The sequence below is a fragment of the Rhodococcus shunpengi genome, from assembly GCF_048381395.1.
Lineage (GTDB): Bacteria > Actinomycetota > Actinomycetes > Mycobacteriales > Mycobacteriaceae > Rhodococcus.
Genome location: NZ_JBLWIU010000008.1, coordinates 626931 through 679973, shown reverse-complemented (window position 1 = coordinate 679973; position 53043 = coordinate 626931). Strand labels below are relative to the sequence as shown.

Genomic DNA, 53043 nt, shown 5'->3' with positions numbered 1-53043 from the left:
ATGCCCTGGACGAAGGTCTGGTGCTCGTAGAACGCGATGATCTGCCCGACCACCGACGGGGTCAGTTCCGGGGCGAGGATCGTCGTCGACGGCCGATCGCCGGGCATCACCTTGTGCGCCACCACCGCCTCGTCGACGCCTTCGGCACGCACCTCGTCGGCATCACGGCCGAAGGCCAATACTTTGGCCTGGGCGAACATGTTCGCCAGCACCAGCACCTGCATGCTGGTCTGCCCATCGCGGGCCGGCAGATCGTCGCCGGAACGGGCCAGGCCGAGGAAGTCGACGGGGACGATCTCGGTGCCCTGGTGCAGCAACTGGAAGAAGGCATGCTGACCGTTGGTACCGGGCTCACCCCAGAACACCTCCCCGGTCGGACACGAGACCGCGGTGCCGTCGGCGCGCACGGACTTGCCGTTCGATTCCATGGTCAGCTGCTGCAGATAGGCCGGCAACCGCGCCAGATCCTGCGCATAGGGCACCACCGCGCGCGAGCGATAACCGAGGACGCTCGCATTCCACACCCCGATCAACCCCGCCAACAGCGGTGCGTTCTGTGCCGGGTCGGCGGTGGCGAAGTGTTCGTCGAGGGCGTGCATGCCGGCGAGGAACTCGCCGAACCGCTGCCGGCCGATGGCGCACATGACCGCCAGCCCGATCGCCGAACCCACCGAATACCGCCCACCGACCCAGTCCCAGAACTCGAACATGTTCGCCGGATCGATGCCGAACTCGACCACCCGCTCCGTGTGCGTCGACACCGCCACGAAATGCTGGGCCACCGCATCCTCGCCGAGAGCGTCGACGAGCCAGCGGCGCGCGGCGGTGGCGTTCGACAGGGTTTCGAGGGTGGAGAAGGTTTTCGACGCGACGATGAACACGGTGGTGGCCGGGTCCAGATCGGCCAGCGCCGCGGTCAGATCCGCCGGGTCGACGTTGGAGACGAACCGCGCCGCCGGCCCGTCGTGAAAACGCCGCAGCGCGCGGGTGACCATCGCCGGGCCGAGATCGGAGCCACCGATGCCGATGTTGACCACCGTGGCGATCTTCTCGCCGGTGGCGCCGCGCCAGTCGCCGCTGCGGAGGCGGTCGGTGAACTGGCCCATCCGGTCGAGCACGGCGTGAACGTCGGCGACGACATCGACCCCGTCCACGATCAGTTCCGCATCGCGGGGCAGGCGCAGGGCGGTGTGCAGCACCGCGCGGTCCTCGGTGACGTTGATGTGCGCACCCGAGAACATCGCCTCCCGAGCCGCGGCGATCCCCGCGGTGTCGGCGAGCTCGAGCAGAGCCTGCAGGACGGGGGTGTCGACACGCTGCTTACTGAAATCGATCACCAGATCCCCGGCAGGGACCGTCAACACCGAGACCCTGTCGGGTTCGGAGGTGAACAACTGCCGCAGCGACACCGATTCGAGCCGGTCGCGATGGTCTTCCAGAGCTTTCCACGGTGCCGTTGCGGTTACGTCGCTCATGTCGTCGACAGTAGTGCGCCCCGACACGGTGCGCCCGGTGTGCGACTGTGTCCCCCGGTGTGACGAAGGGATCCTTCGGTTTCCCACAGCGAGCGACCGCGGCGCGCATGATGGGGCATATGGATGCTGCAGAACTGATTCGGTCCGTCCCCACCGACCTGTTCCTCGGCGGTGAATGGGTGGCGGCCGAGAACGGAGCCACCTTCGGAGTCCACGATCCTGCGACCGGCGACGAACTCACCCGTGTCGCCGATGCCGCGCCCGGTGATGCCCTACGGGCCCTCGACGCGGCCGTCGCGGCCGGTCCGGAATGGGCCGCGACCCCGCCGCGTGAACGCGCGGAACTGCTACGGGCCGTGTGGCAGAAGATCACCGAACGCGCCGACGACTTCGCGCTGCTCATGACACTCGAGATGGGCAAGGCACTACCGGAGAGCCGATCGGAGGTGACCTACGGCGCCGAATTCCTGCGATGGTTCTCCGAGGAGGCGGTCCGCATCGCCGGTCGCTACACGCCCGCCCCGGCCGGCACCGGGCGCGTTCTCGTGACGAAACAACCCGTCGGTCCCTGCCTGGCCATCACACCGTGGAACTTCCCGCTCGCGATGGGAACCCGCAAGATCGGTCCCGCCCTCGCCGCGGGATGCACGATCATCGTCAAGCCCGCGTCGGAGACGCCCCTCACGATCCAGCTGCTCGCGCAGCTCTTCGACGAGGCAGGACTGCCCAAGGGTGTCCTGTCGGTGCTGCCGTCCTCGCATGCCGGAGAGGTCACCGGCCCGCTCCTCGAGGATCCCCGGCTGCGCAAGCTCACCTTCACCGGCTCCACCGAGGTCGGGCGCATGCTCGCCGAGAAGGCCGGTCGTTCGCTGCTGCGCACCTCACTCGAACTCGGCGGCAACGCGCCGTTCGTCGTCTTCGAGGACGCCGATCTCGACGCCGCGGTCGAGGGCGCGGTGGCAGCCAAGCTGCGCAACGGGGGAGAGGCCTGCACGGCCGCGAACCGCTTCCACGTCCACAATTCGGTGCGCGACGCCTTCGTCGCCAAGCTCACCGAACGCATGGCGTCGTACAAGCTCGGGCCGGGAACGGACCCCGACGCGACGCTGGGCCCCCTGGTCAACGAGAACCAGAAGAAGACCGTGATCGAACTCGTGCAGGACGCGGTGTCGGCGGGTGCCTCGGTGCGCCTGGGCGGTGAACCCGCGGACGGACCGGGATGGTTCTACCCGGCCACCGTCCTCGACGACGTGCCGAAGCAGGCCCGCATCCTGCAGGAAGAGGTGTTCGGGCCGGTCGCGGCCGTCACCGGCTTCGACACCGAGGAGGAAGCGCTCGCGGCGGCGAACGACACCCGCTACGGGCTCGCCGCCTACATCTTCACGCGCGACCTCGACCGGGCCCTGCGCGTGTCGCATGCGCTCGAAACGGGCATCGTCGGCGTGAACCGCGGTGTCGTCTCGGATGTCGCGGCCCCGTTCGGCGGAATCAAGGATTCCGGGCTGGGACGCGAGGGCGGTACCGAGGGCATCGAGGAATTCCTCGAGACCAAGTACATCGCCCTGCAGTAGAGGAACTCAGCGATGGCCGGGACGGCCCGCCGTCGGTGACTCGGACGGCCCCGCCGTCAGTGATTCGGACGGCCCGCCGTCAGTGACCCAGGCGGCCACGCCCGAGGCGGAGCAGCAGCATCGCCAGGGTGTGGCCTTCCTGGCCCAGCTCGCTGAACCGCTCGAGGACCTTCATCTCGCGGCTGTGCACGAGACGGGTACCGCCGGACGCCATGCGGGTACGCCCGATCATGCGGGAGACCTCGGTGCGGCGCTTGACCGCGGCCAGGATCTCGGCGTCGAGACGATCGATCTCCTTGCGGAGCTCCTCGATCTCGGCCTCGGTGGGCACTCCGGTGTCGTCGGCCGCGGCCGGTGTTCCGGCGTTCGCCTGGCCCGGCTCGCCGGAAAGGGAAGAATCGATGTGCGTGCTCATGTCGTCTCCTCGCATCTGCTCTGAAGGATCGCCCGTATGGGAGCGGCTGTTACCGGTATCGGGTCGGGCCGGCGGTCGGGAATCGACAGCGACAACCGGAACTCGATCCGAGCGTGCAAAGGACAGAAGACATGGACTCCAGTTTGCCACTCACCCTGCAGGCCCTGCCACTCGGCTTGATCGACTGTGTGGTCCGGATCCGTTGTCCGAACGGTCCGGTAGTTTGGTGAAACGATGAACACTCCCGTCGCGCTCGCAAACTCCCGCCCCGGATCCGATGCTCTTCTCGAAGGGCTCAATCCGCAGCAGCGGGAAGCGGTCACGCACGAAGGGGCCCCGCTGCTGATCGTCGCGGGCGCGGGCTCCGGCAAGACTGCGGTGCTCACGCGTCGCATCGCCTATCTGCTGGCCGAGCGCGGCGTCGTCCCTGGTCAGGTGCTCGCCATCACGTTCACCAACAAGGCCGCGGCCGAGATGCGCGAGCGGGTGGCGGCCCTGGTGGGGCCGCGCGCGAATGCGATGTGGGTCTCGACCTTCCACTCGAGCTGCGTCCGGATCCTGCGCGCGCAGGCGGGTCTGCTGCAGGGCATGAATTCGAATTTCACGATCTACGACGCCGACGATTCCCGTCGTCTGCTCACGATGATCGCGAAGGATCTCGAACTCGACAGCAAGAAGTACTCCGCCCGGTTGCTGTCCACGCAGATCTCGAACCTCAAGAACGAACTGATCGGGCCGGAAGAAGCCGCCCATGAGGCGGAGACCGATTCGGCGGCCACCGAACTCACCCGCGTCGTCGCCCGGGTCTACGCGCACTACCAGCAGCGCCTGCGCACGGCGAACGCCTTCGACTTCGACGATCTCATCGGCGAGACGGTGGCGTTGCTGCAGGCGCACCCGCAGGTCGCCGAGTACTACCGACGCCGGTTCCGTCACGTGCTGGTCGACGAGTACCAGGACACCAACCACGCGCAGTACGTGCTGGTGCGCACCCTCGTGGGCGATCCGGAGGAGGAATCCGCCGTTCCCCCGAGCGAACTGTGCGTGGTGGGCGACGCCGACCAGTCGATCTACGCCTTCCGCGGCGCCACGATCCGCAACATCGAGGAGTTCGAGCGCGACTATCCGCAGGCCCGCACGATCCTGCTCGAACAGAACTACCGCTCCACCCAGAACATCCTGTCGGCGGCCAATTCCGTCATCTCCAAGAACACGGGTCGCCGCGAGAAGCGGCTGTGGACGGATTCGGGCGAGGGCGAACTCATCACCGGCTATGTCGCCGACAACGAGCACGACGAGGCGCGCTTCGTCGCTGCCGAGATCGACCGGCTCGTCGACGGCGGCGACACCACCTACTCCGACATCGCGGTGTTCTACCGCACCAACAATGCCTCCCGCGCGTTCGAGGACGTCTTCATCCGGCACGGTGTGCCCTACAAGGTCGTCGGCGGTGTGCGGTTCTACGAGCGCAAGGAGGTGCGCGACATCGTCGCGTACCTGAAGGTGCTCGACAACCCCGACGACACGGTGAGTCTGCGCCGCATCCTCAACACCCCTCGTCGCGGTATCGGCGATCGCGCCGAGGCGTGTGTGGCGGTGCACGCCGAGCGGCTCGGCGTCAGCTTCGGGCAGGCCCTCGTCGACGCCGCAGCCGGCAAGGTCGCGCTGCTGAACACGCGGGCGCAGAAGGCGATCGCCGGTTTCGCCGAGATGATGGACGATCTGCGGGCGATGCTCGTCGCGAGCGACGCCGACGGCAACGACATGGTCGACATCGGAGACGTCGTCGAGGCGATCCTCGAACGTACCGGATACAGCGCCGAGTTGTCGGCGAGCGACGACCCGCAGGACGGCGCCCGTCTCGACAATCTCCACGAACTCGTCAGCGTGGCAAGGGAATTCAGCGCCGACGTCCGCAACGCTGCCGGGATCGTCGACGACGAACGCGAAGAGGGCGATCCCGAACCGGGATCGCTCGCGGCGTTCCTCGAGAAGGTCTCGCTCGTCGCCGACGCCGATCAGATCCCGGAGAACGAGGCCGGTGTGGTCACGCTGATGACGTTGCACACCGCGAAGGGCCTCGAGTTCCCGGTCGTCTTCGTCACCGGTTGGGAGGACGGTCAGTTCCCACACATGCGTGCCCTCGGTGATCCGGCCGAACTGTCCGAGGAGCGGCGACTCGCGTATGTCGGCATCACGCGCGCCCGGCGTCGTCTCTATCTCACGCGCGCCGTGCTGCGGTCGTCCTGGGGTCAGCCCCTCACCAACCCGGAATCCCGCTTCCTGCAAGAGATTCCGCAGCACCTCATCGACTGGCGGCGTCTCGAGCCCACACCCGCGCGCGGGCAGGCGATCGGCTCGGGCACCGGTTCGCGGTTCGGTGCGGGTGAGCGGCGCGGTTCGTCGGGCACACCGAGTTTCGGTGCGGCGCGCGGACGCAACAACCAGCTGGTGCTCGATGTCGGCGATCGCGTCAGCCACGACAAGTACGGTCTCGGAACGGTTCTCGAAACTCGGGGCTCGGGCCCCACGGCCACCGTCGTGATCGACTTCGGCAGTGCCGGCAAGGTGCGGCTGATGCTCGTCGGCGGTGTGCCGATGATCAAGCTGTGATGCTCTGAAAGCCTGTGGCAGGCGCGGATTCGCACGAAAGAGCGGGTCCGCGCCGAAACGGGGAAGAGGGTCGAACGGGACGCAGCGCCGAACGTACGGCGGCGAGGTCGGTCAGTCGCGCTGGATGCCGAGGGCGATACCGCGGGTGGCGAGCCACGGGACGGGGTCGATCTTGTCGACGCCGTTGAGGTGCACCTCGAAGTGCAGGTGCGGGCCCGTGGAGAAACCGCGGTTGCCCATGGTGGCGATCTGGTCGCCGGCCATGACGTGCTGACCCACGGTCACCAGCGACTGGTCGATGTGCCCGTACACGGTGACGGTGCCGTCGGCGTGGAGGAGCCGGACCCACATGCCGAAGCCGGAGGCCGGACCGGAATCGATGACCTCACCGTCGGCGACCGCGAGGATCGGGGTTCCGATGGGACCTGCGATGTCGACGCCGGCGTGGAGGGTGCCCCAGCGGGCGCCGAAGTTCGAGGTGAACGATCCCACGGCGGGGAGGACGAAGAGGGGGCGACGGGCCGCGGCCTCGCGCGCAGCGCGTTCCTCGCTGAACCGCTGGCCCTTGGCCAGGAGATTCGAGAACTGCGACAGGTCGTTCGGGTCGGCGATGTTGAGCACCTGCGGGGCCTGCGAGGGCTGGGCGTCGGCGCTCGGCGCGAACTGCGCTGCCTGGGGCACTGCGGTGGCCGTGATGATCGAGGAATCGGCTTCGCCGGCGGCGAGAGCGACCTCGGAGTGCTCGGTGTTCTGTCCCGGACCGCCGTTGGCTGCGGCCTGACCCGCGGCGACCACGGCGCCTGCGGCGACCGCGAAGACCGCGGCGCGACCCTTGAGGGCGGTGGGGGGAGTGGGAAGTCGATGGGCTCCACCGCGGGATGCGGGAGCGGTGACGTCGGTGCTCTCGTCGGGACGGTCCTGCGAGAAACGGTCGTCGCGGACGGCGTGGCCGAAGGAGTCGGAGTAGTAGGTGGGCTCGGGACCGGGGCCGGTGTTGCGGAAGTCCATCGTGGCGGCTTCCCAGGGGTTCCAGTCTTCGGGTGCCGATTCGGGACGGCGGATTCGGCTCTCGGCACTCGGGTTACCAGAGCGCATCGCCATCCTCCGTTCGTGACCTCATCGTTACTTCGACCAGGCGACGGTAACGAAGCGATCGCAGGGGTGGCAAGCCGTAGTTCGTCCGGCGGACGTTATGTGAGTGGCATCACAGTGCAAACCGGGGCAAATTGGGACATGCCCCAGCGGGCGGCGTCCCAAACACTGTTTTCCGACATGTCACGAGTCCGTTGCGCCGCGTTCGCGCGGGATCCGGTGTCGGCGGGCCAGGGGGTACCTGTCATCCTGAACCGAGTGCTCCGCTCGAACGTGGCGTCGGCCACGTCCCGGGAGGGGAACTGCGAAGTCGTTCCCGGACCTACGCGCGCGTGACCTGTGCCACATGGGACTGCCGCGCGTGATCCGCGGCCCGGCCGAGAAACTAGAGTCCGAAACGGCCCGCTCGATACCCCGGAGCGGGCGTGAACGCAGACGAGACGGTGAGCAGATGGATCTCTTCGAATATCAGGCGAAGGAACTCTTCGCCAAGCATGACGTGCCGACGTCGGCCGGCCGTGTTACCGACACTGTCGCCGGTGCCCGCGAGATCGCGGAAGAAATCGGCAAGCCGGTGATGGTCAAGGCCCAGGTCAAGGTCGGCGGCCGCGGCAAGGCCGGTGGCGTGAAGTACGCCGCCACCGCAGACGACGCGCAGACCCACGCCGAGAACATCCTCGGCCTCGACATCAAGGGTCACATCGTCAAGAAGCTCCTGGTCGCCGAGGCCAGCGACATCGCGGAGGAGTACTACATCTCCTTCCTGCTCGACCGCACCAACCGCACCTACCTGGCCATGTGCTCGGTCGAGGGCGGCATGGAGATCGAAGAGGTCGCCGCCACCAAGCCGGAGCGCCTCGCCAAGGTTGCCGTCGACGCCGTCAAGGGCGTCGACCTCGCGTTCGCGCGCGAGATCGCCGAGAAGGGTCACCTGCCCGCCGAGGTCCTCGACGCCGCGGCCGTGACCATTCAGAAGCTGTGGGAGGTCTTCGTCAAGGAAGACGCTCTCCTCGTGGAGGTCAATCCCCTCGTCCGCACCCCGGACGACCAGATCCTCGCCCTCGACGGCAAGGTCACCCTGGATGCCAACGCCGACTTCCGTCAGCCCGGCCACGCCGAGTTCGAGGACAAGGACGCCACGGATCCGCTCGAGCTCAAGGCCAAGGAGAACGACCTCAACTACGTCAAGCTCGACGGCGAGGTCGGCATCATCGGTAACGGCGCCGGCCTGGTCATGTCGACCCTCGACGTCGTCGCCTACGCAGGCGAGAAGCACGGCGGCGTCAAGCCCGCCAACTTCCTCGACATCGGTGGCGGCGCCTCCGCAGCCGTCATGGCCGCCGGTCTCGACGTCATCCTGAACGACGCCCAGGTCAAGAGCGTGTTCGTCAACGTCTTCGGTGGCATCACCGCGTGCGACGCGGTCGCGAACGGCATCGTCAAGGCCCTCGAGATCCTCGGCGACGAGGCCAACAAGCCGCTGGTCGTCCGCCTCGACGGCAACAACGTCGACGAGGGTCGCCGCATCCTCGCCGAGGCCAACCACCCGCTGGTCACGGTCGTCGCCACCATGGACGAGGCTGCCGACAAGGCGGCCGAACTCGCCTTCGCAGCGAAGTAAAGGGACACACAGAACAATGGCAATCTTCCTTACCAAGGATTCCAAGGTCATCGTCCAGGGCATCACCGGCGGCGAGGGCACCAAGCACACCGCTCTCATGCTCAAGGCCGGCACCCAGGTCGTCGGCGGCGTGAACGCCCGCAAGGCCGGCACGACGGTCTCGCACACCGACAAGGACGGCAACCCGGTCGAGCTCCCCGTCTTCGGCTCCGTCGCCGAGGCCATCAAGGAGACCGGCGCCGACGTCTCGATCGCGTTCGTTCCCCCGGCCTTCTCGAAGGACGCCATCGTCGAGGCCATCGACGCGGAGATCCCGCTGCTCGTGGTCATCACCGAGGGCATCCCCGTGCAGGACTCCGCCTACGCCTGGGCCTACAACGTCCAGAAGGGCAACAAGACCCGCATCATCGGCCCCAACTGCCCCGGCATCATCACCCCGGGTGAGGCGCTCGTCGGCATCACCCCGGCGAACATCGCCGGCAAGGGCCCGGTCGGCCTCGTCTCCAAGTCGGGCACCCTGACCTACCAGATGATGTTCGAGCTGCGCGAGTACGGCTTCTCGACCGCCATCGGCATCGGCGGCGACCCGGTCATCGGCACCACCCACATCGACGCCATCGAGGCGTTCGAGAAGGACCCGGAGACCAAGGTCATCGTCATGATCGGCGAGATCGGCGGCGACGCCGAGGAGCGCGCGGCCGATTACATCAAGGCCAACGTGACCAAGCCGGTCGTCGGCTACGTCGCGGGCTTCACCGCTCCCGAGGGCAAGACCATGGGCCACGCCGGCGCCATCGTCTCGGGCTCCTCGGGCACCGCTCAGGCCAAGAAGGACGCTCTCGAGGCGGCCGGCGTGAAGGTCGGCAAGACGCCGTCCGAGACCGCTGCGCTCGCTCGCGAGATCCTGCAGTCGCTCTGACAGCAGCGTCACCTTCCGTGCGCGCCTTCCGGTGGCTCCGGCCATCGGGAGGCGCGCACGCGCTTTTCCGGTGTGGATCCGGTCAGATGTCGATCCAGTCGACTCCCGCGGGTTCGAGTTCGCCCGCCCCGGACGTCAGCGACGCCACCCACCCCTCCAGTTCGCTCCGCTCGCGCCCGGCGACGGTGAGGACGACCCGGTCCGCATAAGCGACGTCGAGCACCGCGACCCCGCGCCCGCGCAGTTCCGCCTCCACGCGACCCGCCTCGCCGTGATCGATCGCGAGGGTGAACTTCTCCTGCTGCCTGCGCTCGACGAGGGGCGCCTCGTCCAGTGCCGTCGCGACCGCACCCGAGTACGCGCGCACCAGCCCGCCCGCGCCGAGCTTGATCCCCCCGAACCACCGGGTCACCACCACCGCGACGTTCACGAGATCCCGGTGGTGCAGGACCTGCAGCATCGGGATGCCGGCCGTGCCGCCCGGCTCCCCGTCGTCGCTCGACCGCTCGGCACGCGCCGCCGGGGCGTCACCCACCACGAACGCCCAGCAATGGTGTCGGGCATCGGGATACAGTCGGCGTTGTTCGTCGACGAAGGCGAGCGCGGCGTCGGCCGTGTCGACACGACGAACCGCCGCGAGGAAACGCGAGTGCTTCACCTCCGTCTCGACCACGACGTCGGGGCCCGGGGCGAGAGTGTGCGGCATGGACCCCATTCTCTCGGGTAGTCCCTAGGCTGTTGACTGCAGGACGAGTGACCGACACACACCGATCGACGGCAGGAGAATCGATGACATTCCCCGCAGGCGCATCCGCCCAGAGCAAGGTGGTGCCGTTGCTGCTGCCACTCGCGGTGGCCGTGCTCGGTGCCGTGAACTTCCTGCTCGGCCTCACACCCTTCGTGAACATCACCTTCGGCTCGCAGGTGGCGCTCACGTCCTTCGATTTCGGCTTCGCCGTCGTGCCGCTGGCCTTCCTGCTCTTCGGCGGTGTGAGCGCGGCACTGTCGCTGCTCCCCGGCCAGGACCTGCGTGCCGTGGCCGTCGCGGCGTCGGGCGTCGGTTTCGTGACATCCCTGTTCCAGCTGTTCCATCTGCCCGAGGACACCGGGATCGCGTGGGGCGGCGTGACGATCCTCGTCCTCGGTTTCCTGCAGTTCGCGCTGGCGCTCGTCGCGCTGCTGTTCGGCCTCGGCATCCTCGTGTCCGGCCGGTCGGGTGAGCAGAGTTCCTTCGGGTCGCAGCAGGGCGCCGGGCAGTACCAGGGAGTCGGGTCCGGTGCGGGAACCGGTCAGCCGCAGGGCTCCGGTTCGCCGCAGGGTTACGGTTCGCCGCAGGGTTACGGCCCGCAGGGATACGGCCAGCCCTACGGCTCGCAGCAGGGAGTCACCGGCGGACAGTCCCAGTTCGGTGCGCCGCATCCCGGCCATCAGGCGTATCCCGGACAGCAGACGCCGGGGGAGTACTCCGGCGCGCAGCAGTATTCGGGGTCGCAGCAGTACGGCGGGTCCCAGCAGTATCCGGGCGCTCAGCAGTACGGCGGGCAGCAGTACAGCGGGTCCCAGCAGTTCCCCGGTTCCCAGCAGTTCCCGGGTGCTCAGCAGTACGGCGGAGGAGCGCAGTATCCCGGTGCCCAGCAGTACGGCGGACAGCAGTACCCCGGTGCGCAGCCGACCCAGCAGTACCCGATCCAGGAACCGCACGGCGCTCAGGACTCGACGGACCACACCGACACGCGGGCGGACGGCACAGCCACGCGGGCGGACGGCACAGCCACGCGGGCGGACGGCACAGTCACACGGGCGGACGGCACAGTGTCCGATGACGACACGACGGGCACGGAACGTCGCGAGGAGACCGGGACCACTGCGACCGGCGACCAGGACGCCACGCAGGCGTTCCGCGCACCGGACGACCAGCGGTGATCGGCGCGCCTGACACCACGATCGCCGTGTCGGTGACACTCTCGAACCGATGACTTCGACGCTCGGCCGGTCCACCCGGCACGTTCCCACCGACGACGACAGCCTGGACCCGGAGCGGTTCCGCATCCTGCTCGGTACTGCGGCCCGCGTTCCGGCGGTGACGCTCGCCGTCGTGGCCACCATCGTGGTGACGACGATGGTCGTCGCCAACAGCGATCTCACCGGCATCTACGCCGCGATCGCCGGCACGTGGCTCGCACTGCACCAGGTGACGCTCACGATCGACGGCACGTCGCTCGGCGTGCTGCCGCTGCTGCCCACCGCGGTTCTGGTGTGGCAGGCGGCGCGGGGATGCGCGTCCGCGGCCGACGCGCTCGTCGAGAACAGTGGGTACGCCCTCGATCGTCAGGACGTCTCGCGCATCACCGTCGCCGTCCTCGCCGGCCCGCTGCTCGTGACCGCGGCGTCGCTGATCGTGCTGCAGGATGCGGCGAGCGTGCTGCCGGTGACGCCTCCGAATGCAGCTGCCGCGCTCACGTGGGTTACCGGCATCTACCTCGTCGCGGCCCTCATCGGCATCGGCTCCCGTGTGTGGAAGCCGCTGGTGCGCTACTACTCGGCGCCCGATTGGCTCGTGCTCGCCTTCCGTCCGGCACTGCGGGTGCTGCTGGGGATGTTCGCCCTCGGCGGGGTGGTGGTCGTCGCCGGACTGCTGTGGTCGTGGAACGTCGTCGGTGAACTGCTCGCGCGCGGGGACCACTGGACCGGTGTGCTGGGTCTGACGGTGATGTCGATCCTGTACCTGCCCAACGTCATCATCGGTGCCGCGGCCGTCCTGGCGGGCAGCACCGTGCACTTCGGCGACATCCACCTGAGCCTGTTCGAGGCGACGGGCGGTGACCTCCCGGCGCTGCCGGTGCTCGCGGCGGTCCCCTCGGGCCCGGCCGCAGCGTTCTGGCCGGTGCTGCTGGCCGTTCCGGCGACGATCGGTGCGCTGCTCGGACGTTTCGCCGCGCAGCGAACCCTGCAGGCGAAGGCCGACGGTGCCCCGGTGGGCAGCGCCGACGCTTCATGGACGGTGCTCGCTGCCGCAGCGGGCGCCGGACTCGTCACGGCGCTGGCGACCTGGGTCGCGGGCGGCCCGCTCGGCGTCTTCGGCACGGTCGGCGCCAACTGGTGGCTTGCCGGAATCCTCGTCTTCGCCTGGTGTGGCCTGCTCGGCATCATCACGGCCCAGCTGCTCGTATGGCGCGAAGGTCGACTGGCCGCGGCGGCATTGCGCGCCGACACCGAGGTGGCCGAGGAGACCCCGGAGGACGCGGCGGACGCGGCCGACGCGACCGAGGCCGACGACACCGCTGATGCAGGAGCCGACACAGAACTCGAGGCGCCCGAGGGCGAGACCCCGGCACTCGAGGCCCCTGCGGCAGAGGACGCCGATGACGCGGATGCCACCGACGAGGAGGAATCCTCGGTCGAGGACACCACCGCCGCCGAGCGCGAGGTCGCAGAAGTCGACGGGGACGAAGCCGCCGCAGTCGAGGAGGACGAGGCTGCCGAGGACGACGCGGAGAGCCTCGAGGACGATGCGGACGCCGACGACGTCATCGACGCCGAGGTGGTCGAGGTGGTCGACGAGGATGACGCCGAGGACGAGGGCGAGCCCGACGAGGAGGTCGCGAACAAGGCCGAAAAGGGCGCCGACTAGGCTCTCCTACGGCCGGTCGATCGGCCGACCCACCTCGACTTCACAGGAGTGGACCCTGACTGCCTCGCGTGACCAGCTGCCGCCCACCGCGCCGGCGCGGCTCGTCGTCCTCGCCTCGGGCACGGGCAGCCTCTTGCGTTCGCTGCTCGACGCCACCCGGACCGACGGATATCCCGCGACGGTCGTCGCTGTCGGTGTCGATCGCCAATGTCCCGCCGAAGGGCACGCCGCCGACGAAGGCATCCCGTCGTTCCGCGTCGCATTGCGCGACTTCGAGGACCGCACTTCGTGGGACCGCGCGCTGACCGACGCGGTCGCCGCCCACGAACCCGACCTCGTGGTGTCCGCGGGCTTCATGAAGATCCTGGGTTCGGCCTTCCTCGAGCGGTTCGCCGGCCGCATCATCAACACTCATCCCGCGCTACTGCCGTCGTTCCCCGGCGCGCACGCCGTTGCCGACGCCCTTGCCTACGGCGTCAAGATCACCGGTTCGACGGTGCATCTCGTCGACGGGGGCGTCGACACAGGCCCGATCCTCGCGCAGGAAGCCGTGCAGGTGCTCGACGACGACGACGAGGACACCCTGCACGAGCGCATCAAGGTTGTGGAGCGACGGCTGCTGGCCGAGATGGTCGCCGCCGTCGCCACCCGTGGAGTTGTTTCCGATGGACGAAAGGCCGTGATCCCCGGTGACCGAACGTAAGACTGTGCGCCGCGCGCTGGTCAGCGTGTACGACAAGAGCGGGCTGGTGGAGCTGGCGACAGGGCTCCACGCGGCAGGTGTCGAGCTGGTCTCGACCGGCTCCACGGCCAAGACCATCGCCGACGCAGGCGTGCCGGTGACGAAGGTCGAGGAACTGACCGGCTTCCCCGAGTGCCTCGAGGGCCGGGTGAAGACCCTGCACCCGCGCGTGCACGCCGGCATCCTCGCCGACACCCGCAAGCAGGACCACCTCGACCAGATCGCCGATCTGGGCATCGAGACGTTCGAGCTCGTCGTCGTGAACCTCTACCCGTTCACGCAGACGGTCGCCTCGGGTGCGAGCCCCGACGAGTGCGTCGAGCAGATCGACATCGGTGGCCCGTCGATGGTGCGTGCCGCGGCGAAGAACCACCCGTCCGTCGCGGTCGTCGTCGACCCGGCCGCCTACGGTGACGTGCTCGCCGCCGTCGAGGGTGGCGGTTTCACCCTCGAGCAGCGCAAGCGTCTTGCCGCGCAGGCGTTCCAGCACACCGCCGCCTACGACGTCGCCGTCGCGAGCTGGATGAACAGCGGCTATGCGGCGCCCGAGGGCGACGAGTCGCAGTTCCCGGCGTGGACCGGCGCGACCTGGACCCGCGCGAACGTCCTTCGCTACGGCGAGAACCCGCACCAGGCCGCGGCCCTGTACGTGAACGAGGCGGGCGAGCCGGGGCTCGCGCAGGCCGAGCAGTTCCACGGCAAGGAGATGTCCTACAACAACTACCAGGACGCCGACGCCGCTTGGCGCGCCGCGCACGACCACAGCGAGCCGTGTGTCGCGATCATCAAGCACGCCAATCCGTGCGGCATCGCGATCGCCGACGACATCGCCACCGCGCACCGCAACGCGCACGAGTGCGACCCGGTCTCGGCCTTCGGTGGCGTCATCGCCGCGAACCGTGAGGTGAGCGTCGAGATGGCCGAGCAGGTCGCCGAGATCTTCACCGAGGTGATCATCGCCCCGTCGTACGCCGACGGCGCCGTCGACGTGCTCTCCCGCAAGAAGAACATCCGCATCCTGCGCGCCGATTCGCCGAAGTCGGCTCCGGTCGAGATCCGTCAGATCTCCGGCGGACTGCTCCTGCAGGAGCGCGACGTGCTCACCGCGGACGGCGACTCCACCGCCAACTGGCAGCTCGCGTGCGGCGAGGCCGCCGACGAGGCCACGCTGCGCGATCTCGAATTCGCCTGGCGCGCATGCCGTGCCGTGAAGTCCAACGCGATCCTGCTGGCCTCGGGCGGCGCGACCGTCGGTGTGGGCATGGGTCAGGTCAACCGCGTCGACTCGGCGCGACTCGCCGTGACCCGTGCGGGCGATCGTGTCGCCGGGTCGGTGGCCGCGTCGGATGCCTTCTTCCCGTTCGCCGACGGTCTGCAGGTGCTGACCGAGGCCGGCGTGAAGGCGATCGTGCAGCCGGGTGGCTCCGTGCGCGACAACGAGGTCATCGAGGCCGCTCGCGAGGCCGGCGTGACGCTGTACCTCACCGGCGCACGGCACTTCGCGCACTAGTCACGAACACCACGCGCGGCACCCGCGCGCACCGTCGCTCAGGCGGCGTGCGCGTGGGTGCCGTTGTCGTGTGCGGTGGGTTCGACGGTGCGCTTGCCGCGGCCCTCGGAGATGACCAGCTTGGCGGCGCCACGGTCGAGCAGTTCGCGGATGAGATCCGCGGAGGCGGCGCCGCTCTCGGTACCGCCGACCCGGCTCAGGTCGATGGTGATGGCGTGACCGGTGAGGTCGTCGGGCAGTTCGGTCGACACGGTGCCGCCGGATTCGATTCGCAGTTTCATGGTGTTTCTCCTGTCGAGGTGATCTTGTACGGGTCGCGGTCGGGGATAGAGAAAGGGCACCCGGGGCGTATGTGCCCCGAGTGCCCGAGAACGAGTCGTCGTGTGACTTCTATTCTCGGGATCGCTCCGCCGCGAAGTGGAAGAAGAAGTGAGAAAACGGTACGGAACAATCGGCTACGTACATGTGCTTGTATCGCATCGGACCGTACCTTTCTCATGTGAACCAGTTGGTTAACGGATGACCATACACGAACAACGCGGAATGGACATTTGTTATTTCCGCGTCGTCCGTGCGTAGGGGCGGGTGCTCAGCCCCTCAGCTTGTCGATCCAGGCCTCGAAACCGGACGTGAACTCGTCGGAGAAGGGCAGGTCGGCGACGTAATCGGCGCCTGTCGACTGCTGGTCGCCGATGTCCTTGAGGACGTGGTTGGTGCGTGTCATGCGCAGCGACGTCAGGCGGGTGTGGACGAGTGCCGCGTCGAGCGCGTCGACGTCCTCGACCCGCACTTGGATGTCCTTCGACGAGACCGCGGTGAGCACCGGCAGGTCGCCGGCGACCTGTGCGGCGAGCATCCGCGGATCGAGCGCGTCCTCCTCGGCGAGTGCTTTCGCGTTGGCGGGGACGAGCCCGGCGTTGCGCAGCGGCTCGGGGAGAGTGTCGCTGAGGGTGCCGTCGGCGCGGAGCGACTCGACCGCGCCGGTGAGCGCGACACGCAGTTCGTCGGCGATCTGGACGGGAAGTTGTCCCGCGGCGACGACGGCGTCGAGCTGTGCGTCGATCTGGGCGGTCAGCAGGTCGAGCAGGCGCACGGCGAGCGGTTCGAGCAGGCCGAGTCCGGCGATCGAGTCGTTGTCCTGGGCGAGCGACAGCGCGATCAGCGCGCCTTCGCTGTGCCCGACGACGTAGAGCCGCTCCGGGTCGACCCCGCGCTGCGAACCGAGGAAGGCGAGCGCGTCGGCGGCACCGTCGATGAACGTCGAGAAGCCGAGATCGGCGACGTCGTCGACGCTGTACGGGCCGAGCCCGGTCACGCCGCTGCCGAACTTGTCGTACCGCAGGCTCGCGAAGCCCTTGCGTTCGAGCACGTCGGCGAGGTGCCGCAGGGTGCCGATCGATCCGGGGAGCAGTGCGCTGTCGCCGTTGCGGTCGGTGGGACCGCTGCCGGCGAGCAGCAGCACGGCGGGCACCGGACCCCTCATGGAGACGGGGACCCGCAGGCTGCCGTGCAGGGTCACGTCGCCGCTGGAAAAGGTGATCTCGGTGTCCGACATGTCATGTGTCTATCAGAAGTCGCCGGACCGACCCGTATCGAGGGCGCCGCGGTGTGGCGTCGGTTTCGTGCGCGACGAACGGGCCCGGCGCACCCGGCGGTAGCCCCGTACGCCGAGCCATCCGAACAGCGCCAGCAGCGGGACGACGAGCAGGGGAGCGAGCAACGCGATCAGCGACGTGACGAACGAGGTGACGCTCTCGACGATCGACAGCACCGGGTTGCCGAAACCGGCGGTGGTCGCCGTGCTCGCGACCCGCGTGCCCGTCTGCGCCGTGCTCACCGCCAGGGCGGTCGGGGCGCCGATGACGATGCCCGCGAGTGCCGCCATCGCGGGATCGAGGCTCGCGAAGGCCGCCCACGCAGCGAGCGCACCCGCGACCGGCCGGGTCACCGTGCCGAGGGCGGACAGTGCGTTGTCCACGATCGGCACGAGGTCGGCGACGACCTCCACGGCGGTGGCGATCGTCAGGGCGACGAGCGCCGAGGTGGACCCGAGCCACTGCATCGATTCGTTGAGGACGACCCCGAAGAGTTCGAAGTGGACCGCGGCCGACAGGAGCAGCAGCGGCAGGAAGGTGCGCAGCCCGGTGGCGGCCGCGAGCCCCAGCCCGAGCAGGGCCGCCAGGATCCAGGTGTCCATGCGGCGAGTGTAGGCGGACCGTCGCGGGATCGCGGATGCCGAAACGGCGGTTCGGTCGTACCTTGGGTGAGGTGACGTCACCCACACCGCGCCCCTCCACGGTCGGCGAGCTCCGCGCCTCCGGCCACGTGCAACGGTCCGTCAAGGACGAGATCCGGCACAACCTGCTCGCTGCGCTGCGCGACGGTACCGATCCGTGGCCCGGCATCCTCGGTTTCGAGGACACCGTCGTCCCGCAACTCGAACGCGCCCTCATCGCCGGCCATGACGTGGTCCTGCTCGGCGAACGCGGCCAGGGCAAGACGCGCCTGCTGCGTACCCTGCCGCTGCTGCTCGACGAGTGGACCCCGGTCATCGCCGGCTCCGAACTCGGCGAGCACCCCTACGAGCCCATCACCCCGGCGTCGATCCGTCGTGCCGCCGAACTCGGCGACGACCTGCCCGTCGCGTGGCGGCACCGCAGCGAGCGGTACGCCGAGAAGCTCGCGACGCCCGACACCTCGGTCGCCGACCTCGTCGGCGACGTCGATCCCGTGAAGGTCGCGGAGGGTCGCAGCCTCGGCGACCCGGAGACGATCCACTTCGGTCTCGTGCCCCGCGCGCATCGCGGCATCGTCGCCGTCAACGAACTGCCCGATCTCGCCGAACGCATCCAGGTGTCGCTGCTCAACGTCATGGAGGAGCGCGACATCCAGGTCCGCGGCTACACGCTGCGTCTGCCTCTCGACGTGTTGCTCGTCGCGAGCGCGAACCCCGAGGACTACACGAACCGCGGTCGCATCATCACCCCGCTCAAGGACCGTTTCGGCGCGGAGATCCGCACGCACTATCCGACGCGGCTCGAGGACGAAATCGCCGTCATCGAGCAGGAAGCGCACCTGCAGTCCCGCGTGCCCGACTATCTCTTCGAGATCCTCGCCCGGTTCACGCGGTTGCTGCGCGAATCGACCTCCGTCGACCAACGTTCCGGTGTCTCGGCACGGTTCGCCGTCGCCGGTGCCGAGACCGTCTCGGCTGCGGCCCTGCACCGCGGTGCGGTCCTCGGTGAGGACGATCCGGTCGCGCGTCCCGTCGACCTCGGCACGGTCGTCGAGGTGCTCCGCGGCAAGGTCGAGTTCGAATCCGGGGAGGAGGGAAGGGAATTCGAGATCCTCGACCACCTCCTCCGGCGTGCCACGGCCGAGACCGCCCGCTCGCGGCTCGCGGGCGTCGACCTCGGGCCGCTGGTCGCCGCCGTCGAACAGGGCGATCCGGTGGTCACCGGTGAGCGGATCACCGCGAAGGTGCTGCTCGACGAACTACCCGAACTGCCCGTCCTCGACGCCGTTGCCGAACGGCTCGGTGCCACCGACACCGGAACCCGCGCCGCGGCAGTGGAACTCGCCCTCGAAGGTCTGTATCTGGCACGGCGCATCGCCAAGGACACCGGCGACGACGGCTCGGCGGTGTACTCCCGATGAGCAGGTCGGCCCGCTACGGTCCGTATACCGGGGGCGATCCGCTCGCCCCACCGGTGGACCTGCGCGACGCGCTCGCCGCGATCGGCGACGACGTCATGGCCGGCGCGTCACCCAAACGCGCCCTGCGGGAGTTGCTGCGTCGCGGGCAGGACGGCATGCGTGGCCTCGACAAGCTTGCCGCGCAGGCGAACCGGCGTCGGCGTCAGCTGCTCGATCGCACCAACCTCGACGGCACCCTGCGCGAGGTGCGCGAACTCCTCGACCGCGCCGTGCTCGAGGAACGCAAGGAACTGGCCCGCGCCCTCGACGACGACGCGCGGTTCGCCGAGATGCGGATCGAGGAACTGCCGCCGTCGACGGCGCAGGCCGTGCAGGAACTCGCCGACTACGACTGGCGCAGTGCGCAGGCCCGGCAGGACTACGAGAAGATCCGCGACCTGCTCGGCCGAGAGATGCTCGACCAGCGCTTCGCCGGGATGAAGCAGGCGCTCGAGCGGGCCACCGACGAGGACCGGCAACGCATCTCGGAGATGCTCGACGACCTCAACGAGCTGCTCGACAAGCACTCCCGCGGTGAGGACACCGAGGAGGACTTCGAGCAGTTCATGTCCGAGCACGGTGAGTTCTTCCCGGAGAACCCACAGAACGTGGAGGAACTGCTCGACTCCCTCGCACAGCGGGCAGCGGCGGCGCAGCGGCTGCGCAACTCGCTCACCCCCGAGCAGCGCGACGAACTCGATGCGCTCGCGCAGCAGGCGTTCGGATCCTCGGATCTGATGAGCCGGCTCGACCGTCTCGACGGTCACCTGCGTGCCGCGCGTCCCGGCGAGGACTGGACCGGCTCCGAGCAGGTGCGCGGCGAACAGGGCATGGGTCTCGGTGAGGCCACCTCGGCGCTGCAGGAGCTGTCCGAACTCGACCAGCTCGCCGAGCAGCTGTCGCAGCAGTACGCCGGGGCGTCCCTCGACGACATCGACCTCGACGCGCTCGCCCGGCATCTCGGGCCCGAGGCCGCGGCCGATGCCCGTACTCTCGCCGAACTCGAGAAGGAACTGCAGCGGCAGGGCTTCTTCGACCGGGGTGCCGACGGGCAGTGGCGACTGTCGCCCAAGGCCATGCGCCGGCTCGGCGAAGCGGCCCTGCGCGACGTCGTCAATCGCATCTCGTCGCGCACCGGGCAACGCGAGTCGCGGCGGGCGGGTGTGCTCGGCGAACCCACCGGCGCCTCGAAGACGTGGGAGTTCGGCGACACCGAACCGTGGGACGTCGTGCGGACCCTCACCAATGCGACCCTGCGCAGTCCCGGCCTGCCGGTGCGGATGTCGGTGCAGGACGTCGAGGTGATCGAGACCGAACAGCGGACGCAGGCGGCGGTCGCGCTGCTCGTCGACACGTCGTTCTCGATGGTCATGGACGGTCGCTGGGTGCCGATGAAACGCACGGCCCTCGCGCTGAACCACCTCGTGTCCACGCGCTTCCGCGGGGATGCACTGCAGCTCATCGCGTTCGGCCGGCATGCCCGTGTGGTGTCGGCGCCCGAACTCGCCGGGCTCGACGGCGTCTACGAGCAGGGCACCAATCTGCACCACGCCCTGATGCTCGCGGGTCGTCATCTGCGTCGTCATCCCAACGCGCAGCCGGTGGTCTTCGTCGTCACCGACGGTGAACCCACCGCGCATCTCGAACCGGACGGCTTCGCGGCCTTCGACTACCCGCCGAGCGCACGCACTCTGGGGCTGACGGTGCGCGAACTCGACCACATTGCGCGGCTCGGCGCCCAGGTCACGATCTTCCGGCTCGGCAGCGATCCGGGGCTCGCGCGGGTCGTCGACGTGCTGGCGCGTCGCGTCGGGGGGCGGGTGGTCGCGCCCGACGTCGACGGTCTCGGGGCAGCGGTCGTCGCCGACTACGTGCGGGCCCGTCGGCGGTCGTAAGCACTCAGCGGCGCACCGATCGCCACGTGGTCGTCGCGGCGGCGGACAGCAGGGCAGCGGTCACCCAGAAGATCGACGCGACACCGGCGACCCCGGCGATCGCGCCGGCCACCATGGGCACCGCGACCTGCCCGAGACGGTTGCCGGTCAACCGCACGGCCAGCGCCGACGCGCGGTCGGAGGGTGCGACGAGTTCGACCACCCACGTCATGGTCAGGGGTTGGCCGACGCCCCAGAACATTCCGCACACGGCGAGCAACGCACCGATGACCCAGGGATTCGGCACGAGCGGCAGCAGCGCGACCGGCACGATGGTCCCGGCGGTCGCGGAGACGAGCAGCCACCTGCGCGGAATCCGGCGCAGCGCCCACGGCAGCAAGGCACGCGAGACGATCGACGCCACGGTGCGGGCGGTGAGCAGGATCGACACCAGCAGCACACCGAACCCGAACTGCTCACCGAGCAACGGCAGGTAGGCCACGACGAGGTCGACCGAGGCGAGGACCACGAGGCTCGACAACATCGCGGGCTTCATGCCCTTCGTCGCGAGCATCGACAGGATCGACTGCGGCGCGCCGTCCTCCGCGGTGCGACCGGAGCCGGGCGGCTCGCGGAGCCCCAGCACCAGCGGCAGGGAGAGCAGCGAAACCACCGTCATGACCAGCAACGCGCCGGTGGTCTCGACGGATCCGTTGCCGTCGCCGGTGGTCGCGGCGATCACGCCGGAGACAGGCACACCGACGGCCTGCCCGACCGACACACCCAGCGTGAGGCCGGCGAACCCGCGATCCAGCCGGCCTGGCGGCGACAGGATCGACACGAACGCCTGCCCCGACACCGTGACGAGCAACTGCCCGAGACCGAGCACGACGTTGCCGGCGGCGAGCACCAGCAATCCCGAACTGAGAGCGATCAACCCGGCGCCGACCGTGGTGACGACGATGCCCGAACGGAGAATGGCGGTCGCGTGCCCGCGGTCCACGGCGCGTCCCATCCGCACCGCCGCGATCAGCGGGACGATGGCGTAGAGCGCCGTGACGGCACCGATGGTCGTCGCGTCACCGCCGAGCGCGAGGATCCGGTAGGAGACCAGGACGCGGATCGACTGGAATGCCGCGTGCAGCAGGGCCGTGGACAAGCACAGGTACAGCAGCCAGTGACGCGGAGGATGCGGCATATGTCAGGCGCCGGCCGTCACGACCCGGTCGCCGAGCGGCGACTGCAAGGAGACCTCGAGGGTGCCGACGACGGCGACCATGATGCACATGCGGTCCTGCATCTCCGGCAGCGTGCCGCCGAGGAGCGTCACCGTCACCGCGTCGTCCGTTTCGGTGACGGTCGCGTCGACGCCGAAGCACTCGGGGGTGCCCGTCTCGAAGTGCAGGGCGATCCGGTCGTCGCTCACCCGCGACCACGACAGGATCGTCAGCGGATGCGCGTCGACGATGTCGGGTCGCGGCGAGAACGCCGTCGCCCCTGCCGGAACCGGTTCCTCGGGCAGTGCCGGGACGTCCGGTGTACTCGATGTACTCGACCCGCAGGCCGCGATGAGCAGGCACATCGCGAGGACGGTGATTCCCCGGCAGGCACGGACGACGGAACGCATGGTTCTCACGGTATTCCCGTGTCGCGTGTTCATCACGCCAGCAGGGCGGCGGTCACGCCGATCGCAGGGATGGAGGCGAGGGTGGTGACGAGCGCGGCGTCGCGGGCGAGCACCGTGCCGCGCCCGTAGGCACTGGCGTAGACGAAGACGTTCTGCGCGGTCGGCAGCGCGGCGACCACCACGACGGCGAACAGCGCGTGGCCGTCGAGGCCGAACACGAACCGCCCCATCAGATACGCGAGCACGGGCTGGGCGAGGATCTTGAGCACCGAGGCGAGCGCGATGTCGCGGCGCGGGCTCGTCCCCTTCTCGAGCACCCGGACGCCCTGCAGCGACAAGCCGAACGCGAGCAGCGCACCGGGAACCGACGCGCCGCCGAGCAGATGGAACGGCTGCAGCAACGCCTCGGGAGGCGTCCATCCGCTGATCGCGATGGCGAGTCCGGCCGCGGCGGCCAGGACGATGGGGTTCTTGAACGGCGCGAGCAGGGTGTCGAGGCGCGAGACCCCGGCGCGCATCGTCGACAGGTCGAGCATCGTCAGTGCGATGGGGGAGAGCACGACGATCTGGAACAACAGCAGGGGCGCGACGAACGACGCGTCGCCGAGCACGAACACGGCGATGGGGATGCCGAGGTTCGCGGAGTTGACGTAGCCGGCGCACAGCGCGCCGATGGTCGCCTCGGGAACTGCACGTCGCAGCCAGAGCTTGGCGACGACGAAGTGCACGATCGCGACGGCGAACGCCGTGGCCGCCGCGATGTAGAGGTTGGGCGAGAAGATCACCGACAGGTCGGACGTCGCGAGCACGTCGAACAGCAGCGCGGGGGTGGCGACGAAGAAGACGAGCCGGCTGAGCACCGTCTGCGCCTCGTGCCCGAGAGTGCCCAGGCGCCCCAGCGTGAAGCCGATGGCGATGATCACGAAGATGACACTGAACCCCGCGATCACACCCGACACGGTTGCCTAGTCTAAGGACTCTGGGACGTCTCCCCGTCATCGGACCGAAGCGAGGGTCGAGACCGATGTTGATTGCGGTTCTCGGCAGATTTTCGCGAACAACGTCGGTCTCGGGTGCACACATGACGACGCCGCCCCTCCCGATGGGGAGAGGCGGCGTCGGAAGCTACGACCTACTTGCTGCTGACGTAGGGGAGCAGAGCCATCTCGCGGGCGTTCTTCACCGCGACGGCGACCTGACGCTGCTGCTGCGGGGTCAGGCCCGTGACGCGACGGCTGCGGATCTTGCCGCGGTCGGAGATGAAGGTGCGGAGCAGGTTGACGTCCTTGTAGTCGACGTACTCGATCTTCGCCGCGAAGAGGGGGTTCTTCTTGGGCTTGCGTCCCTCTACGGCACGCGACTTCTTCGACGGTCCTCGCTTGACTGCCATATCTCGCTCCTCACCAGCTCGACTTGTGGACGCCGGGTAGTTCCCCGCGGTGGGCGAGTTCACGCACACGCACTCGTGAGAGCCCGAACTTTCGCAGGTGGCCGCGCGGGCGGCCGTCCGCAGCGTCTCGATTGCGCAATCGTACCGGACTGGCGTCGCGGGGTAGACGCTGCAGTGCCCGCTGGGCTTCGCTGCGCTCCTCGGGCGAGGACGACGGTCGGCGCACGACCTCCTTCAGTTCCGCGCGGCGCTCGGCGTACCGGGCCACGAGCGCCTTCCGTTGCTCGTTGCGTGCGATCTTCGATTTCTTCGCCATGACTACTTCTCCTCCCGGAAGTCGACGTGTCTGCGCAGCACGGGGTCGTACTTGCGCAGGACGAGACGGTCGGGATCGTTCCGGCGGTTCTTCCGGGTGACGTAGGTGTAGCCGGTTCCCGCGGTCGAGCGAAGCTTGACGACGGGCCGGATCTCGCTGCGTGCTGCCATCAGAACTTCTCTCCGCGGGCACGCAGACGCGCGACGACGCTCTCGATGCCGTCGCGGTCGACGATCTTGATGCCCTTGGTGGACAGGTTCAGCGTGACCCGGCGTCCGAGCGAGGGAACGAAATAGGTTCTGCGCTGGATGTTCGGGTTCCACCGCCGGCTGGTGCGGACATGGGAGTGCGATACGGATCTCCCGAAACCGGGTCGCCGTCCGGTGAGTTGGCACGTGGCCGACACGTCGGCTCCTTTCGTAGGTAACGACAATCATTTTCGACAAAGTGCTTCGCCGACTGTACGCTCAGATGTCGTTAATGACAATCGTTATCGAAAGGAGTCCTGTGGACACCAGGACGCCGCTCGTCATCGTCTGCGGATGGCGCGGACGGACTGCGCAGGTCGCGCGGTCGCTCCTGCGTCCGGGCACCGCGGTCGTCCACCACGACCTGTCCGGTCTCGACCAGGGCGTACTCCGCCGCTCCGTGCTCACCGTCGAGGGCGAGCGCAGCGAGATCCTCGAACTCGCGCACGGGTGCGTCTCCTGCACGCTGCGCGAGGATCTGCTGCCGCTTCTGCGCCGCATGCGCGACTACAGCAGCGTCGACCGGATCGTGCTGCACCTCGACCCGCAACTCGAACCCGAGGCACTGTGCTGGGCAGTCGAACATGTCGTGGTGAGCGGGATCGTCGGTCGTGTCGACGGACCCGCGTCCCTCGATGTCCGAGTGGACGGCGTCGTGACCTGCCTCGACGCCGCGACCTGGCTCGAGGACGCGACGGGCGACGACGAACTGAACGAGCGTGTCGACGACGACCGCACCCTGGCGCAGGTCGTCGTCGGCCAGGTCGAGTTCGCCGATGCGTTGGTGGTGCTTCCGGGAGCGGACGGCTGGCAGCAGGCACGCCTGCACGCGGTGCTCACCCGACTCGCCCCGGACGCGCCGATCGCGTGGGCGGGGGAACCGGACGTCGAGCGGCTCCTCCGCGAGATACCCGCCACCGCCCGTCGGGGGACGATCGACGGGGCGCACTCGCCTCTCCTACGAGGTCAACCGCCCCTCGACGACGACTGCGGAATCCGCCTCGTCGAGTTCTCCGCCGACCGGCCGTTCCATCCGGAACGTCTCCACCACGCGATCGACGTGCTGCTCGACGGCGTCGTGCGCGCCCGAGGGCGACTGTGGGTCGCCACCCAACCCGAGAATGCGCTGCTCGTCGAATCCGCCGGTGGAGGACTGCGGGTCGCTCATGCCGGGCCGTGGCTCGTGTCGATGACTCCCGAGCAACAGCGCGAGATCCCGGCGGAACGCCGCGCGATGGCGTCGCTGCGCTGGGACGAACGCTACGGCGACCGGGACACGAGCATCGTCGTCCTCGTCCACGACGCCGACCCGGATCTCATCGACCGCACCCTGCGTGCGGCAGTCGTGACCGACGACGAGTTCGACCGCCCCGACCTGTGGCCGACCTGGCACGACGCCTTCGGTCGATTCCACGAAGACCCATGTGACGACCTCCCGGCAGACCGCCGCGACAACGAGAGAGAGGAACACCGATGAAACCGGCCCTGCATCCCGACTACCACCCCGTGGTCTTCCGGGACGCCAACACCGGCGCCACCTTCCTGACCCGTTCCACCGCGACATCCGAACGCACGACCGTCTGGTCGGACGGCCGTACCTACCCGCTGATCGTCGTCGATGTCACGAGCGACTCGCACCCGTTCTGGACGGGCGCCGCCCGCCTGCTCGACACCGCCGGTCGCGTCGAGAAGTTCGAGCGCAAGTACGGCCGGCGCCGACCCTGATCCCCGAACCTCCCGACATCGAAGGAGAACGACATGGCAGTCCCCAAACGCAGGAAGTCCCGCTCGAACACCCGTCATCGCCGGTCGCAGTGGACGGCGAAGGTCCCCGATCTCGTGCCGGTCACGGTCGACGGAACGACAGTGAAGGTGCCCCGCAGGCTCGTCGAGGCCGTGCACAGGGGTGAGGTCGATCCCCGGACCGACTGAGTCGTAGAGCCCGCCCGCCACCGCGGGTTCTCAGCGCGCTCTCAGTAGGGGCAGGCCACAATGGTGATCATGCGCATTCTGGTGGTCGACGACGACCGTGCGGTGCGGGAGTCGCTGCGCCGGTCACTGAGTTTCAACGGATACACGGTCGACCTCGCGACGGATGGGCAGGACGCCCTCGAGCAGGTCGCGGCGTCGCGTCCGGATGCGATGGTGCTCGACGTGATGATGCCGCGCGTCGACGGTCTCGAGGTGTGCCGCCGACTGCGCAGCACCGGCGACGACCTGCCGATCCTCGTCCTCACCGCGCGCGACTCCGTCTCGGAGCGGGTTGCGGGTCTCGACGCGGGCGCCGACGACTACCTGCCGAAACCGTTCGCGCTCGAGGAACTGCTCGCGCGGCTGCGGGCGCTGCTGCGTCGTGCCGCGCCCGACCCGGATTCGTCCGCCGACGAGGTGCTGCGGTTCGCCGACCTCAGCCTTGACCCCGCGACCCGCGAGGTCACTCGCGGCGACCGGCAGATCAGCCTCACCCGCACCGAGTTCTCCTTGATGGAGATGCTCATGGCGAACCCGCGGAGGGTGCTCACGCGCAGCCGCATCCTCGAGGAGGTGTGGGGTTACGACTTCCCGACCTCCGGCAACGCCCTCGAGGTCTACGTGGGGTACCTGCGACGCAAGACCGAGGCCGGTGGAGAACCGCGCCTGATCCACACGGTGCGCGGCGTCGGGTACGTGCTGCGCGAAACCCCGCCGTGAGCGACCCGATGCGACCACCTCTTCTTCTGACCCGTTCGGTGCCGCTGCGCACCCGCGTCACGCTCCTCGCGGCCGGCGCGGTGGCGCTCGCCGTCGCCGTCACCTCCATCGCGGCCTACGCCGTCGTCTCGCGGGCGTTGTACTCGGAGGTCGACACCCAGTTGCGGGCGCGGGCCGCCGCGCTCGTCGAGTCGAGCACCCTCATCACCTACGACCCGCGCTATATCGGCGGGGCCCAGCTCTACAGCTCCGACATCAGCGTCGCCCTGATCTACCCGGATCTCGGCAGGTACGTGCCGCCGGGCTCGTCGGTCCCCATCGGCGAATCCGAACTGGCGGTGGCCGAGGGCGACCGTGAGTCGTCGCTTCGCACCGTCGCCCAGCAGCGCGTACTGGCCCAGCGCATGCCCGACGGCAGCACGGTCGTGATCGCGCAGCGACTGCGTCCCACCGTCGAGATCCTCAACCGCCTGGCGAGTGTGCTGTTCATCGTCGGCGGGTGCGGGGTGGTGCTCGCCGCCGCCGTGGGTGCGACGGTCGGCCGCACCGGTCTGCGTCCCGTCGCCCGGCTCACCGCCGCCGCCGAGCGGGTCGCCCGCACCGACGACCTGCGGCCCATCCGGGTGACCGGCCACGACGAGCTCGCCCGTCTCACCGAGAGCTTCAACATGATGCTGCGCGCGCTCGCCGAGTCGCGGGAACGGCAGAGCCGGCTGGTCGCCGACGCCGGTCACGAACTGAAGACACCGCTGACCTCACTGCGGACCAACATGGAACTGCTCATCGCGGCGAGCCGTCCCGGTGCACCGAGCCTGCCCGACGAGGACATGGCCGAGTTGCGGGCCGACGTCATCGGCCAGATCGAGGAATTGTCGACGCTCGTCGGTGATCTCGTCGACCTCGCCCGTGAGGAGGCGCCGGAGACGGTCTTCGAGGTCGTCGACGTCGCCGAGGTGGTGGACCGCAGTCTCGAACGCGCGCGTCGACGGCGTACCGACATCGAGTTCCGGGCGACCACCGAGCAGTGGTTCGTCTTCGGCGACCAGGCCGGACTCACCCGCGCGGTGGTCAACGTCCTCGACAACGCGGCCAAGTGGAGCCCGGCCGGGGAGGACGTCGTCGTGAACATGCGGCAGATCGCCAGTGGCCTGATGGAACTGACCGTCGACGACGCCGGCCCGGGGATCCCGGAGGAGGAACGCGAACTGGTGTTCGAGCGGTTCTACCGGGCGACGACCGCGCGGTCGATGCCGGGATCCGGGCTGGGACTGGCCATCGTGCGACAGATGGTCACGAAGCACGGCGGGACGATCGCCGTCGAACGGTCGGATCGTGGTGGCGCGCTGATCCGCATCGTGTTGCCCGGCACCCCGACCCTCGACGGAGAGACGCACCCCACCGAGATCGGATGAATTCGACAGCAAAATCGCGGGTACTTCTGAGGCGACTCTCAGCTGCCCGGTCCATGCTGGACGAAGAAGCGCGGAGGTGCTCGACGCACCCCCGCATGATCGGCCACCGCACGCCGACGTCGACCCGTATGCGTCCGGTGGCCCCGGCGGACGAAGGCGAAGTGACGAATGAGTGAGGACCCCACCCGCGGCGCGGGAGCACCGCAACCGCAACCCCATCCGTACGGCCCCGGTGGATACACCGACCCTTACGCGCAGGCCGCCCAGCAGCCGGCACCTCCGCCGCCGGCGCCGGGATCGAATCACCCAGCACCGAATCACCCAGCACCGAATCACACGGCATCGAATCGCATGCCCGGCCGTTCCGCCCTCGTCGTCGGTGCCATCGCACTGGCGCTGGTGAGCGGCGGCATCGGTGGCGCGGTCGGCGCGTGGTCGATGCGCGACTCGTCCGGACCGGTCGTCAACTCCCTCGACGCCCCGCGGCCCGAGACACAGACGATCGCCGCCGCTCCCGAGGGCAGTGTGCAGGCCGTCGCCGACAGGGTCGTGCCGAGCGTCGTGCGGATCGAGGTCCTCGGTCGCACGGGTGCCGGTGAGGGTTCGGGTGTGGTCCTGTCCTCGGACGGATTGATCCTCACCAACAACCACGTCGTGGCGGGCGGCGGGCAGGGCGCGCGCCTGACGGTCTACTTCTCGGACGGTTCCACCGCACCGGCGACGGTCGTCGGCGCGGACGCGGTCTCGGACATCGCCGTCATCCGGACGGAAGGTCGCACCGACCTCACACCTATCGAACTCGGCAGCGCCGAGAACCTGGCGGTCGGCCAGGAGGTCGTGGCCGTCGGTTCGCCACTCGGACTCCAGAGCACCGTGACGGCGGGCATCGTCTCGGCCCTCAACCGTCCCGTCTCCACGAGCGGGGACACCGCCAACCAGGCGTCGGTCATCGACGCGATCCAGACCGACGCGGCGATCAACCCGGGCAATTCCGGTGGCGCGCTCGTCGACATGGAAGGTCGCCTCGTCGGCATCAACACCGCGATCGCCACGGCCGGCGGACAGTCGGGCTCGATCGGCCTCGGCTTCGCGATCCCCGTCGAGCAGGCCCGGCGCATCGCGCAGGAACTCGTCGACACCGGGCAGGCGACGCACTCGATCATCGGTGTCCAGGTCCCGTCCCGGGACAACGCCTACGGCGCGCGCGTCGTGGAAGTCGTACCCGACGGGCCGGCCGATCGTGCGGGCATCCCGAACAACGCGCTCATCGTCCGCGTCGACGAGCGGGTCATCACCGACGGCGACTCGCTCATCGCCGCGATCCGCTCCCGCGCTCCCGGCGAGACCGTGAAGATCACCTACCGCACGGCCGACGGTGAGGAGAACACCGTCGACGTCGTGACCACCGCAGATTCCGCCGGACGATGAGGGACGACATGGACATAGCTCACATTTCGGTACAAGAGCCGCATGCTCTCGACCCGCAAACTACCGTGGACCTCATGGAACTCGAAGCTCCCAGAAAAGGCCGCGCGCTCGTCGTCGTCGTCGACGACCGCGTCTCCCACGGCGACAGTCCGGACTCCGCGGGCCCGCTGGTCACGGAGCTTCTCGTCGAAGGTGGCTTCGCGGTCGACGGTGTCGTGACGGTCGCGGCCGACGAGGTCGAGATCCGAAATGCACTCAACACCGCGGTGATCGGCGGTGTCGACCTGGTGATCTCCGTCGGTGGCACCGGTGTCACCCCGCGCGACGTGACTCCCGACGCGACCGAGGACGTGCTCGATCACGAGATCCGCGGCATCGCCGAGGCGCTGCGCTCGTCGGGTCTGGCGTCGGGTGCCGTCGACGCCGGCCTCTCCCGCGGTCTCGTGGGAGTCTCCGGATCGACGCTGGTGGTGAACCTCGCGTCGTCGCGTCCCGCCATCCGCGACGGGATGGCGACCCTGCTGCCTCTCGCGGCTCACGTCATCGAAGAGCTGTCCTGGATGGAGGAGTGACGCCATGGCCGGCGACCCTGCGGACCCGCAGGAGCCCGACGAGGTGACCGAAGCAAAGCGTGAAAGCCGTGCCCGGATCGACCGGGCGCGGCTGGCGCGCATCTTCGGTGATGTTCTTCCCGAGACGACACGCGACGAACGGGGCGAGAGTGACGCCGGGGGCGGCGACTCGGACGAGTGGCTGCGTCGGCAGGTCCCTCCACACCACTCTGGTTAGTGATCTGTATCACTTCAGTGAGGTTGTCCTCACCTGAGTTCGAACCTGTTGTCGACCGCAACGAAATGTCGCCGCAATGATCCGTTCACCTCTGTGTGGTCGTTCGCGATGGTTCGAATCTGTGTGTCCGGTCACATGAGGCATTCGACCATGCACTACGAGTGCAACAAGGATGCGCTCTTCACCTGCGGATACGCCGTGTGGCGCACCCTTTTCGTGTGAATCGAAGTTACGGCTTCGGGGCGAGCGGGCGCCCGATTTGCGAGTCCCTGAAAGGCGATCGGCGCCTGATCAGCCGGCCTTCTATACCGGAGCGTTACGAAAGCTAGCCGTTGCTCTAGGAATGGTCACGGTCTAATCTCCCTCTCAGGTTCAAACCGGTCGAGCCCAGGCTTCACAGCCTGGGCTCGGTCACGAATCGGTAAAGCAAAACCGTGCGGACGATGGACGTACCGACACACCGGCGGCTGATCCGCCGGTGTGTTCGCTGTGGACAGCGGCCCGCGGGCGACAGGGCGACCACTTGTTGTCGGACGCGGTGCGCAACCCGGCACGCAGAGAACGGATGAGGCATTCATGAAGATTCAGACGCGACGTGGCTTTAGGGCCGCCCGCAACGCCACGGTGGCGGCAGCTGCTGTGGCCGGTCTGGTTCTCGGATCGGCCGGCGCCGCAGGTGCCGAGGTCAACGACCAGAACCGGATCGTCTCCAACGGCCACGAGGTCATCGTTACGCAGGAGGACACCTTCATCAACGGTGTGCCCCCGATCGGCGGCAGTCCGCTGAGCCGTGAGTGGTTCCACAACGGCCGCGGCATCGCCAACATCGTCGGCCCCGAGGCGGCGGACTTCGAAGGCTCGACCTTCCAGTTCGGCTACCAGGTCGCGTGGACCGCATCCGTCGACGGTGCGATCGGCTTCAACTGGACCTCCCCGGATCTCGGTACGGATGTGGGCTTCGGGTACTCGGACCGGGTTGAACCGGTTATGATCCCGAATCCTCAGTACACCGAGGGTTCTGACCTCCCTAAGGAGATTCAGGCCACTGTTGACGGCACCCCGGACGGCGACAAGCTGTACACAGTGATTGAAGGTGGCGGGGAGTACGAGCACCAGACAACCGATACCTACGTCGGAAGCATCCTCCCCCAGGTCACGGCTGGCATTGAATTGAGTCAGGCGCCGGGCATCGAAGAGATCATCGTCGCCGAGGGCGAATTCAATGGCGATTTCAAGGAAGTCCAGATCGCCAACGTCCACGGTGCTGCAACCGGTGTCATCGGCCCGGTCTCCCTCCGCCCGTTCGTCCGCGTGATCACCGACAACGGCGACAACGTCACCACCTACGGCCAGGTCTGGACCCTCTAGTCCTGCTCCGCGCCATCCCGCAAGAAGTCCCCACCACCACCAACGGAGTAATCATGGGAATCAAGTCGCGTGGCTTCAAGGCCGCTCGTAACGCCGCCGTCGCCGGTGCCGCCGTCTTCGGCCTGGTCCTCGGTGCCTCGGGTGCCGCTTCGGCCGAGGTCAACGACCAGAACCGCATCGTTTCCGACGGCCTCGAGGTCGTCGTGACCCAGGAGGACACCTTCATCCAGGGTGTTCCGGCTCTCGGTGGCAGCCCGTTCAACCGCGAGTTCTTCCACAACGGCCGTGGCACGGCCAACCTGATCGGTGAGGGCGCTGCCGACGCCGAGGGCACGACCTTCCAGTTCGGTTACCAGTTCGCATGGGCCGGCAGCATCGACGGTGCCATCGGCGTCACCTACTCAACCCCCGGTCTCGGTGTGGACGCCAAGCTCAGCGGCGATGTCACGGCCAAGGTCACCGACATCCTCCCGCAGGCCTACGCCGAGCTCGAGCTGACCCCGGCTCCGGGTATCGAGGAGCTCGTCGTCGCTGAGGGCGAGTTCGACGGTGATTTCAAGACCGTTCAGTTCTCGAACGTCCACGGCACCGCCTCCGGCGTCCTCGGCGCTGTCCAGGTCCGTCCGTTCGTCCGCGCCATCACGGCCAACGGCGACAACGTCACCACCTACGGCGCTCCCTGGACCGTCTAAGTAGACGTCCGGCTCACGCCGAACACAGCACTACAAGACCGGGCTCGCTCGAATCTCGAGCGGGCCCGGTCTTTTTCGTCGTCGTGCACCTACTCGATGCCCGGGGTGGGCTTGGCGTGAGCGCCCTGAGTTGCCTGACCGGCCTGTGCCTCGAGGATGTCGCGGATCTGGATGAGCAGGTCCTCGGCACTGGCCTGCTTGTCCTCCGGCTCGGTGACGAACTTCTTCTTCGCCGTGTTGGCCGGGACGATGAGCACGAAGTACACGACCGCGGCGATGATGATGAAGTTGATGATCGCGGAGATCACCGCGCCGATGTCGACGAAGGTTTCCGGGTTGCCGCTCACGATCTCGAAGCCCCAGCCCATCTCGTTGTCGCCGCCGATCGCGCTGACGAGCGGCTCGATGATGTACTGGGTGAAGGCCGTGACGATGGCGGTGAACGCGGCACCGACCACGACCGCGACGGCGAGATCGAGGACGTTGCCCCTCAATATGAAGTCCTTGAAGCCCTTCAGCATGGTGTGCTCCTTCTCGCGGCCTGTCCGCCGGAGCCGCGCACATGAGGTGGGTCACACGGACGTCCACACGATAAACCGCCAGGTCGGTTCCCCGAGGGGATTGCGCTGGGAAAACGAACGAGATGCTCAGTGGAGCGTCACGGTCAGGGCACTGACGAGCGACGCCGCCGCGACCGTCGTGGCGGGTTCGGGTTCCAGCGCGACCAGCACGACCCGCTCGTTCCGATCCCGCGCCGAACCGCCGGATTCGGCCAGTACCACCACCGCACCCCGGGCGAGGACGTGCGCGCCGGGTAAGGGGCCGTCGGCGCTGTCCGTGACGGTGAGGACGTCGACGCGGTCGCCCTCACGGAGCAGTTCGCTCACGCCGGCATCGGCGAGCCGGATGGGCACCACGCGTGCGTCGGCGAATCCGGTGGCCACTGCGGCGAGGCGCGGGCCGAGGAGGCGGGTGTCGACGAGCGGTTCACCGGCCGGCACAGGACCGGCGAGGATGTGGCCCACGGCGTCGTCGACCTCGCGTAGCGTCCCGGCGACGAGAGCGGATCGATCGCGATCCACGTGAGCGACGTCGTCTGCGGTGAGGGTGTGCCCGGGCGCGAGATCTCTCGCCGCGACGACGACTCCCACGCGATCGCTGTCGGGGTCGCCGCGCACCGCGAGGATCACTGCCAGCGCGGCGAGCAGTCCGGCCGCGATCCGCCGGGCCCGGACGATGCGCGACCAGCCGGGGCGGAGGAGTTCGACGAATCGGTCGGGGAGCGTGGGCTGCAGCGAGGCACCCGCAGAGGAGCGCGAGCGGTGCGGACGCGCGCGCTCACGCTGGAGGAACGAGAAAAGGCCGACGGGCATGCCCCGAACCTAGAAGGTGGGGATGCCCTGTCGGCCCCGATGAGCTCTCGGAATCGGCGGTCTGTGGATGACTCGACCGCCTGTGGACAAAGGAGTCCGGAAGGTCAGCTCGCGGCGGCCGCCGGAGCCGAGGACGTGCTGCTCGACGACGACGAGCTGCTGTCGCTCGACGAGGAGCTGCTCGAGCTCGTCGACGCGGATTCGCTCGCGGTGCTGCCGCTGCGGGAGTCGGTGCGGTAGAAGCCGCTGCCCTTGAACACGATGCCGACCGAGTTGAAGAGCTTGCGCAGCTTGCCTTCGCACTGCGGGCATTCGGTCAGGGAGTCGTCGCTGAAGGACTGCACGATGTCGAACTTGTTGTCGCAGGCCGTGCAGGCATATGAGTAGGTGGGCACCGGTTGATCCTCCGCCAGTTCGTCGAACCGCAGTATTCGTCGTACTGCAGTTTTGGCACTCTACCGCCGACAGTGCCAACAGCGCTAGGGAGTGTGTTGTTCCGCACGGTCGTCGCTACCGAGCCGGACCAGCCCTTTCCCGGGTGTCAGCGCCCATCCCATGCGGATGTCGTGGGGGTCCTCGGGGAGTTCGTCGACGAGTTCTTCATCGCGGACCACCGCGATGATCACGGCGTCGGGCGAGGCGAGGTGCAAGGTGCGGTCGTAGAAGCCGGCGCCGCGGCCGAGCCGCACGCCTCGCGCGTCCACCGCCAGGGCCGGGACGAGCACCGTGTGGGCCTTCGCCACCGCCTCGGGCGGGAGGATCTCACCACCCGGCTCGCGCAGCCCGAAATCCGCCGCCATCAGCGTCTTCTCGCCCATGTAGCGGGCCCACGACAACGGTTCGTCGGTGCGTGTCACCGGGACGAGCACCGTCGTTCCCGCCTCGGTCAGTGCATCGAGGAGCGCGATCGATCCGGGCTCCGAACCCACCGGCACATATGCGCACACCACCGACCCCTCCGGGGCGAGCGTCGAGGCCACCGTGGCGAGCGCGGTGTCCTCGATTCTGCGCCTCGCAGCACTCAGCTCGCGCCGAGCTGTAAGAATGCGGTCACGCCAGACCGCTTTCGGGGGTGGGGGCATGTCTGCGCCTTACGATCGCCGAACCACCGTCCTCGGTGGCCGAAGTTTAGGGTGGGAGTCTATGACGAACAGTACGACCGGAGGCACGCGGCATTTCAAGACCGCGGTTGTCCCCGCAGCAGGTATGGGGACGCGGTTCCTTCCCGCGACCAAGACGGTTCCGAAGGAACTCCTTCCGGTGGTCGACACGCCCGGCATCGAGCTCGTGGCGGGTGAAGCCGCGGAGTCGGGCGCCGAGCGCCTCCTCATCGTGACGGCGCCGGGCAAGGACGGCGTGGTCGCGCACTTCGTCGAGGACCTCGTCCTCGAGTCCAAGCTCGAGGAGAAGGGCAAGTACGAGCTCCTCGCCAAGGTCCGCAAGGCCCAGGGGCTGCTCGAAGTCGAGTCCGTGGTCCAGGAGAAGCCGCTCGGTCTCGGTCACGCCGTGGCGTGCGCCGAGGAGGCGCTCGATCCCGACGAGGACGCGATCGCCGTGCTGCTGCCCGACGACCTCGTGCTGCCGGTGGGCGTGCTCGAGACGATGCAGCGTGTCCGCGCCAAGCGTGGCGGTTCCGTGCTGTGCGCGATCGACGTGCCCAAGGATCAGGTCAGCGCGTACGGCGTCTTCGACGTCGAGGTCGTGCCGGATGCCGCCAACCCCGACGTGCTCAAGGTGCTCGGCATGGTCGAGAAGCCGGCCGTGGAGGACGCACCGTCGACTTTCGCCGCCGCCGGCCGCTACCTGCTCGACCGGGCGATCTTCGACGCACTGCGTCGCATCGAGCCCGGAGCCGGGGGAGAACTGCAGCTCACCGACGCGATCGCCCTGCTCATCTCCGAGGGTCATCCCGTCCACGTGGTGGTGCACCGCGGCACCCGACACGACCTCGGAAATCCCGGGGGCTATCTGCGCGCTGCGGTTGACTCGGCGTTGAACACGGAAGAGTACGGGCCCTCGCTGCGCGAGTGGCTCCTCGAGCGCCTGAAGCGCTGACTGCAGGACGGGCTGGAGGACGAGAAGCGGTATGCGGTCGGTTGAGGATCAGCAGGCCAGGGTCACGGCGGCGGCAGTCGCACCCCGGCCGGTCCGGGTGGCCATTTCCGAGGCGCAGGGTCTGCTGTGTGCGGAGGAAGTGGTCACCGAGCGACCCCTGCCCGGATTCGACCAGGCGGCGATCGACGGATACGCCGTGCGCAGCGTGGACGTCCAGGCCCCGGCCGAGACCGACGGTGGGTCCGCACCCGCCGAGGTGACGCTGCCGGTCGTGGGCGAGGTGCGTGCCGGTTCGCGTCAGCCGATCCGTCTCCAGCCCCGTCAGGCGGTGCGTGTCGACACCGGTGCGCCGTTGCCGACGCTCGCCGACGCGGTGCTGCCGCTCGACAACACCGACGGTGGTGCCGCACGCATCAAGGTGCTCGAGCCGGTGCGTTCGGGCGACTACGTGCGTCGCACCGGCGACGATGTCCAGCCGGGCGACATCGCGGTGCGCGCCGGGACGATCATCGGGGCCGCCCAGGTGGGTCTGCTCGCCGCGGTCGGCCGCGACAAGGTGCTCGTCCATCCGCGGCCGCGACTGTCGGTCATCTCCGTCGGCGGCGAACTCGTCGACGTCGACCGCACGCCCGGACCGGGGCAGGTCTACGACGTCAACTCCTACGCGCTGGCCGCGGCTGCGCGCGACGCCGGTGCCGACGTCAACCGGGTCGGGATCGCGAGTACCGATCCGAAGCGGCTGCGCGAGGTCGTCGAGGGCCAGCTGATCCGCGCCGAGATCGTCGTGATCGCCGGTGCCGTGGGCGGTGGTGCGCTCGAGGAGGTCCGCGAGGCACTGTCCGATCTCGGGGAGCTGGGCGTCGAGCGGATCGCGATGCATCCGGGCTCGGTTCAGGGCTTCGGGCGTCTCGGCCGTGACGAGGTGCCGACCTTCCTGCTGCCCGCCAACCCGGTGAGCGCGCTCGTCGTCTTCGAGGTGATGGTCCGGCCGTTGATCCGCATCGCGCTCGGCCGGCGCCAGCCGATGCGCCGTGTCGTCTCGGCACGCACGGTTGCCCCGATCACCTCGATCCCCGGTCGCAAGGGTTTCCTGCGCGGCCAGCTCATGCGCGACGAGACGACGGGCGACTATCTCGTGCAGGCGCTCGGCGGCGCCGCGGGCTCGTCGTCGCACCTGCTCGCGACCCTCGCCGAGGCGAACTGTCTCGTCATCGTCGACCCCGAGGTCTCCGAGATCCGCACGGGAGATCCGGTGGACGTGGCGTTCCTCGGGCAGCGTGGTTGATGTCCCGTCATCCCGGCTGGCCGGCCGAACTGGGGCCGCTGCGGGTGGCCGGGGGAGTGGTGACCGTCCGATCGATCCGACTGCGCGATGCCGCGGCATGGAGCCGCCTGCGTCTGCGTGATCGTGCGCATCTCGAGCCGTGGGAGCCGACCGGTGAGGCGCCATGGGACATGCGGCACCACATCTCGGTGTGGCCGGGGCTCTATCGGAGCCTGCGGTCGGAGGCTCACAAAGGCCTGATGCTGCCGATGGCCATCGAGCTGGACGGCAGGTTCTGCGGTCAGTTGACGGTGGGCAACATCGTGCGCGGAGCGCTGCGCTCGGCCTGGATCGGCTACTGGGTGGAGAAGGAGGTCAACGGCCTCGGTGTCGCGACCGCCGCCGTCGCCCTCGGGCTCGACCACTGCTTCGGCCCGGTCGGGCTGCACCGCGTCGAGGCCACCGTGCGGCCCGAGAACGAGCCCAGTCGCGCGGTGCTGCGCAACGTCGGCTTCCGCGAGGAAGGTCTGTTGAAGCGCTACCTCGACGTCCAGGGCCGATTCCGCGACCATCTGCTGGTCGCGATGACGGTCGAGGAGGTGCCGGGCTCGGTCTCGGACCGTCTCGTCCGTGCCGGTCGCGCGACCTGGTCCTGACCCCTTCCCGTCTCGAGTCGGGTTCGTCCGTTATGTAACGCAGGTTACTCGCAACTCGAGTAACAATCCCCAGCGCGTGTGGGATCTCTGTGATTAGAGTGAAGAAAGTGTCAGTTGGTTTCGCGTGACTCGAGTGACTTCTGTAGTCGATTGAGTCGGCGTTTCTGTACAGGTAAGCGCAGTGATGCCGTTAGCCTCATGTAGGTCGGTGGCGTCGACGGGCTGGTAGGGCGACGACTGGAGGGAGGACCACCGGATGCCGAACTCGCTTCTGTGGATCGGGCTCGTTGCCGTGTGGTTGTTCGTTCTGGTGCCCATGCTGGTCACGAAGCGTCCTCGAATCCGGCAGACGACCGACGCCGCTCTCGCAACTCGAGTTCTGCACCGCGGAGACGACGAGCCGATCACCCCTCGGGGACCGGCCGCCGGACACCGCAGCGATCCTCATTGGCGTCCGAGTCGTGACCGCACGCACCGCACCCCCGCGGAGGACCGCATGAACACTGAACTCGACGACAGGCCGGAGATCGATTCCGACGAGGCCGACGTCCACGACGAAGCAGCACCCGACCGTGAGCCCGTGCGCGCACACGCACCGCAGCGCCGAGGCCGCGGCGGATTCGACCCGCACGCCGATGCGGTCGCCAGTGCCGCACGATACGAATTCCGTCAGCGGGCCGTCCTCGGCCTGCTGATCGCCGCGATCATGACGTCGGCGCTCGCCCTGATCGTCTCGTCGGTCATGTGGTGGCTCGCCGGTCTCGCGGCCGTGGCTCTCGTCGCCTACCTGTTCTATTTGCGGCGCCAGGTGCGTCTCGAGCAGGAGATCCGGCGGCGTCGGCTCGCGCGACTGCAGCGGTCCCGCGCAGGGGGCCGCGGCGGACACGACGACGTTCCGCAGCGCCTGCGTCGCCCGGGGGCCGTGGTCCTCGAGGTCGACGACGAGGATCCGGAGTTCGAACATCTCGATCGCTACGAGGACGACTACGGCATCGACCACGGCTACGACGTCCGAGTGAGCGACGGCGGCGACGAGCCCGGCGACTACGTCGTTCCCCGCGCAGTGGGGGAATGAACGTCCGACGATGCTTCCGGCGGGGCTCGCACCGACTCGGTGCGGGCCCCGACCCGTCTTCGGAGCAGGCCACGAAATCGCCCGTCACCTGCGCCGACACTCCGATTTCGTGATGGACGGGGTGGTTTGCTAGAGTTTGCGAGTCGGTTCCCTCGGAACCTACGGGGCTGTGGCGCAGTTGGTAGCGCGCTTCGTTCGCATCGAAGAGGTCAGGGGTTCGATTCCCCTCAGCTCCACCCCCGAAAGCCCCGCCCTCGGCGGGGCTTTCGTCGTATGCGGGGCCATTCGCTGGCGGGTCCACGCCGAACCCGGCAGACTGTGTGGCATGGACCACAGGATGAGTGACGACGAGTTGCGTCGGGCGATCCGGGTACTGCGCGAGCGCGCCGACCTCGCGCGCAGCGAGAATCGCCACGACGATGTCGAGATGATCGAGCGCACGATTCGGGAATACCAGGAGGAGATGGCACAGCGGCTCTGAGTTCGATTCTGCGAGTTCCATCCGCCGGAGCCGCGCGCTCCGGCTCACAGGTCGTTTCGCTCGGCCACACGAATCGCTTCGCTCCGGCGCATCCGGTCTTATCCCGTGGCGCGCCGGAGCCTCGTGTCGTCACGGCGACGTTAGGGTGTCGCCATGGCGATCACCGACCTGCGCGGCACCAAGTTCCTTGTGACCGGCGCGGCCAGCGGAATCGGCCGCGCCCTGGCCTATGCGGCCTCCGATCGCGGGGCCCGGCTGGTGCTCACCGACCTGCAGGAGGAGGCCCTCGAGGAGGTCGTCCGCAGCGTTCGTGAACGCGGCGGCACCGTGCTGCACTCGGCCGCCTTCGACATCTCCGACTACGAGGCCGTCACCGCCTTCGCCCGCGACGTGCACGAGGCGTGCGGGTCGCTCGACATCGTCGCCAACGTCGCCGGAGTGTCGGTGTGGGGCACGGTCGACCGGCTGAAGCACGAGCACTGGAAGCTCATGGTGGACGTCAACCTCATGGGGCCCATCCACGTCATCGAGAACTTCGTGCCGGCCATGATCGAGGCCGGTCGCGGCGGGCACATCGTCAACGTCTCCTCTGCCGCCGGGCTGCTCGCTCTGCCGTGGCACGCCGCCTACAGTGCAAGCAAATTCGGTCTGCGCGGAGTGTCGGAGGTATTGCGGTTCGACCTCAGACGCGACGGCATCGGTGTCTCGCTCGTCGTCCCGGGGGCCGTGCGGACACCGCTGGTCGACACCGTGCAGATCGTCGGTGTCGACCGCGACCGCCCCGAGGTCCGCAAGCTCACCCAACGGTTCGTCCGGCATGCCGCGACCCCCGAGAAGGTGGCCGAACGCATCGTCGCCGGCATCCTGAAGAACCGATTCATGGTCTACACGTCGTTCGACACCCGGTTCGGTTACTGGTGGGCCCGCAAGTTCGCGCCGCCCTACAACCTCGTCATGCAGGCCGCCAACGACTACTTCCGTCGCGTCGTCGGCACCAAGTGACGATTCTTCCGAATCATTCCGACGCGCGGCGCAGTTCGGCGTGCAGGTGATGCGTCAGCGGGGTGTCGGCGTGGGCCATCCAGAAGTCGTAGACCAGCACGTCGCCGTCGACCTCGAACCGCCGCCGGACCTCGCGCACCGGTTTGGCGTCGGGTGAGCGCTCCAGGGTGAGGGTGGTGAAGTCCAGCACGCCGCCCTTCGGCCGGGCCCGCTGGATCTCGACGAACCCGGTGGGCTGCGAGACGAGCAGTTCGACATCGTCGCCGCTGCGGCGCAGGTAGCCGTTCTCCGTGTGCAGCGGGCGTCCCTCCGTCCGGTGCCGCGTACGGCTGACGTACATCAGGAAGGGCTTGCCGGGAATGGTGGCGAACTCGATCGTCTCGTCGTACGCGAAGTCGTCGATGGTGGGATAGTGGCCGTCGCCACCTCCGGTCCAGCGCCCGGCGAACGGTGCCAGGCACCCGAGCGGGTCGTCGGCCATGAAATCTCCCTCGTGTTCTCGGTGTGTTCTTCGCAATCGTTGTCGCCGTACTCGACGCGCCTGACCCGGTTGCCGCCGTCCTGCGCGATACCGTGAGCATATGAGTCATCGCTGGGGTGTCGAGTCCGAAGTCGGTGAACTCCGCGCCGTGATGCTGCACCGGCCCGGCGCCGAACTCGAACGCCTCACGCCCCGCAACAACGACCAGCTGCTCTTCGACGCCCTGCCGTGGGTGGCGCGCGCCCAGGAGGAACACGACGCCTTCGCCGAGTTGCTGCGCAGCCGCGGGGTCGAGGTGTTCCTGCTGGCCGACCTGCTCACCGAGACACTCGAGGCCAGTGGCGCCGCGCGGGTGCAGAGCGTGTCGTCGGCCGTCGACGCGCAGCGTCTCGGTTATGCGCTCGCGGAGGAACTGACGGGCCATCTGCGTGCCCTGCCCGCTGCCGAGCTCGCCCGGATCCTCATCGCGGGCATGACCTTCGACGAACTGCCCGCGGTGGGCAACGGCGCTGCCCCGTCCCTCGTGCGCCTGATGCACCACGGTTCCGATTTCGCGATCGCACCGCTGCCGAACCTGCTCTTCACGCGTGATTCGTCGTTCTGGCTCGGATCGCGCGTCGCGATCCCCAACCTGGCCCTGCCTGCGCGCCGGCGCGAGACCAGCCTCACCGACCTCATCTACGCCTTCCACCCGCAGTTCCTCCACGTGCGACGCGCGTACGAATCGCACACCGCGCCGGTCGAGGGCGGCGACGTGTTGCTGCTCGCGCCCGGCGTCGTCGCCGTCGGAGTGGGGGAGAGGACGAGTCCGGCCGGTGCGGAAGCGTTGGCGCGCAGCGTCTTCGACGACGGGCTCGCGCACACCGTGCTGGCGGTCCCGATCGAGCAGCGGCGGGCGTCGATGCACCTCGACACCGTGTGCACGATGGTCGACGTCGACGCGGTCGTGATGTATCCGGCGATCCGGGACAGCCTGCAGGCGTTCGCCATCCGCCGCGAGAACGGTGCGGTGCAGATATCGGGGCCGCGCCCCTTCCTCGAGGCCGCCGCCGACGCGATGGGGATCGAGAAACTGCGCGTCATCGACACCGGTCTGGATTCCGTTGTCGCCGAGCGTGAGCAGTGGGACGACGGGAACAACACGCTCGCCGTCGCGCCCGGCGTCGTCGTCGCGTACGAACGCAATGTCGAGACGAACACCCGTCTCGAGGACTCGGGGGTCGAAGTGCTGCGGATCGCCGGGTCGGAACTCGGTTCCGGCCGCGGCGGTCCGCGATGCATGTCGTGCCCGCTCTCGCGTGCGGCCCTGTAGCTGCCGTCAGAGGATCTCGCGCACCTTGTCGACCGGACGCGCGAGCACGGTGCCCTTGTCGGTGACGACCAGCGGACGTTCGATGAGGATCGGGTTCGCGACCATCGCGTCGAGCAGTTCGTCCTCGGACGCCTCGGCGAGGTTCAGCTCCTTGTAGAGCGATTCCTTCTTCCGGATCGCCTGACTCGGTGTGAGACCTGCCGCATCGAGCAGCGACCGCAGCTCGTCGCGGGAAGGCGGAGTCTCGAGATATTTGATGACCGTGGGTTCGAGTCCGTTCTCCTTCAGCAGCGCCAAAGTGTTGCGTGACGTGCTGCAGCGCGGGTTGTGATAGATCGTCGCCGTGGTTGCCATGGCCCGATTCTGCCCTGACACAGTCCGTATTCAGGTGCCACCCGCGGCCGTGTTGCCCGATTCGTCCCTGTTGAAGCTGCTGGGAAGCGTTATTACGATTTCCGCGCCCTGAAGTTTTTCGAATTCTCTCTCAGAAAAGGCACGGAGCACGATGCTCAAAGGTTTCAAGGATTTCCTGCTGCGCGGAAACGTCGTCGAACTCGCCGTCGCAGTGGTCGTCGGCGCGGCGTTCACGTCCATCGTCACGGCGTTCACCGATCACATCGTGAACCCGCTGGTCGCCGCTGTGGGTGGCGACAACGAGATGGGCTTCGGCTTCCGCCTGCTCTCGTCGAACGACGCGACCTTCGTCAACCTCGGTGCCGTCATCTCCGCGGCGATCAACTTCTTCATCATCGCCGCCGTCGTCTACTTCGTGCTCATCGTGCCGGTCAATGCCGCCAAGGCCCGCTTCGCGCCGGAGAAGGATCCCGAGGACGAGCCGCTGAGCGAGACCGATCTGCTCATCCAGATCCGCGACCTCCTCGAGACCGGCAGCTACAACACCGCCCCTGCCGACGCGCCCTCCGCCGAAGCGCCGGTCAAGGTCACCGAGCGCTGATAACCTGCGAGAATGCTCGACCTCACCATCGATCCCGACTCGCCCGTCCCGCCGTTCGAGCAACTGCGCCGGCGCATCGTCGAGCTGGTACACGATGGTGAGCTGATCGCAGGTTCCAAGCTGCCCACCGTCCGGGGCCTCGCCGACACCCTCGGCATCGCACCGAACACGGTCGCCAAGACCTATCGGGAACTCGAGAAGCTGGGCGTGCTCGAGGCCCGCGGGCGGGCGGGGACATTCGTCGCCGACACCGGCGATCCCACCCGCACGCGAGCCCAGCGATCCACCCACGAGTACGTCGCCGAGGTGAGGGCACTCGGGATGTCCGACGAGGAGATCCTCGAATTCGTCTCGGCCGCTCTGCGCGCGGGCTGACCTGCCGATCTGCGGGAGCGCGCAGAGTATGCATGTCGCGTCCGAAATGTGACGATTTTCTCGGGTTCGGCGATTCCGCTCCGCAGGCGCCCGAAACTTGCAAGGTTTGTTCGCATGAACGTCCCTGGTGATCGGCCCGGGTCCGAGGAGATCGACGAGGTCTCGGGCGCTCCTGCTTCCGAAGTAGCCGCCTCCGCGGCGCATCCGCCGAAGACCGACAAAGTCGTCTTCGGCGTCGCTGCCGCGCTGGTCGCGGCGATCGTGGTGTGGGGCCTGGCCGCCACCGAGAACTTCGGGACCGTCACCGGGAGCATCCTCGACTGGATCGTCGTCGAGTTCGGTTGGTTGTTCGTGCTCACGGCGAGCGGATTCGTGTTCTTCGCGCTCTGGCTGGCGGTGAGCCGCTACGGCCGCATCCCGCTCGGCAAGGACGACGAGAAGCCGGAGTTCCGCACGGTCAGCTGGATCTCGATGATGTTCGCCGCCGGCATGGGCATCGGCCTGATGTTCTTCGGCGTCGCCGAACCGCTCTCGCACTTCGTCGAGCCGCCACCGGGCAGCAACGGCGGCACCGGCGTCGCGATGGCGACCTCGATGTTCCACTGGAGCCTGCATCCCTGGGCGATCTACGCCGTGGTGGGTCTGGCCATCGCGTACGGCACCTTCCGCAAGGGGCGCAAGCAGCTCATCAGCTCGGCGTTCATCCCGCTGCTGGGACGCCGGGCCGAAGGTCCGCTCGGCAAGGTCATCGACATCCTCGCCCTGTTCGCGACCCTGTTCGGCACCGCGGCGTCGCTCGGCCTGGGCGCGCTGCAGATCGGCTCGGGCTTCGAGGTCACCGGCTGGCTCGAAACGGCCGGAGTGATGCTGCTCGTCGCGATCGTCGCACTGCTCACGCTCGCGTTCATCGCGTCCGCGGTCACGGGTGTCGCCAAGGGCATCCAATACCTGTCGAACATCAACATGGTGCTCGCCGCGATACTGGCGATCTTCGTGTTCGTGCTCGGACCCACCGTCTTCATCCTCAACCTCGTGCCCACCACCCTCGGTGCCTACGCCGCGGAGTTCGCCCGCATGTCGGCGCGCACGGCCGCCTCCAACGAGGCCGCAGGTGAGTGGCTGTCGAGCTGGACGATCTTCTACTGGGCGTGGTGGGTCTCGTGGGCACCCTTCGTCGGCATGTTCCTCGCCCGTATCAGCCGCGGCCGCACCATCCGCGAGTTCGTCGTCGGTGTCATCCTCGTCCCGAGCCTCGTCAGCCTCATCTGGTTCTCGGTGTTCGGCGGCGCCGGCATCGGACAGCAACTCGACGGCCTGGACATCGCGGGTGCCGACAGCGTCGAAGGACAGCTGTTCGGGGTGCTCGGCAACCTTCCGCTCACCGGTATCGCCACGGTCGTCGCGATGCTCCTCATCGCCATCTTCTTCATCTCCGGAGCCGACTCCGCGTCGATGGTGATGGGCAGCCTCAGTCAACGCGGCACCCTCGCGCCGAATCGCGGCGTCGTGGTCTTCTGGGGCGGACTCACCGGTGGTGTCGCGGCACTGCTGCTGTGGAGCGGCGGCGAGGAAGCGCTCAACGCCCTGCAGACGATGACGATCATCGCTGCAGCCCCCTTCCTTCTCGTGATGATCGGCCTGTGCGTGTCGCTGTACCGGGATCTGCAGCGCGACCCCCTGATCACGGGCGGGCGCAGGAAACGGACACTGCGCAAGGTCGAATGACCGAGCGGTCCCACATCGAGGGCGTCGGGTTCCTGCTCGACGTCCTCGATGCGCGTCCGGGCACGTCCGTCCTCGCGATCGACACCGGGCCCGCCTCCGCCGTGGTCGCCGAGCACGTCGGTCCCCACGGCCGCATGCGCGTGGCCCCCTCGGCGACCCGCGCATACGAGTTCACCCGCCAGGAGAAGTTCGACCGTATCTACGCACTCGACATCCCCGAATTCCGCGAGGACACCGCCGCCGTGGCCGCCCTCGCCCCACTGCTGGCCGACGACGGGCAATTGTGGGTGATCGACGAGGCAGGGCCGGGAGAGGACACCGGAACCGTCTCGATGACGGTGAGCACCGTTCTCGCACAGGCAGGATTCGCAATCGTCGACATCCTCGAACGCGGGTCGCGGGTCGCGGTGTGGGCAGCAATCGGACGGCGGCATCACGGGTGACACACGACGCCGCGTGCCTGCGGTGAGTTGTCGCCCACTCCGAGTACGGTGTCGCCTGCCCGGCAGTTGCTCTTCGAGAGGAGTGCGCGTGACCGACACCGACCGATTCGACGAGGCCCTCGACCGCGATTGGGCCCGTTACGCCTCGCAGCTGGCCCGGCGCATCTCCGAACTCGCCGGATCCGACACTTTCGAGCTGCACGCCGAGACCGTCTCGGGGCCCGCGGCCTGCGTGCGGGTGCTGGCGACTTCCGGCGGAGGCGCCACGGTCGAGGTCACCGGATCGGAGCCGGTCACCCGGTCCGTGTCCGAGGCCGGCATGCTCGCCAGGCACATCGTGTCGGTGCTGCGCGGTCGTGGGAAGGTGCCGCATCCGGCCTTCCTGCAGGCGCACCCGCCGTCCGCCCTCGGCGACCTACGCGAGCGTGTGAGCGACGCGCTCGCGCACGCCCTCGGACGCCCGGTGCCGGTCGACGCCGACGGCGACTTCGTCGTCGTCCTCGACTCCCAGGTGGTCTTCGTCGTGATCGACGACGACGGCAGCATCAGGCTGTGGGCACCGCTGCTGCACGCGATCCCCGAGGACGACACCCCGGGAACCGCGCCCGCCGGCGGTCGCACCCACGCCCTGGCCGAGCTCACCGAACTGAACCGGACGTGGCCGCACATCAAGGTGGTGCTCGTCGAGGACCGGCTCGTCGCCACCGTCGACCTGCTCGGCGATCCGTTCGTGCCCCGCCACCTGTCCGAGCTGCTCCAGCGACTCAAGGGCTTCCTCACGGTCGTCGACGAGCGATTCGCGCGTCGCTTCGACGGCGTCCGCTACGGCTCCGACAGGGAACACGACGTCGAGCTGCCCGAGGGCAGCGTGCTCGACGAACCGAACTGAACTCGAACTCTCCTCAGCGCCAGCTGGGGAGCCACAGCTGGTCGTTCCAGTGCTCCGGCGTGATCGGCAGCGCCGTGAGGATCGGCCACAACCACACGAAGTTCGCGACGACGAGCCCGACGTACAGGCACACCACGAGCAACCCGGTCGTCCGCCGTTCCGTCGAGGCGTGCGGCGACCCGAGGATGTCACCGAGCACCAGCGCGACACCCATCACCAGGAAGGGTGCCATCGGCACCGCGTAGAAGTAGTACATCTGCCGGTCGAGGCTCGCGAACCACGGCAGGATCCCCGCGCCGTAACCGGTGAGCACCGCGGCCCACCGCCAGTCGCGGCGGACGAGCAGCTGCCACAGTCCCCACCCGAGCACCGGCAACGACACCCACCACAGCGCCGGCGTTCCGACCAGCATCACGGCCTTGACGCACTGCTCCGCGTCGCACCCGCTGATCCGCTCGCCGTCGGCGAAGTAGTACAGCATCGGTCGCAGCCCCATCGGCCACGTCCACGGCTTCGACTCCCAGGGGTGCTGATTGCCGGCCGAGTTCGTCAGGCCGGAGTGGAACTCGAGGACGCTCGCGCTGTAGTACCAGAGCGATCGCAGCGCGTCGGGAACGAAGGAGAACATTCCGTCGTGACCGATCCGCGAGCCGACCGCGTGACGGTAGACGCCGGTCTCGCTCGCGAACCACGCCCAGTAGGTCGACAGATAGACCCCGAGCGGGACGAGCACGAGGGCGTACAGCGCCGGGCCGATATCGCGCAGGGCCGTCCCGACCCACGGTCGCTGCACCCGGTACGCGCGACGCGTCGCGAGGTCGAAGGCCACGGACATCAGCCCGAAGAACGCGATGAAGTACAGGCCCGACCACTTGGTACCCACCGCGAGACCCAGCAGGATGCCCGCGCCGAAGCGCCACCAGCGCACACCGAAACGGGGACCCCACACACTGTCGAGGACACGACCCTCGGCGTGCACCTTCGCCATGCGGGCACGCACGTCGTCGCGGTCGACGATCAGGCACCCGAAGGCGGCGACGACGAAGACCGCCTGGAAGATGTCGAGCATGCCGAGGCGGGACGACACGAAGGTCACCCCGTCGACGACGAGCAGCAGACCGGCGACCGCGCCGAGCATCGTCGACCGGGTCAGCCGCCGCACGATCCGCACGACCAGCAGGACGAGCACGACACCGGCCGCCGCGGCCGAGAAACGCCAGCCCCACGCGGTGTATCCGAACAGTGCCTCACCGATCGCGATCATCTGTTTGCCGACGGGCGGATGCACGACGAGCCCGTAACCGGGGTTGTCCTCGATCCAACCCCCGGTGAGCACCTGCCAACCCTGCGGGGCGTAGTGCTTCTCGTCGAACACCGGCGTCTTCGCGTCGGTGGGGTAGTTGAGCATCGTGAACCGCGTGATCGCGGCGAGCGCCGTGACGAAGGCGGTGACGACCCAGCCGCGCGCCCGATCTCCGGGGAGAGGCTCGGGTCCGGGCACCAACGGGCCGGGACCGAGAAGGCGACGATCCCGCGCTGCCGACGGACCACGGCCGGGGGCCTGTGAAGGGCTGCGGTCCGTCACGGTCACGTTCCGATCGTAGGCTGAGCCGTATGCAGGCAGCCAAACCGGTCCAGGGCGCGAATCCGGGAGAGGGCCGGCTCGTGCTGGCCGCCACCCCGATGGGAGACATCGGTGACGCCTCGGCGCGTCTCCGCGACGCACTCGGCACCGCCGACGTGATCGCCGCAGAGGACACCCGCCGCACCAAGGCACTCGCCGCGGCGCTCGGCGTCACCCTCACCGGGCGGGTCGTGAGCTTCTACGACCAGGTCGAGGTGTCGCGGCTGCCGGGTCTCGTCACCGACATCGAGGAGGGCCGCACCGTCCTGCTCGTCACCGATGCAGGTATGCCGTCGGTGAGCGATCCCGGCTACCGGCTCGTCGCGGCGTGCGTCGAAGCCGGTCTGCCGGTGACCTGCCTGCCCGGTCCGTCGGCCGTGACCACCGCCCTCGCCCTGTCGGGTCTGCCGGTCGAGCGGTTCTGCTTCGACGGGTTCCCACCTCGCAAGCCGGGCCAGCGACGCGCGTGGCTCGGAACGCTCGTTCAGGAACCCCGGGCCGTGGTGTTCTTCGAGGCACCGCACCGGCTCGCGGCGTGCCTGGCCGACGCCGTCGACGTACTCGGCAGCGACCGTCGCGCCGCCGTCTGCCGCGAACTCACCAAGACCTACGAGGAAGTGCGCCGCGGCACGCTCGCGGAGCTCGCCGAGTGGGCCGTCGAAGGCGCGCGCGGTGAGATCACCGTGGTGCTCGAAGGGGCGGTCGCGGTGGCCACCGACCCCGTCGACCTCGTCGACGAGGTGGAACGGAAGGTCGAGGACGGGATGCGGCTGAAGGATGCCTGCGCCGTCGTAGCCGAGGCCGCGTCGAAGTCGTCCGGCGCGACGGTCTCGAAGCGCGAACTGTACGACGCGGTGCTGGAAGCGCGTCGCGACTGACGCGGTTGCTGGAAGCGCGTCACGACTGACGCGGTGCCGGAGGCGCGTCGCGACTGACGAGGTCTGCCGCACACCGATCGAGAAAACCGCATATCGGACGCGCTGTGGGGTCCGGAGACACTGCGTGCCACGGAAGCCTAGACTCTGCCGCGTCCCGAATGCAGACGTCACCGGCACCGGCCGGTCGGACGCTGTCGGGGGCTTCGGACGATCAGGAGGACGCGGATGGATTCGGTGAACGATTTCCTCGTCGAGGTGGCAGGCGTGGTGTGGGGGCCGTACCTGCTCATCCCGCTGCTGTTGGGTACGGGCCTCGTGCTCACGATCCGGCTGAGGGGCGTCCAGTTCCGCAAACTGTGGCCCGCACTGCGGCTGGGTCTGATCACCCGCCACGACGAAGGCGCCACCGAAGGCGACATCTCCCAATACCAGGCACTGACCACCGCGCTCGCCGCGACGGTGGGCGTGGGCAACATCGCCGGTGTCGGCACCGCGATCTACTTCGGTGGGCCCGGCGCGCTGTTCTGGATGTGGGTCACCGGCCTGGTCGGCATGGCGAGCAAGTACTCCGAGGCGTTCCTCGGCGTGAAGTACCGCACGACCGACGCCAAGGGTGAGCAGAGCGGTGGTCCGCAGTACTACCTCGCCCGCGCCATCCCCAACAAGGCCGGTCTCGTCCTGAGCCTGCTGTTCGCGGTGTTCGCCGTGCTCGCCAGCTTCGGTATCGGCAACATGACCCAGGCAAACACCGTCGCCACCCAGCTCGACGACACCTTCGGTGTCCCGACCTGGATCAGCGGTGTGCTCATGACGGTGCTCGCTGCCGCAGTCCTGCTCGGCGGCATCAAGTCCATCGGCAGGGTCACCGCCGCCTTCGTGCCCGCGATGATCCTCCTGTACGTCGGCGCCGGCATCATCGTCCTCGCGGTCAACTTCACGCAGATCCCCGACGCCTTCGCGCTCATCTTCACCGACGCCTTCACCGGCACCGCGGCCACCGGCGGCTTCATCGGATCGGTCTTCATGATCGCGCTGCGCTACGGCGTCGCCCGCGGCATCTTCTCGAACGAGTCGGGCATGGGCAGCGCGGCGATCGCCGCCGCGGCCGCCCAGACCACCCACCCGGTCCGTCAGGGCCTGGTGTCGATGACCCAGACGTTCATCGACACGATCATCGTCGTCACCTTCACCGGCCTGGTCATCGTCACCACCGGAGCCTGGGAGTCCGGCGAGCAGGGCGCTGCCATGACGTCGGCAGGCTTCGCCGACGGCCTCGGCGGGGACTGGGGTCACTGGATCGTCGCCGTCTCGGTCGTCTTCTTCGCCTTCTCGACGATCCTCGGCTGGTCGTACTACGGCGAGCGGTGCGTCGAGCGTCTCGTCGGTCGCCGCGGCGTGGTGCCCTACCGTGCGATCTTCGTGATCGTGGTATTCATCGGTGCCACCACCCAGCTCGAGGTGGTCTGGAACTTCTCCGATGTGATGAACGGCCTCATGGCCCTGCCGAACCTGATCGGTCTGCTGGTGCTGTCGGGTCTGATTGCGCGGGAGACGAAGGCCTATCTCGATCGCGACCCGTACCTGTTGGGCAACCCCGTCGCGATGGACGATCCCGACACCGTCAAGTAACCGGAAAAACGGGAAAGGGCCCCGCGATGCGGGGCCCTCAACGTATGTGGAGCATGCCTCCACGCCGACCCGGAACTACCCCTCGTCAGTCCCTATCGGCGTGGAGGCCCCCGCCCCACGCTGCAAGGTCGAACCTTGCGTGGTGACCACTCTTCCGTGTCATTGGCTGGGACTGAAAATACCGACCGGCGCGGAACCGGTATCATCCCTGCTCAGGCGTGGTGAGGAATTTTTCCGCAGCGGATGTTTACACGCGGGGAACGGGAGTACGAAGGGCGCGGAACGGATGTCAGACACCAGCGGAAAGCCTGGTTCGGCGCAACGTCAGTTCTTCGCCGACCAGCTGCGGATGCTGTTCGCCGCAGCCGGTCGTCCCGCCCTCAAGAAGGTCGTCTCGGAGGCCGCGACCGTCGCCCGGGCGGTGGGCAGCGACCGGACCGTCTCCGTCCAGCGGGTCAGCGACTGGCGCAGCGGCAACCGGATGCCGGCCAACTTCGAGTCGGTGCATCCGGTGCTCGTCGTCCTCATCCGCGCGGCTCGGGAACTCAACGCCGAACCACCGGCTCCCGGTCTGTACTCCCTGAAGCAGTGGGAGAACTGGTGGAAGGCCGCGCGCGGGCAGGCGAACGCTCCGCGCACCAAGGAATCGGCATCGGCATCGGTGCCGCCCGGCGTCCGCCCGTACAAGGGGCTCGCGTCCTACCGACAGAACGATGCCCGGTTGTTCTTCGGGCGCACCCAGAGCGTGCGCACCCTCGCCGACGTGGTGACCGCCTCCCATGGACAGGGCCCGGTTGTGGTGACAGGTGCCTCCGGCGTCGGCAAGTCCTCGCTCGTGCAGGCCGGTCTCATTCCGCAGCTGTGTTCCACGCCCGACTGCCACCCCGTGGTCCTCACCCCCGGCACCGACCCGGTCGCACGCCTGGTCGACGCGCTCCCCGAGCTGGCCGACGTCGGCGACCCCGCCGACCACACCGCCGTACACGCGGCCCTGCGTGCCGCGACCTCGCGCACGTCGACGTCGCTGCTGCTGATCGTCGTCGACCAGATCGAGGAACTGTTCACCCAGTGCAGCGACGTCGCTCTGCGCACCGCATTCCTCACCCTGCTCGAGACGGCGTCGACCTGTTCCCACGGCGACGCGCCCGCCCTCGTCGTCGCGACGATGCGGTCGGACTTCTACGACCAGGCAGTGGCCACCCCGGTGCTCGCGCGGGCCCTCGAGCGGCGGACCAAGACCGTCCAGCCCCTCGACCGCGACGATCTCGTCGAGGTCATCACCGCTCCCGCCAAGCTCGTGGGGGTCCGCCTCGAACCCGGCCTCGTCGACCTCATCCTCCACGACCTCACGGGTCTGGCCGACGGTGAGATCAGTGGCACCGAGCTTCCCCTGCTCTCCCACCTGCTCGACTCGCTGTGGGACAAGCGCAGCGGGGGCACGCTCACCGTCGCCGCCTACCGCGCGACCGGCGGGGTCCGTGGATCCGTCGCCGCCGGCGCCGAACGGGCATGGGAGAGGCTTGCCGACGATGCCGACCGGGCCCGTGCCCGCTCGATGCTCGTCCACCTGGTGTACGTCACCACGACCGGCACGGACGTCAAGATCGCCCGGTCGCTGAACGAACTTCTCGCAGTGGGCGGCGAGGATCGCGACGCGTCGAAGCGCGTCCTCGACCATTTCGTGTCGGCACGTGTGCTCGTCGTCG

General features: G+C 68.5%; 56 protein-coding genes and 1 tRNA gene (1 of these 57 cut by a window edge). 36 read left to right on the top strand and 21 right to left on the bottom strand.

Features of this window, described 5'->3' with window-relative positions; all coding sequences use genetic code 11:
- A partial coding sequence (gene pgi / locus ACNJ7K_RS03940) for a glucose-6-phosphate isomerase (RefSeq protein WP_487041239.1) occupies positions 1 to 1475 on the bottom strand: 1475 nt, incomplete at its 3' end.
- A gap of 119 nt (positions 1476 to 1594) precedes the next feature.
- Here pgi and ACNJ7K_RS03935 point away from each other — a divergent pair.
- The gene (locus ACNJ7K_RS03935) at positions 1595 to 3046 is read left to right on the top strand and encodes an NAD-dependent succinate-semialdehyde dehydrogenase (protein ID WP_026061403.1); all 1452 of its coding nucleotides are present in this window, start codon (positions 1595 to 1597) and stop codon (positions 3044 to 3046) included.
- 79 nt (positions 3047 to 3125) lie between these two features.
- Here the strand turns inward: ACNJ7K_RS03935 and ACNJ7K_RS03930 are convergent, their stop codons facing one another.
- Positions 3126 to 3461, bottom strand: coding sequence for a chorismate mutase (locus ACNJ7K_RS03930; protein WP_120281645.1), 336 nt, complete (start codon positions 3459 to 3461; stop codon positions 3126 to 3128).
- A 234-nt stretch (positions 3462 to 3695) separates the two neighbouring features.
- Between ACNJ7K_RS03930 and pcrA the strand changes: the two genes are divergently transcribed.
- Positions 3696 to 6074, top strand: a complete 2379-nt coding sequence (gene pcrA, locus ACNJ7K_RS03925) for a DNA helicase PcrA (RefSeq protein ID WP_120281646.1) — start codon at positions 3696 to 3698, stop codon at positions 6072 to 6074.
- Positions 6075 to 6185: 111 nt separating this feature from the next.
- Here the strand turns inward: pcrA and ACNJ7K_RS03920 are convergent, their stop codons facing one another.
- Positions 6186 to 7175, bottom strand: coding sequence for a M23 family metallopeptidase (locus ACNJ7K_RS03920; RefSeq protein WP_487041238.1), 990 nt, complete (start codon positions 7173 to 7175; stop codon positions 6186 to 6188).
- A gap of 442 nt (positions 7176 to 7617) precedes the next feature.
- Between ACNJ7K_RS03920 and sucC the strand changes: the two genes are divergently transcribed.
- Together sucC and sucD are read left to right on the top strand one after the other, a co-directional pair.
- Complete coding sequence (gene sucC, locus ACNJ7K_RS03915; protein WP_120281647.1) at positions 7618 to 8787, top strand: ADP-forming succinate--CoA ligase subunit beta; 1170 nt, start codon at positions 7618 to 7620, stop codon at positions 8785 to 8787.
- A gap of 16 nt (positions 8788 to 8803) precedes the next feature.
- On the top strand, positions 8804 to 9706 hold the full coding sequence (sucD, locus tag ACNJ7K_RS03910; protein ID WP_120281648.1) for a succinate--CoA ligase subunit alpha: 903 nt from the start codon (positions 8804 to 8806) through the stop codon (positions 9704 to 9706).
- A gap of 82 nt (positions 9707 to 9788) precedes the next feature.
- Here sucD and ACNJ7K_RS03905 read toward each other — a convergent pair whose 3' ends face one another.
- A complete protein-coding gene (locus ACNJ7K_RS03905; protein WP_120281649.1) occupies positions 9789 to 10412 on the bottom strand; it encodes an IMPACT family protein in 624 nt (207 codons plus the stop codon).
- 83 nt (positions 10413 to 10495) lie between these two features.
- On the opposite strand from ACNJ7K_RS03905, the gene ACNJ7K_RS03900 reads away from it, so the two are divergent.
- The 4 genes from ACNJ7K_RS03900 to purH are packed head-to-tail and all read left to right on the top strand — an operon-like array spanning position 10496 to position 15589.
- On the top strand, positions 10496 to 11629 hold the full coding sequence (locus ACNJ7K_RS03900) for a DUF5336 domain-containing protein (protein ID WP_487041237.1): 1134 nt from the start codon (positions 10496 to 10498) through the stop codon (positions 11627 to 11629).
- Between the two features lie 49 nt (positions 11630 to 11678).
- On the top strand, positions 11679 to 13337 hold the full coding sequence (locus ACNJ7K_RS03895; RefSeq protein WP_487041236.1) for a cell division protein PerM: 1659 nt from the start codon (positions 11679 to 11681) through the stop codon (positions 13335 to 13337).
- A 55-nt stretch (positions 13338 to 13392) separates the two neighbouring features.
- Positions 13393 to 14040: a phosphoribosylglycinamide formyltransferase gene (gene purN, locus ACNJ7K_RS03890; RefSeq protein ID WP_225623810.1), complete on the top strand. Its 648-nt coding sequence runs from the start codon at positions 13393 to 13395 to the stop codon at positions 14038 to 14040.
- A complete protein-coding gene (gene purH, locus ACNJ7K_RS03885; protein ID WP_159416492.1) occupies positions 14027 to 15589 on the top strand; it encodes a bifunctional phosphoribosylaminoimidazolecarboxamide formyltransferase/IMP cyclohydrolase in 1563 nt (520 codons plus the stop codon). Before purN ends, purH begins: the two co-directional genes overlap by 14 nt.
- A 38-nt stretch (positions 15590 to 15627) precedes the next feature.
- On the opposite strand, the gene ACNJ7K_RS03880 is transcribed toward purH, so the two are convergent.
- The 3 genes from ACNJ7K_RS03880 to ACNJ7K_RS03870 form a co-directional block, all read right to left on the bottom strand.
- Entirely contained in the window at positions 15628 to 15870 is a 243-nt protein-coding gene (locus tag ACNJ7K_RS03880; protein ID WP_006553768.1) for a hypothetical protein, read from the bottom strand.
- A 308-nt stretch (positions 15871 to 16178) separates the two neighbouring features.
- Positions 16179 to 17144: an alpha/beta hydrolase gene (locus tag ACNJ7K_RS03875; RefSeq protein ID WP_230791935.1), complete on the bottom strand. Its 966-nt coding sequence runs from the start codon at positions 17142 to 17144 to the stop codon at positions 16179 to 16181.
- A 12-nt stretch (positions 17145 to 17156) separates the two neighbouring features.
- Entirely contained in the window at positions 17157 to 17786 is a 630-nt protein-coding gene (locus ACNJ7K_RS03870; protein WP_487041235.1) for a DUF4126 domain-containing protein, read from the bottom strand.
- Between the two features lie 71 nt (positions 17787 to 17857).
- Here ACNJ7K_RS03870 and ACNJ7K_RS03865 point away from each other — a divergent pair, with 71 nt between their 5' ends.
- Together ACNJ7K_RS03865 and ACNJ7K_RS03860 are read left to right on the top strand one after the other, a co-directional pair.
- On the top strand, positions 17858 to 19246 hold the full coding sequence (locus tag ACNJ7K_RS03865; protein ID WP_088899247.1) for an ATP-binding protein: 1389 nt from the start codon (positions 17858 to 17860) through the stop codon (positions 19244 to 19246).
- Positions 19243 to 21180 carry a vWA domain-containing protein gene (locus ACNJ7K_RS03860; protein ID WP_487041234.1) on the top strand — a complete coding sequence of 646 codons (1938 nt, stop codon included), beginning with the start codon at positions 19243 to 19245 and terminating at the stop codon, positions 21178 to 21180. Before ACNJ7K_RS03865 ends, ACNJ7K_RS03860 begins: the two co-directional genes overlap by 4 nt.
- A gap of 4 nt (positions 21181 to 21184) precedes the next feature.
- On the opposite strand, the gene ACNJ7K_RS03855 is transcribed toward ACNJ7K_RS03860, so the two are convergent.
- The 7 genes from ACNJ7K_RS03855 to rpmB all read right to left on the bottom strand — a co-directional run bounded on the left by ACNJ7K_RS03855 (position 21185) and on the right by rpmB (position 24898).
- On the bottom strand, positions 21185 to 22357 hold the full coding sequence (locus tag ACNJ7K_RS03855) for an MFS transporter (RefSeq protein ID WP_487041233.1): 1173 nt from the start codon (positions 22355 to 22357) through the stop codon (positions 21185 to 21187).
- Between the two features lie 3 nt (positions 22358 to 22360).
- Positions 22361 to 22786, bottom strand: coding sequence for a hypothetical protein (locus ACNJ7K_RS03850; RefSeq protein ID WP_487041232.1), 426 nt, complete (start codon positions 22784 to 22786; stop codon positions 22361 to 22363).
- Between the two features lie 32 nt (positions 22787 to 22818).
- Complete coding sequence (locus ACNJ7K_RS03845) at positions 22819 to 23745, bottom strand: AEC family transporter (RefSeq protein ID WP_026061586.1); 927 nt, start codon at positions 23743 to 23745, stop codon at positions 22819 to 22821.
- Between the two features lie 173 nt (positions 23746 to 23918).
- Entirely contained in the window at positions 23919 to 24176 is a 258-nt protein-coding gene (rpsR, locus tag ACNJ7K_RS03840; protein WP_006553776.1) for a 30S ribosomal protein S18, read from the bottom strand.
- A 10-nt stretch (positions 24177 to 24186) separates the two neighbouring features.
- Entirely contained in the window at positions 24187 to 24492 is a 306-nt protein-coding gene (gene rpsN, locus ACNJ7K_RS03835) for a 30S ribosomal protein S14 (RefSeq protein WP_487041231.1), read from the bottom strand.
- A 2-nt stretch (positions 24493 to 24494) separates the two neighbouring features.
- Positions 24495 to 24662, bottom strand: a complete 168-nt coding sequence (gene rpmG / locus ACNJ7K_RS03830; protein WP_006553778.1) for a 50S ribosomal protein L33 — start codon at positions 24660 to 24662, stop codon at positions 24495 to 24497.
- Positions 24662 to 24898 carry a 50S ribosomal protein L28 gene (gene rpmB, locus ACNJ7K_RS03825; RefSeq protein WP_159416487.1) on the bottom strand — a complete coding sequence of 79 codons (237 nt, stop codon included), beginning with the start codon at positions 24896 to 24898 and terminating at the stop codon, positions 24662 to 24664. Before rpmB ends, rpmG begins: the two co-directional genes overlap by 1 nt.
- A 101-nt stretch (positions 24899 to 24999) precedes the next feature.
- Here rpmB and mrf point away from each other — a divergent pair, with 101 nt between their 5' ends.
- The 10 genes from mrf (at position 25000) to ACNJ7K_RS03775 (ending at position 33120) form a co-directional block, all read left to right on the top strand.
- Entirely contained in the window at positions 25000 to 26217 is a 1218-nt protein-coding gene (gene mrf / locus ACNJ7K_RS03820; protein ID WP_487041230.1) for a ribosome hibernation factor-recruiting GTPase MRF, read from the top strand.
- Entirely contained in the window at positions 26214 to 26465 is a 252-nt protein-coding gene (locus ACNJ7K_RS03815) for a type B 50S ribosomal protein L31 (RefSeq protein ID WP_088899221.1), read from the top strand. The genes mrf and ACNJ7K_RS03815 overlap by 4 nt, the downstream gene beginning before the upstream one ends.
- Positions 26466 to 26498: 33 nt before the next feature.
- On the top strand, positions 26499 to 26672 hold the full coding sequence (gene rpmF / locus ACNJ7K_RS03810; protein WP_016694296.1) for a 50S ribosomal protein L32: 174 nt from the start codon (positions 26499 to 26501) through the stop codon (positions 26670 to 26672).
- A 69-nt stretch (positions 26673 to 26741) separates the two neighbouring features.
- Positions 26742 to 27431: a response regulator transcription factor gene (locus ACNJ7K_RS03805; protein ID WP_088899223.1), complete on the top strand. Its 690-nt coding sequence runs from the start codon at positions 26742 to 26744 to the stop codon at positions 27429 to 27431.
- A gap of 8 nt (positions 27432 to 27439) precedes the next feature.
- The gene (locus ACNJ7K_RS03800) at positions 27440 to 28843 is read left to right on the top strand and encodes a HAMP domain-containing sensor histidine kinase (RefSeq protein ID WP_159419025.1); all 1404 of its coding nucleotides are present in this window, start codon (positions 27440 to 27442) and stop codon (positions 28841 to 28843) included.
- Positions 28844 to 29011: 168 nt separating this feature from the next.
- Entirely contained in the window at positions 29012 to 30271 is a 1260-nt protein-coding gene (locus tag ACNJ7K_RS03795) for a S1C family serine protease (RefSeq protein ID WP_487041229.1), read from the top strand.
- 74 nt (positions 30272 to 30345) lie between these two features.
- On the top strand, positions 30346 to 30843 hold the full coding sequence (locus ACNJ7K_RS03790; protein WP_006553786.1) for a MogA/MoaB family molybdenum cofactor biosynthesis protein: 498 nt from the start codon (positions 30346 to 30348) through the stop codon (positions 30841 to 30843).
- A 4-nt stretch (positions 30844 to 30847) separates the two neighbouring features.
- Positions 30848 to 31060 (top strand): hypothetical protein, encoded by a 213-nt coding sequence (locus tag ACNJ7K_RS03785; protein ID WP_487041228.1) that lies wholly within the window; start codon positions 30848 to 30850, stop codon positions 31058 to 31060.
- Between the two features lie 576 nt (positions 31061 to 31636).
- Entirely contained in the window at positions 31637 to 32428 is a 792-nt protein-coding gene (locus tag ACNJ7K_RS03780) for an MspA family porin (protein WP_487041227.1), read from the top strand.
- A 53-nt stretch (positions 32429 to 32481) separates the two neighbouring features.
- Complete coding sequence (locus tag ACNJ7K_RS03775; protein ID WP_229567376.1) at positions 32482 to 33120, top strand: MspA family porin; 639 nt, start codon at positions 32482 to 32484, stop codon at positions 33118 to 33120.
- An 89-nt stretch (positions 33121 to 33209) separates the two neighbouring features.
- Here the strand turns inward: ACNJ7K_RS03775 and mscL (ACNJ7K_RS03770) are convergent, their stop codons facing one another.
- From mscL (ACNJ7K_RS03770) to ACNJ7K_RS03755, 4 genes are all read right to left on the bottom strand, one after another.
- On the bottom strand, positions 33210 to 33641 hold the full coding sequence (gene mscL, locus ACNJ7K_RS03770) for a large-conductance mechanosensitive channel protein MscL (RefSeq protein ID WP_277371095.1): 432 nt from the start codon (positions 33639 to 33641) through the stop codon (positions 33210 to 33212).
- 126 nt (positions 33642 to 33767) lie between these two features.
- Complete coding sequence (locus ACNJ7K_RS03765) at positions 33768 to 34493, bottom strand: SAF domain-containing protein (protein ID WP_487041226.1); 726 nt, start codon at positions 34491 to 34493, stop codon at positions 33768 to 33770.
- Positions 34494 to 34597: 104 nt separating this feature from the next.
- Positions 34598 to 34888 carry an FmdB family zinc ribbon protein gene (locus ACNJ7K_RS03760; protein ID WP_106200504.1) on the bottom strand — a complete coding sequence of 97 codons (291 nt, stop codon included), beginning with the start codon at positions 34886 to 34888 and terminating at the stop codon, positions 34598 to 34600.
- 84 nt (positions 34889 to 34972) lie between these two features.
- On the bottom strand, positions 34973 to 35575 hold the full coding sequence (locus ACNJ7K_RS03755) for a 5-formyltetrahydrofolate cyclo-ligase (RefSeq protein WP_413768688.1): 603 nt from the start codon (positions 35573 to 35575) through the stop codon (positions 34973 to 34975).
- 61 nt (positions 35576 to 35636) lie between these two features.
- On the opposite strand from ACNJ7K_RS03755, the gene ACNJ7K_RS03750 reads away from it, so the two are divergent.
- The 7 genes from ACNJ7K_RS03750 (at position 35637) to ACNJ7K_RS03720 (ending at position 41026) form a co-directional block, all read left to right on the top strand.
- Positions 35637 to 36548 carry a UTP--glucose-1-phosphate uridylyltransferase gene (locus tag ACNJ7K_RS03750; protein WP_016692916.1) on the top strand — a complete coding sequence of 304 codons (912 nt, stop codon included), beginning with the start codon at positions 35637 to 35639 and terminating at the stop codon, positions 36546 to 36548.
- A 31-nt stretch (positions 36549 to 36579) separates the two neighbouring features.
- Positions 36580 to 37833, top strand: a complete 1254-nt coding sequence (glp, locus tag ACNJ7K_RS03745; RefSeq protein WP_106200503.1) for a molybdotransferase-like divisome protein Glp — start codon at positions 36580 to 36582, stop codon at positions 37831 to 37833.
- Positions 37833 to 38468: a GNAT family N-acetyltransferase gene (locus tag ACNJ7K_RS03740; RefSeq protein ID WP_059381672.1), complete on the top strand. Its 636-nt coding sequence runs from the start codon at positions 37833 to 37835 to the stop codon at positions 38466 to 38468. The genes glp and ACNJ7K_RS03740 overlap by 1 nt, the downstream gene beginning before the upstream one ends.
- A 256-nt stretch (positions 38469 to 38724) precedes the next feature.
- Complete coding sequence (gene sepX / locus ACNJ7K_RS03735; RefSeq protein ID WP_487041225.1) at positions 38725 to 39543, top strand: divisome protein SepX/GlpR; 819 nt, start codon at positions 38725 to 38727, stop codon at positions 39541 to 39543.
- Positions 39544 to 39706: 163 nt separating this feature from the next.
- Positions 39707 to 39779: transfer RNA gene (locus tag ACNJ7K_RS03730), tRNA-Ala, on the top strand.
- 101 nt (positions 39780 to 39880) lie between these two features.
- Complete coding sequence (locus ACNJ7K_RS03725) at positions 39881 to 40024, top strand: hypothetical protein (protein WP_157788873.1); 144 nt, start codon at positions 39881 to 39883, stop codon at positions 40022 to 40024.
- 153 nt (positions 40025 to 40177) lie between these two features.
- Positions 40178 to 41026, top strand: coding sequence for an SDR family oxidoreductase (locus tag ACNJ7K_RS03720; RefSeq protein WP_487041224.1), 849 nt, complete (start codon positions 40178 to 40180; stop codon positions 41024 to 41026).
- A gap of 13 nt (positions 41027 to 41039) precedes the next feature.
- Here ACNJ7K_RS03720 and ACNJ7K_RS03715 read toward each other — a convergent pair whose 3' ends face one another.
- Entirely contained in the window at positions 41040 to 41507 is a 468-nt protein-coding gene (locus ACNJ7K_RS03715) for a heme-binding beta-barrel domain-containing protein (protein WP_487041223.1), read from the bottom strand.
- A gap of 100 nt (positions 41508 to 41607) precedes the next feature.
- On the opposite strand from ACNJ7K_RS03715, the gene arcA reads away from it, so the two are divergent.
- A complete protein-coding gene (gene arcA, locus ACNJ7K_RS03710; protein WP_120281674.1) occupies positions 41608 to 42819 on the top strand; it encodes an arginine deiminase in 1212 nt (403 codons plus the stop codon).
- 6 nt (positions 42820 to 42825) lie between these two features.
- Here arcA and arsC read toward each other — a convergent pair whose 3' ends face one another.
- Positions 42826 to 43173: an arsenate reductase (glutaredoxin) gene (gene arsC / locus ACNJ7K_RS03705; protein ID WP_085468971.1), complete on the bottom strand. Its 348-nt coding sequence runs from the start codon at positions 43171 to 43173 to the stop codon at positions 42826 to 42828.
- Positions 43174 to 43324: 151 nt separating this feature from the next.
- Here arsC and mscL (ACNJ7K_RS03700) point away from each other — a divergent pair, with 151 nt between their 5' ends.
- The 5 genes from mscL (ACNJ7K_RS03700) to ACNJ7K_RS03680 all read left to right on the top strand — a co-directional run bounded on the left by mscL (ACNJ7K_RS03700) (position 43325) and on the right by ACNJ7K_RS03680 (position 47206).
- On the top strand, positions 43325 to 43774 hold the full coding sequence (mscL, locus tag ACNJ7K_RS03700; protein ID WP_487041222.1) for a large conductance mechanosensitive channel protein MscL: 450 nt from the start codon (positions 43325 to 43327) through the stop codon (positions 43772 to 43774).
- A gap of 12 nt (positions 43775 to 43786) precedes the next feature.
- Positions 43787 to 44149, top strand: coding sequence for a GntR family transcriptional regulator (locus tag ACNJ7K_RS03695; protein WP_487041221.1), 363 nt, complete (start codon positions 43787 to 43789; stop codon positions 44147 to 44149).
- Between the two features lie 114 nt (positions 44150 to 44263).
- Positions 44264 to 45874 (top strand): BCCT family transporter, encoded by a 1611-nt coding sequence (locus ACNJ7K_RS03690; RefSeq protein WP_120281677.1) that lies wholly within the window; start codon positions 44264 to 44266, stop codon positions 45872 to 45874.
- Positions 45871 to 46317, top strand: a complete 447-nt coding sequence (locus ACNJ7K_RS03685) for a hypothetical protein (RefSeq protein WP_487041220.1) — start codon at positions 45871 to 45873, stop codon at positions 46315 to 46317. The genes ACNJ7K_RS03690 and ACNJ7K_RS03685 overlap by 4 nt, the downstream gene beginning before the upstream one ends.
- A gap of 88 nt (positions 46318 to 46405) precedes the next feature.
- A complete protein-coding gene (locus ACNJ7K_RS03680; RefSeq protein WP_268655264.1) occupies positions 46406 to 47206 on the top strand; it encodes a T3SS (YopN, CesT) and YbjN peptide-binding chaperone 1 in 801 nt (266 codons plus the stop codon).
- A 13-nt stretch (positions 47207 to 47219) separates the two neighbouring features.
- Here the strand turns inward: ACNJ7K_RS03680 and ACNJ7K_RS03675 are convergent, their stop codons facing one another.
- The gene (locus tag ACNJ7K_RS03675; protein WP_487041219.1) at positions 47220 to 48797 is read right to left on the bottom strand and encodes a dolichyl-phosphate-mannose--protein mannosyltransferase; all 1578 of its coding nucleotides are present in this window, start codon (positions 48795 to 48797) and stop codon (positions 47220 to 47222) included.
- A 23-nt stretch (positions 48798 to 48820) separates the two neighbouring features.
- Between ACNJ7K_RS03675 and rsmI the strand changes: the two genes are divergently transcribed.
- The 3 genes from rsmI to ACNJ7K_RS03660 form a co-directional block, all read left to right on the top strand.
- Positions 48821 to 49708: a 16S rRNA (cytidine(1402)-2'-O)-methyltransferase gene (gene rsmI / locus ACNJ7K_RS03670; protein ID WP_487041218.1), complete on the top strand. Its 888-nt coding sequence runs from the start codon at positions 48821 to 48823 to the stop codon at positions 49706 to 49708.
- A gap of 225 nt (positions 49709 to 49933) precedes the next feature.
- Positions 49934 to 51337, top strand: a complete 1404-nt coding sequence (locus ACNJ7K_RS03665) for an alanine/glycine:cation symporter family protein (RefSeq protein WP_159416470.1) — start codon at positions 49934 to 49936, stop codon at positions 51335 to 51337.
- 286 nt (positions 51338 to 51623) lie between these two features.
- Positions 51624 to 53043: the start of an nSTAND1 domain-containing NTPase gene (locus ACNJ7K_RS03660; protein WP_192378726.1), read on the top strand. The gene runs 2555 nt beyond the window's last position; only the first 1420 of its 3975 coding nucleotides appear in the window; the start codon lies at positions 51624 to 51626; its stop codon lies off the right edge, out of view.

Coding starts and splice junctions, on each gene's coding strand:
- ACNJ7K_RS03935 (WP_026061403.1), top strand. CDS start 1,595: ATGGATGCTGCAGAACTGATTCGGTCCGTCCCCACCGACCTGTTCCTC.
- ACNJ7K_RS03930 (WP_120281645.1), bottom strand. CDS start 3,461: ATGAGCACGCACATCGATTCTTCCCTTTCCGGCGAGCCGGGCCAGGCG.
- pcrA (WP_120281646.1), top strand. CDS start 3,696: ATGAACACTCCCGTCGCGCTCGCAAACTCCCGCCCCGGATCCGATGCT.
- ACNJ7K_RS03920 (WP_487041238.1), bottom strand. CDS start 7,175: ATGGCGATGCGCTCTGGTAACCCGAGTGCCGAGAGCCGAATCCGCCGT.
- sucC (WP_120281647.1), top strand. CDS start 7,618: ATGGATCTCTTCGAATATCAGGCGAAGGAACTCTTCGCCAAGCATGAC.
- sucD (WP_120281648.1), top strand. CDS start 8,804: ATGGCAATCTTCCTTACCAAGGATTCCAAGGTCATCGTCCAGGGCATC.
- ACNJ7K_RS03905 (WP_120281649.1), bottom strand. CDS start 10,412: ATGCCGCACACTCTCGCCCCGGGCCCCGACGTCGTGGTCGAGACGGAG.
- ACNJ7K_RS03900 (WP_487041237.1), top strand. CDS start 10,496: ATGACATTCCCCGCAGGCGCATCCGCCCAGAGCAAGGTGGTGCCGTTG.
- ACNJ7K_RS03895 (WP_487041236.1), top strand. CDS start 11,679: ATGACTTCGACGCTCGGCCGGTCCACCCGGCACGTTCCCACCGACGAC.
- ACNJ7K_RS03880 (WP_006553768.1), bottom strand. CDS start 15,870: ATGAAACTGCGAATCGAATCCGGCGGCACCGTGTCGACCGAACTGCCC.
- ACNJ7K_RS03875 (WP_230791935.1), bottom strand. CDS start 17,144: ATGTCGGACACCGAGATCACCTTTTCCAGCGGCGACGTGACCCTGCAC.
- ACNJ7K_RS03870 (WP_487041235.1), bottom strand. CDS start 17,786: ATGGACACCTGGATCCTGGCGGCCCTGCTCGGGCTGGGGCTCGCGGCC.
- ACNJ7K_RS03860 (WP_487041234.1), top strand. CDS start 19,243: ATGAGCAGGTCGGCCCGCTACGGTCCGTATACCGGGGGCGATCCGCTC.
- ACNJ7K_RS03855 (WP_487041233.1), bottom strand. CDS start 22,357: ATGCCGCATCCTCCGCGTCACTGGCTGCTGTACCTGTGCTTGTCCACG.
- ACNJ7K_RS03850 (WP_487041232.1), bottom strand. CDS start 22,786: ATGCGTTCCGTCGTCCGTGCCTGCCGGGGAATCACCGTCCTCGCGATG.
- rpsR (WP_006553776.1), bottom strand. CDS start 24,176: ATGGCAGTCAAGCGAGGACCGTCGAAGAAGTCGCGTGCCGTAGAGGGA.
- rpsN (WP_487041231.1), bottom strand. CDS start 24,492: ATGGCGAAGAAATCGAAGATCGCACGCAACGAGCAACGGAAGGCGCTC.
- rpmG (WP_006553778.1), bottom strand. CDS start 24,662: ATGGCAGCACGCAGCGAGATCCGGCCCGTCGTCAAGCTTCGCTCGACC.
- ACNJ7K_RS03815 (WP_088899221.1), top strand. CDS start 26,214: ATGAAACCGGCCCTGCATCCCGACTACCACCCCGTGGTCTTCCGGGAC.
- rpmF (WP_016694296.1), top strand. CDS start 26,499: ATGGCAGTCCCCAAACGCAGGAAGTCCCGCTCGAACACCCGTCATCGC.
- ACNJ7K_RS03805 (WP_088899223.1), top strand. CDS start 26,742: ATGCGCATTCTGGTGGTCGACGACGACCGTGCGGTGCGGGAGTCGCTG.
- ACNJ7K_RS03800 (WP_159419025.1), top strand. CDS start 27,440: ATGCGACCACCTCTTCTTCTGACCCGTTCGGTGCCGCTGCGCACCCGC.
- ACNJ7K_RS03795 (WP_487041229.1), top strand. CDS start 29,012: ATGAGTGAGGACCCCACCCGCGGCGCGGGAGCACCGCAACCGCAACCC.
- ACNJ7K_RS03790 (WP_006553786.1), top strand. CDS start 30,346: ATGGAACTCGAAGCTCCCAGAAAAGGCCGCGCGCTCGTCGTCGTCGTC.
- ACNJ7K_RS03785 (WP_487041228.1), top strand. CDS start 30,848: ATGGCCGGCGACCCTGCGGACCCGCAGGAGCCCGACGAGGTGACCGAA.
- ACNJ7K_RS03780 (WP_487041227.1), top strand. CDS start 31,637: ATGAAGATTCAGACGCGACGTGGCTTTAGGGCCGCCCGCAACGCCACG.
- ACNJ7K_RS03775 (WP_229567376.1), top strand. CDS start 32,482: ATGGGAATCAAGTCGCGTGGCTTCAAGGCCGCTCGTAACGCCGCCGTC.
- mscL (WP_277371095.1), bottom strand. CDS start 33,641: ATGCTGAAGGGCTTCAAGGACTTCATATTGAGGGGCAACGTCCTCGAT.
- ACNJ7K_RS03765 (WP_487041226.1), bottom strand. CDS start 34,493: ATGCCCGTCGGCCTTTTCTCGTTCCTCCAGCGTGAGCGCGCGCGTCCG.
- ACNJ7K_RS03755 (WP_413768688.1), bottom strand. CDS start 35,575: ATGCCCCCACCCCCGAAAGCGGTCTGGCGTGACCGCATTCTTACAGCT.
- ACNJ7K_RS03750 (WP_016692916.1), top strand. CDS start 35,637: ATGACGAACAGTACGACCGGAGGCACGCGGCATTTCAAGACCGCGGTT.
- glp (WP_106200503.1), top strand. CDS start 36,580: ATGCGGTCGGTTGAGGATCAGCAGGCCAGGGTCACGGCGGCGGCAGTC.
- ACNJ7K_RS03740 (WP_059381672.1), top strand. CDS start 37,833: ATGTCCCGTCATCCCGGCTGGCCGGCCGAACTGGGGCCGCTGCGGGTG.
- sepX (WP_487041225.1), top strand. CDS start 38,725: ATGCCGAACTCGCTTCTGTGGATCGGGCTCGTTGCCGTGTGGTTGTTC.
- ACNJ7K_RS03725 (WP_157788873.1), top strand. CDS start 39,881: ATGAGTGACGACGAGTTGCGTCGGGCGATCCGGGTACTGCGCGAGCGC.
- ACNJ7K_RS03720 (WP_487041224.1), top strand. CDS start 40,178: ATGGCGATCACCGACCTGCGCGGCACCAAGTTCCTTGTGACCGGCGCG.
- ACNJ7K_RS03715 (WP_487041223.1), bottom strand. CDS start 41,507: ATGGCCGACGACCCGCTCGGGTGCCTGGCACCGTTCGCCGGGCGCTGG.
- arcA (WP_120281674.1), top strand. CDS start 41,608: ATGAGTCATCGCTGGGGTGTCGAGTCCGAAGTCGGTGAACTCCGCGCC.
- arsC (WP_085468971.1), bottom strand. CDS start 43,173: ATGGCAACCACGGCGACGATCTATCACAACCCGCGCTGCAGCACGTCA.
- mscL (WP_487041222.1), top strand. CDS start 43,325: ATGCTCAAAGGTTTCAAGGATTTCCTGCTGCGCGGAAACGTCGTCGAA.
- ACNJ7K_RS03695 (WP_487041221.1), top strand. CDS start 43,787: ATGCTCGACCTCACCATCGATCCCGACTCGCCCGTCCCGCCGTTCGAG.
- ACNJ7K_RS03690 (WP_120281677.1), top strand. CDS start 44,264: ATGAACGTCCCTGGTGATCGGCCCGGGTCCGAGGAGATCGACGAGGTC.
- ACNJ7K_RS03685 (WP_487041220.1), top strand. CDS start 45,871: ATGACCGAGCGGTCCCACATCGAGGGCGTCGGGTTCCTGCTCGACGTC.
- rsmI (WP_487041218.1), top strand. CDS start 48,821: ATGCAGGCAGCCAAACCGGTCCAGGGCGCGAATCCGGGAGAGGGCCGG.
- ACNJ7K_RS03665 (WP_159416470.1), top strand. CDS start 49,934: ATGGATTCGGTGAACGATTTCCTCGTCGAGGTGGCAGGCGTGGTGTGG.